Origin of the sequence: Colwellia sp. E2M01 (assembly GCF_018860585.1) — a bacterium.
Lineage (GTDB): Bacteria > Pseudomonadota > Gammaproteobacteria > Enterobacterales > Alteromonadaceae > Colwellia.
In genome coordinates this window covers 185,765-228,151 of sequence record NZ_JAHKPR010000029.1, presented here as the reverse complement: position 1 = coordinate 228,151, position 42,387 = coordinate 185,765, and the positions used below count along the sequence as shown (strand labels likewise).

Genomic DNA, 42,387 nt, shown 5'->3' with positions numbered 1-42,387 from the left:
TTATTGCACATCGAGCATAGCTCTGAGTTGGGAAGAAATTTAATCAAATTGGTATTACTTTAGGGCTCTGGTTGATATCAGAAACGACGATGTAATTAGAGTTTATTGCTAGAGACAAATAAGTGTTCATTATTATTGGTGGTAGATCTGATTTTATTTAGTGGCCACCATACATATTGTTAGGTGGCCATTTTAGATGATAATGAGGGAATTTATTATGCTATTAGGCGTAACAGCAGGGGTAAAATCCATTGTTTATCATTTCGTTCAAGTTACTTACAGTTGAGTAAAACACTTATCAGCGGCAGCTAACGTTTTTTCAATGACTTCATCAGTATGAGCGGTAGATAGGAAACCTGCTTCGAAAGCTGATGGAGCAAGGTATACGCCTTCATCTAACATTAAATGAAAGAACCTTTTGAACATTTCAGCATCGCATTGGGTTGCTTGCTTATAAGTTGTTATTGGGTTTTCATCATTAGTAAAGAAGAAACCAAACATAGCACCAACATAGTTAATACTTAATGCTATACCATTGCGTTCTGCCGCTGATTTTAAGCCCATTGCTAGCTTTTCAGTTGCTGCAGAAAGTTGTTGGTGCTTATCACCTGTAGCTAATTCAGTTAACGAGGCTAAACCTGCTGCCATGGCAATAGGGTTACCAGATAAAGTACCTGCTTGATAAACAGGACCCACAGGTGCGATAAAGTCCATGATTTCTTGTTTGCCACCAAAGGCACCAACAGGCATGCCGCCGCCAATAACTTTACCTAAAGTCGTTAAATCAGGTTTGATATTGTAATGCGCTTGAGCGCCGCCTAAGGCAACGCGAAAACCAGTCATTACTTCATCAAAAATTAAGACACTTTTGTATTCATCACAAACTGCACGTAAGCCTTCAAGAAAACCTTCAACAGGTGGAATACAATTCATGTTACCTGCTACCGGCTCTACAATAATACAAGCTATTTCATCAGCATATTTGGCGAAAATGGCTTTAACTTCGTCAATATTATTATAGCTAACGGTTAATGTATGTTTGGCAAAATCTTCAGGAATACCTGGAGAGTTAGGTACGCCCATAGTTAAGGCGCCGGAGCCGGCTTTAACTAATAAAGAGTCAGCGTGACCATGGTAGTTACCTTCAAACTTTAGTATTTTATCGCGACCTGTATAACCACGCGCTAAACGAATAGCTGTCATTGTTGCTTCAGTACCAGAGCTAACCATGCGTAAGCTTTCCATTGATGGAACAAGTTCGCGTACTTTGTCAGCCATGGTAATTTCAAGTTCAGTCGGAGCGCCAAAACTTAAGCCATTTTGTGCTGTATTGATTACTGCTTCAAGAATAGCAGGGTGGTTGTGACCTAAAATCATTGGCCCCCAAGAGCCAACATAATCAATGTATTCTTTGTCATCTGCATCATAAATATAAGCACCTTGCGCACGTTTTATAAAACAAGGAGTGCCGCCAACACCGTTGAAAGCACGTACCGGTGAGTTAACGCCGCCAGGAATGATTTTTTGCGCTTGTTCAAATAACTGTTCTGATTTATTCATAATTTTGTCTTCTAAAGTCGCACTAATGACTTAGAGATATGTCATTAGCTTTTGAAAATGAGTAGGGTTAACTATTTTTATTGGTGTGCCAATTAACGGGTTTTTCGTATTGAGTTAACTGGTTTTCAACACCTAAGGTTAAAGCAAATAAAGCCATACGAACTAACACACCGTTTTGTGCTTGTCTGAATATGGCTAGATTGTCTAAGTCGTTTAAATCGATATCCAGTTCATTTGCTTCTGGGCGAGAATCTCGAGGTAACGGATGCATGATCACAGTGTTTTCTTGGCAATATTTTTTATAAACTTCTTTGTTTAAACTAAAGTGACCGCGATACAGGTCCGCCTCATCTTTACTTGCAAAACGCTCTTGTTGAATACGTGTTTGATAAATAACATCAGCGGATAAGTTACCTGCCATGGTATCTGTGATGATCACTTCATGACCAGCATTGCTTAACGTTGATATAACGCTATCAGGCATTTGCAAAGCATTAGGTGAAACCATGGTGATTTTGACGTTATCGTAAAGGCTTAATAGTTTTGATAATGAATGTACAGTGCGTCCGTGTTTTAAGTCACCCATTAATACAATGTTTAAGTTATCTAGTCCTTTATTAAAATGCATCATTTCTGATTGAATAGTAAAAAGGTCGAGTAATGCTTGCGTTGGATGCTCATTTGCACCGTCACCGCCATTGATTACCGGAACAGTACTACCTTGTGCAAATTGTTCTACCGAATGCATTTGTGGATGACGCATTGCAATTACGTCTGAATAGCCGCTAATAACTTGTGCGGTATCAAATAACGATTCACCCTTACTTAGCGATGAGTTTTCTTGGCCAACGGTTTCACGAACAAAACCACCAAGTAAATTAAAGGCCGTACCAAAACTAACACGAGTACGCGTACTTGGTTCAAAAAAGAGATTACTTAATATAGCGCCATTAAGTACGTGACAACGTTTTTGACGTGACGCATAAGGAGCCATTTGAGCGGAAACTTGCAGAATTTTAGCAATAGATTCGCGGTCAAATTGTGATACCGACAGTATGTTGTTGCCTTCGAATTTCATCATTTTGATTCGTTATATTGAAAGGTGAAAAATTTGCAGGAATATAGCATAAATTCACTACTTTGTGAACGATAATCAGCAATATAAGGTGCTAATGCCACTCTTATTAGTAACAAGAAGTTAGTACTAGTTAAGGTCGCTAAGCATTATGTTTTTAAGCGACATTAGTTATATGTTTACTAAGCCGCAGATATACGTAATCGACGTTGTAGATATATGCATAAGCCTATAAATAAAGTTAAGCTTGTGCTACCGCCACTAGAATTATTACTTGTTTCCTCTTCAGGTGATGTTACGGTATTTGGTGTATCTGGTATCGTTGGAGGGGGCGCGGGAGTGTACACTACATTTTTTAAAAAACCTTGATCTTGCCCTTCACTTGTTAAAGCATCTTTTTTATAGGTCCAAGTCACTAGATGTTCGCCTGCTGGTAAATCATTAATAGTAAAAGTTTCATATGTTAGTAAGCCTGAAATCATCGCAATTTGTTCTCCATCAATATGCAAAAATAAGGCATCGTAAGGCTCATCAATGTTATCGTTATTTGCTTCAGAAGAAACCTTCCATTCAAATGATAAATCTCCTGCCCCAGAAAAAACCAGCAAGACTGAGCTTTGTTCATTATCTGCAATATCACCACTAACAATTGATGTGTGTGTATCGTCAAGTTGCCACGGTTGATCACCACCACTAAACCAACTAAAGCCGTTTGAATCATTTGATAACTGTGCATCAATACTTGGGCTAGCCGCAACAGCTTCGGCACTTACCGTTGCCTGGCTTGTTGGTATATTATTACTATCAATAATGATTTCAATATTTTGTTTGCCAAGTTTTTGAGCGTTGAAGGTTACTTCAATTTGACAAGTTTGTTGTGGAGACAAAGTGGTGCAGTTGTCTGTTACTAAACTAAAGCCATGGCTCTCTGTATTTACGGCTTGTAAAGTATAAGTTAAGTCAGTTGTTAGATTACTGTTATTAGTTATGTTTAATTTTTGTGTTTGTGCTTTATATTGCGGTGTAATTGGAAACTTATAATTGGCTTCAATAGCAATACCTAGGGTAATGCTGTTTATCCATTCGGTAAATTGTCCTACCCGGGCATAAATATCAGGATAATTTTCATCAGCACAGCCTATGCCGTGACTAACAATACCTATTTGTTGCCAACCATGATTGGTATTAACAATTAACGGGCCTCCGCTATCACCTTGGCATGAGCCTCTACCGCCACCTAAGTGATGAGCACAAATCATACTATCAGTGATACCTACTTCATCAACAGTGAAGGTTGTATTGTTTAAATCTTTATAGGCCTGTACTAGCTTACTTTTACATTCATCATTAGTAAGCAATGTTAATTCAACTTGTTGTAGCTTATCTGGCTGACTATTATCAGGAGTAGGGTCTGTGGGTCCGTAACCTAATACATTACCCCAACCAAGTACTGTGGCCGAGCTATTATCCGCAGCTAACTGCGCAGTCTCACTTTTACTAAGTAAAGGGATTGCCGGATGATTAATGGTTTCTACTAATTCAATCAAAGCAATATCATTATTAATATCCGTTCCAACATTATATTCAGGATGTATATAGATATTTTTTATTGATTTAGCATCGCTTTTGCTATTTGTTAAATCATATCCACCGACATTGACTTTTAATCGTTCAATGTCGGTATCTTCAACACAATGCGCTGCTGTGAGTACCCATTTTGAGCCAATAAAACTAGCGCCACAGTTTGCTACCTGAGTGCTCTCTATATATCCATTAGTAATCGTTATTATTTTATTAATATTATCTAACAATAAAGAACCGTTGCTTAGGCTTACTGAGATAACAGGAATACTGCCACTGAAATCTTCGCCTAAGGTAAATGCTAATTCCGAAAGGTTATTATTATAAATAATCGCACCCACGCCACCGCCTGCTTGGCAATTATCGGCTTTCACGGAAAAGTCTATTTCACCACGAGCGATTAAACATATTTTATCTTTGGCAGCATCACATTGATAATCGCCAATACCGCAATCAACTATGTTCGCCGTTACTTGCCCTAAAGGACTATAAGACAATGGCGCACTATTATATGCAACGCCATCTACAGTAAGTGAAGTAAATCTTTCATTATCAATAAAAACTAAGGCAGACATCCAAGGCCAATCACCTTCATCAGCCAGTTCACCACCAACAATTTTTGGCATACTTATTGGTATTTCTGGAGAGATAGATAAATTATTTTTGTTGAGTATAGGCGCCGCAGACGAGTATACGCTAGGAATTAGGGATATTGTGAAAGTCAACAATATGAAGGCTATATACTTCATCAAAAAATTTCCTGATTTAAATAATATGTCAATCTAATTAACATGAGTGCGCAGACAAGGACGTTATCTAAGTATAACTATAATATGGATGAAATATAATCAAATTGGTATAAGTAATATTTTCAGCGATTAACCATGCTTTTATTTTTTATAAAAACATGGTTAGCAGGTCGCTTTCAGGGGAGCCCATATCTTTCTTTACATGGGTTTTACGTAAGCCAAAATAATAACGGCAAATAAAATCAGTACGGGTATTTCATTGAAAATTCGATAAAAACGACCTGAACGAGCATTTTTATCTTGAGCAAAAGTATTCACCAATTTAAAACAATAACCGTGATATATGAAAAGAATTATTACTAAGGTTATTTTGATGTGTAGCCATTTCGCAGCAACAAACCAAGCATTACCGTAAGCGTAAATAATAGTTAAGCCGAGCAGTAAGGTGAAGATAGCAAATGGCGTAACAAAATATAGTAAGCGTTTTTCCATACCTTTTAAGTGTTGTGATACTTCTTTTGACGTTGTTTCTGCGTGATTCACAAATAAGCGTGGTAAATAAAATATGCCAGCAAACCAAGCTACCATAAAAATCACATGAAATGCTTTAAACCACAAAATATTACTGAGTATAAAAGTATTCATTAAAATATATTTCCTTCCACTAAATAAATTCTAAGCTGTTCAAAAGTAACAATGCCTAAGCAATTATTAAGGTTGTTATTATAAATATAAACAGCACCTGAACGTTGTTTTACTAGCGCTAAATAAGCTTCTGCTAATGTCGCTTGATGATTCATTGGTATCATTTTATGTAATATCAACATGTTGGCTGGATCATTTACTAATGCTGAATTATCAGTGTTCTCAACTGTTACAGACTCTGATGGTGACTGTAAAACAGCGTCTAACTCTGCCCCAGGTTTGTCTGTATCAGATGAAAGTGAAGCATCAAAATTAGGAAGCACCTTTGCTGTAACTTCAGCATCTAATTCGACCCAATAATATTGGTTAATGCCAGTGCTTGGATCTGATATCTTATTAATGATTAGTTGCGATCCTTTATTGAACATGAGTTCACCAATCATACTGCGCGTTGTTGCCTCTTCTAAAATCAACAGTTTGTCTTTCATTACGGCTAAAACACCAATATTTTGCAATGACTCTTCAATAGGAGGTTTGTTATAGAGCAAGTTTTGCGCATCTAATTGCATAGTAAAGATAGATTTATTTTTACATAACTGTCTTGAAACGATACTTGCAATACTGATAACAATCATTGCTGGTACAACTAGCTCAAGTTGTCCTGATAATTCAACAACGGTTAGCAATGCCGCAAGAGGGGCGTTTAAACTTGCCGCCATAAAACCAGCCATGCCCATTAAAATAAAGTCGCTACTGGCGTGCTCACCAGGTAATAAATTTACCAAAATAGCCGCAGCACAAGCGCCGGCTATTGCACCAATACCTATAGTAGGTCCAACAATCCCGCCGGGTATACCTAAGCCTATAGCAAACATTGTCATCAACAATTTGGCGATAAGTAAACTAAATAAAAAACCAAGGGGTAAGTTATGAATTAATGACATATCAATAGCGCCAGCACTTGTGCCCATAGCATTAGGAACTAAATATCCTAAACCTCCGGTAATGAGTGCTGCAAAAATGAAGCGGGGCACAATGTGATATTTACTACCTTTTTCGATAATAAAAACGAGATATTTATTAAAGAATGCAGCTAATCCACCTAAAACAATAGCGAGTAGTATTAATGAAAAATAATGTTGTTTTTCAAGCGCGATGGTATGAAAGTATTGAAAATTATGACTGGTGCCAAAGATACTACTGGTTATTAATGAGCCGACAATTGAGGCGATCATAACAGGTATAAAAATATGCACTTTGTATTCACGCATGATCACTTCCATCACAAAAATCACCGCCGCTATTGGGGTATTAAATGTTGCTGCTATCCCTGCTGCAATACCGCAAGCACATAAGGTACGTATGCTGTTGTATGGTAACTTAAACACACTGCCTAAATAACTGCTACATGCAGCACCAAGGTGAACCGCAGGGCCTTCTCGGCCGACAGAAAAACCGGAAGCAAGTGCTACCGCACTTCCCCAAAATTGATTGAGGGTATTTTTAAAAGGGATTACCCCATGGGCGACTTTTAAACGATGTAAAACAAAAGGAATTCCAGTGCGAAGATATTTATAGCCAGTGAGCCAACCCATTAATAGAATAATAACTGCACCTATAATCGGTAATTCAAAACGACTTACCCCGTCTAAACTGATATAGTTGTCGCGCTTTATTAGATAAAACTGTTGAATTTCTTCAATGGTAAGAGTAAATAGCACTACTAATAAGGCAGACGCACAGCCGCCTACGATAGCAAGCAAACATATTTGCCAAGAGGTCTTGGGCAAAGCGAGCTGTTTTCTTATTGAAGCAATTGAAATTATCATGACAGGATTATAATACTTTACAAATGAAATGGTTAGCAAAAATAAATCTTGCGGTGGTTGTTGAGCGCTTAGGCAGCTTCAAATCAGCTTTACTTTTATGTACTGTCATTGGCCTGTGCCTTTTTACGGGTTATCGTTTAGGTAATTATTATCATCACTTTCAAGTGACGACTCTTGAACAACAAAAACAGCGCTTAGAACAACTCTATCAGCAAGAAGAGTTAAATGTTGCACGTATTCACAGTTTAGAAGTTGAATTAGTTATTGAACAACTTGCTAACAATCAAGCCCAAGAGTTACTTAAAAAATCAGCAGAAGAAAATTTTGAGGTAAGAAAACAAATCGCTTTTTATGAAAAAGTGATGGCGCCAGAAAAGCAAGCTGAAGGTTTGCTTGTTGAAAGTATTAAAATAGTAAATACTCTAACTCCCCATAAATATCGTTTTCAAGTAGCTTTGGTGCAGCAGCAATTAAGGCGAAGATATAGTAAAGGCTATATTGAATTAAACTTTATTGGTCAGCAAGATGGGCAAGTAGTTACATTTAAATTAGCTGATGTGACTGAGCTGGATAAAAAAGACTTTAATTTCAGCTTTCAATATTTTCAAATTATCAGTGGCGAATTTACACTGCCAGCTGACTTCTCCCCTGAAAGTATCCTAGTGTCGGCGATTATGACTAAATCGCGTTGGCAAAAATATGCAAAAAAAGAAAAACAAGTGCAATGGCAAGTTGCTCGATAGATTTTATTTTATCTAAGTTGTAAATCAAAGACGTGAATAATACTTGATTAAATTAGTCAGGTTTAAGATAATTAACGTTATGAGTTTATCTCCTAATTTTTAACACCCAGTTTTATTCACGTTAATCATCTTTTTAACGTAGTTTTTCGTACTTTAAGTACTAAGTTGAGCACCATGTCAGATCTTGAATTACCTATTAAATTTACCGATGCAGCCGCAAATAAAGTGTTGTCTCTTGTTACCGAGGAAGAAAATCCGGCACTTAAACTACGTGTTTATGTTACTGGTGGTGGTTGTTCAGGTTTTTCTTACGGATTTACTTTTGATGAAAAAGTAAATGAAGGTGATTTAACTATTGAAAAGCAAGGTGTGGCTATGGTCATTGACCCTATGAGTTTACAATACCTTGTTGATGGTGAGGTAGATTACCTTGAAAGCCTAGAAGGCAGCCGTTTTGTGGTTAATAATCCTAACGCAACAACAACTTGTGGTTGTGGTTCATCATTCTCAATCTAACTTAACTTATTAGCTAATGATTGACCTATTAAATACCGACAATTGTCGGTATTTTTGTATCTACCACTATTAAATATTTTTAAGCCATTATTTTTATTATTAGGCTAAAAATAAGTTAATATATAGGTATCTACATTTGGAGTCATGTTCATGAAACTTACTTTTAACTCTCGTTGGATCGCTCAGCGCCCCTACCTTATCGCGATTACCACTAGCATCATTCTACTTTTTTGGATGGCCTCTGGCCCTAGTGCGAATGAACAAAAAGCAACATTAAAAGCTAATACGCCAAGTCACAATGTCGAAGAGGTGACTGCGCAAGTAAAAGTGGAGACTCGATATGCTAGTAATATACATCAAGTTATTGAGCTATATGGTCGCACTGAACCCGATCGTAGCGTAACACTGAAATCGGAAATTGACGGTAAAATCGTTGAAATATTGGCAAAAAGAGGGTCAAAAGTTAACAAAGGTCAAGTGATTGCTAAAATAGCCTTAAATGATTTACCCGTTAAGCTAAGTAGTAGCAATGCGTTATTACAACAACGTGAAGTAGAATACCAAGGCGCTTTAGCATTAAATAAAAATGGTTATCAAGGTAAGGTGCAATTAGCGCAATCGTTTGCGGCTCTTGAATCAGTAAAAGCTGATATTGAACGGTTAGAATTGAATATTGCTAATGCGGTTATTAAAGCTCCTTTTACCGGTATTCTTAACAGTCGTTATGTTGAAGTGGGTGATTATGTAAAATCAGGTGACAATATTGCGATGATTGCTGATTTAGACCCACTTATTGTGCGTGCCCATGTTACTGAGCAACAAATCAGTCAATTATCGGTTGGTCAATTAGCGCAAGTAAGTTTATTAAATGGTGATAAAGCACCAGGCAAACTTCGTTATATTGCCAGTGTTGGTAATGATGCAACCAATACTTTTAAAATTGAAGTAGAAATAGAAAACAAAAATATGCAGTTGTTAGCTGGTTTAAGTGGTGAGCTAACTATTGATTTAGATGAAATGTCGGCAATCAAAATATCTCCGGCCTTACTTGCCTTAGATGAAAAAGGTAATATTGGCGTTAAATCAGTTAAAGACTCTGTTGTGCAATTTACTCCCATTGAAATCATTAAAAGTGAAAGTGACGGTATTTGGTTAACAGGCCTTGGCGCGCAAGCTGATATTATTGTGTTGGGTCAAGGCTTTGTTCGTGAAGGCGATACTGTTGATGCTGTTTTTGACAATACCACTGAAGCGACTAACCAAAGCGCGAATAAGCAAGTTAACTCAACGACAGCAACGCAAGGTTAGGAGTTGATATGTTAACGCTCATTGAAGCCGCCTTAACCCGAACTCGTACCGTAATTATGCTGTTTGTGCTGTTGCTTATTTCAGGCGCAGTAACTTATAACAATATCGCTAAAGAATCTAACCCCGACATCACCATTCCTATTATTTATGTGTCTATGGTGCATGACGGTATATCTCCTGAAGATGCTGAACGTATGCTCGTTAGACCCATGGAAAATGAGCTTAAATCTATCGCCGGCATTAAAGAAATGCGTTCAAACGCGGGTGAAGGTCATGCCTCGGTAACTCTAGAGTTTATTGCTGGTTTAGATCCTAAAGAAGCCCTTGCTGATGTACGTGACAAGGTAACGCTAGCTAAATCTAAACTACCTAGCGAAACCGAAGAGCCGGTTGTTAATGAAGTAACTATGGCTAACCAAGAAGCAGCATTGACTGTTGTCTTATCTGGCGCCGTATCTGAACGTGGTTTAATTACCATAGCACGCGATGTTACAGATCATATCGAAAGTATGAAAGAAGTACTTGAAGTAGATATTGGTGGTGATCGTGAAGACATGGTGGAAATTATTGTCGACCCATTATTAATGGAAAGCTATGGACTTGATCAAACGGATATTTATAATCTTGTTGAACGTAATAACCGCTTAGTACCCGCAGGTACAATGGATACAGGTAAAGGCCGTTTTGCGATTAAAGTGCCTTCTGTTTTTGAAAATATTCAAGACTTATTAGAATTGCCAATTAAGGTTGACGGTGATCGCGTAATTACCTTTCAGGATGTTTCTAATGTACGTCGCGCTTATAAAGATCCAACGAGCTTTGCTCGCTTAAATGGTCATCGTTCAGTTTCTATAGAAGTTAAAAAGCGTTCGGGCGAAAACCTGATTGAAACCGTCGAAAAAGTTAAAGCTATTATTACTGAAAACCGCGTTAAATGGCCACAACAGGTACAAGTTGATTATGTTGGCGACCAATCAATTGAGATCAAAAATACGCTAACTGATTTACAAAATAATGTTTTTTCAGCGGTATTATTAGTGGTTATTGTCATCATTGCTGCTTTAGGAGCACGTAGTGCGCTGTTGGTTGGTTTAGCAATTCCCGGCGCTTTTTTAACGGGGATCTTAGTGATTGCCTTAGCGGGCATGACGGTCAATATTGTTGTTTTATTTGGTTTGATCATGGCTGTAGGTATGTTGGTTGATGGCGCTATTGTTGTCACCGAATTTGCCGACAGGCAAATGAATGAGGGTACCAGTAAAAAAGCTGCATATGGCACTGCGGCGCGCAGAATGACATGGCCTATTATTGCCTCAACCGCAACAACACTAGCAGCTTTTGCGCCGTTAATGTTTTGGCCGGGTATCATGGGTGAATTCATGAAATACCTACCATTTACCTTAATCGCAGTACTAACAGCTTCGCTAGCTATGGCATTAGTTTTTGTACCAACTTTGGGCGCCGTAATAGGTAAACCAAGAGTTGTCAGTGAAACTGAGCAGCAACAAATAGATCACGCTGAAGCAGGTGATTTCGACAAGTTAACAGGTTTTACCGGTAAATATATTCGAATTCTAACTGCGGCAATTAAACACCCATGGAAAATAGTTGCGGGTACTTTTGCTATTTCTTTTATCGTTATGTGGTTGTACGGCGCATCAGGTCTTGGTGTTAACTTCTTTCCGGAGGTTGAGCCGCAAAGCGCGACTATGGTGGTGCGCTCACATGGTGATTTATCAATAGCAGAGAAAGACGTTATTATGCGCTCAATCGAGCAACGAATTCTACCGCTAGAAGAAATAGAAACCTTATATACTCGTACAGGTGGCACCGATCAAGTCGGTACTTTTAAAGTTAATTTTGTTGATTGGCAAATAAGACCACCTGCGGATGAAATTGTTAATATTATTCATGAATTAACAGATGATCTTGCTGGTGTTGAAATTGAAGTACGCAAAAATGAAAATGGCCCGCAAAGTGGTAAAGATTTAAAGTTAGAGATCAGCTCTCGTTTTCCTGAAAAATTAGATGAATCAGTTGCTATTATTCGCAATGCATTAATAGCTACAGGTAAGTTTACTGATATTGAAGATACTGGTGCCAAACCAGGTATTGAGTGGCAGCTAATCATTAACCGTAATAAAGCGGCAACTTATGGCGCTGATGCCGCACTTGTTGGCTCAAGTGTGCAAATGGTTACTAACGGCTTAAAGCTTGGAGAATACCGACCGGATGATGTTGACGATGAGTTAGATATCCGCGTACGCTTCCCTGAAGAAAAACGTAATATCTCGCGACTTGATTCACTTCGTTTAAAAACCGCGTCAGGTTTAGTACCTGTTGGTAGTTTTGTTGAGCGTAAAGCCGCACCTAAAATCGACACTATTCATCGTGTTGATGCTAAGCGTGTGGTGACTATTCAAGCTAACTTAATACCAGGTGCGCAGTTATTAAACGAGTTACCTTTATTGCAAGCGCAATTACCGACTTTGGGTTTACATTACTCGGTTGAAATTGATGTTAAAGGGCAAAATGAAGATCAAGAAGAGTCGCAAACCTTCTTAGTTAACGCCTTTGGTATTGCTTTGTTTGTTATGGCGATGATTTTAGTAACGCAATTTAATAGTTTCTATCAAGCCTTCTTGATTTTGAGTGCCGTTATCTTCTCAACGGTTGGTGTATTCTTAGCCTTATTATTAGTACAAAAACCATTTGGTATTGTTATGGGTGGCATTGGCGTTATTTCATTAGCAGGGATTGTGGTTAACAACAATATTGTACTGATAGATACTTATAACGTATTGCGTAAAGAAGGTTTTGCTGTAGTTGATGCTATTTTACGTACTGGCGCTCAGCGTTTACGCCCGGTAATGTTAACCACCATCACAACAATCTTAGGTTTAATGCCTATGGTATTACAGGTTAATTTAGACTTTTTTGAACGCACTATAGTTTTTGGTGCTCCTTCCACACAATGGTGGACACAGCTTGCCACCGCTATTGCCGGCGGCCTAGCGTTCGCAACAGTATTAACTTTAGTGTTAACCCCTTGTTTATTAGTGTTGCGAGATAAGCGAAAAGAAAAAAAAGCCGCTAATACTAATGCGTAAATAGTAAATTAGATTTAAATACGCTGTCATGGTGAGTTGCAATAGTGAACCATGACAGTAAGGTTACTATTTTTCGGTCATTTATTGACGATTTTATTTGGCGTTAAAATTGCTTATGTTAATTTAGTTATTAAATAACCTGAGTTATTGATGTCGTAAAAACTTCATCTTAATACTTACTTGCCGATATAAGGTGGTAAGTTATCGCCGTTATAGGATTATTATGCGTATTTCATTATTATTTTTAATTACTTTTTTTGCGAGTAGCTCAGCTTTCTCTGCTAATCAAAACATGCAAGCAGTGCAAATTTATAGTGACGACCAACTACTTAACTTAATAAAAGAAAACAAACACTTAAGCCAAGTAGTTCTTGATGATTGTCAATTAGTACAAGATATTGAAGCACGAGCAAATAAAGCCAATTTACCGTCATATCAATATTTATGGGGTGATATGTTAGCCTACGGTGTGTGTGTTAAAAAAGACATTCCGTTAGGCGTACATTATATGCATTTAGCCGCCGACCAAGGTTTACCTGAAGGTATAGAGCAATTAGGGCGTTATTACCATATAGGTAAATTTATGCAGGTAGATATTAATCGCGCCATTATGTATTTAAAAACAGCGGCAAGTTTAGACAACTTAGCGGCACAAATTCGCCTTGCCGGTATTTATCAGGAGGGTTACGGCAGCCCGTTAGATTATCCTGCTTTATACTCGCAATTACATCATTCACTAACCGACGATAAAGCGACTCATAAAAAAATTAGTCAATTATTGGCAGATCTTGCCAGTAAAATGCCAAATAAAGTGGTCGAAGAAGCGAAAAGAACAAGCTATACAAATTAACCATTAGTCATTGCGTGGATAATGGTATACTGATTTCAATTATCCTTAAATGATGGCTTTTGATATAGTGACCTATAACGATCCACACGCTAAACGCGAAGCTAAAAAATACGAACAGCCCGTTGCCTCACGCGAATTATTGCTTTCAATAATCGAAAAGTGTTCGCCGCCACCTACCTTTAATAGCTTAATTAAAACCTTAAAGTATGATCAAGAATATCAGCTGATTGGGGTAAAGCGTCGTTTACGTGCTATGGAAAACAGCGGTCAGATCATTTTCAATAAATTTAAACAATATGCCTTACCCGGAAAAAATAGCCTGCTTACTGGCAAAGTTATTGGTCATCGCGATGGTTTTGGTTTTTTCTCCCCTGACGATGCTTCAGTAACCGACAAAAATGGTAAAGATTTCTATATTTCTGCGTTTGAAATGCAACGTGTTTTTCATGGTGATATTGTGCAAGCCATGTTGGTTGACCGTGCCGATCGTAAAGGTCGTAAAGAAGTCAAAATACTGGAAGTTATCGAGCCAAGAAATGCGCCTATTGTGGGTCGAATTTATGTCGATGCACACATGTGTAAAGTTATTGCTGAAGACAGCAAAATAAAACAAGAAGTACTTATTACCCCAGAAGGACGAAAGGGTGCTCGCCATGGCCAAATGGTGGTGGTTGAAATAGTTGAAAGACCAACTAGACGTACACAAACTATTGGTAAAGTGGTTGAAGTATTAGGTGATCACTTAGCACCAGGCATGGAAATTGAAATCGCCTTACGTGCTCACGATTTACCTCACCAATTTTCACATACCGTACAAGCTGAAGTTGCTGGTATTGCTGATGAAGTAGAAGAATCCTCTAAATTACCGCGTAAAGATTTACGTGATTTACCATTGGTGACTATTGATGGTGAAGATGCACGCGATTTTGATGATGCAGTTTATTGTGAGCCAAAGAAATCAGGCGGTTGGCGTTTATGGGTGGCCATTGCCGATGTAAGTTATTACGTAAGAAATGGCACAGCATTAGATGACGAAGCGATATCGCGTGGCAACTCTGTGTATTTCCCAAGCCAAGTTATTCCGATGTTACCTGAAAAGCTATCAAATGGCTTATGTTCATTAAACCCAGATGTAGACAGACTGTGTATGGTGTGTGAAATGACCATAAGCGCGGCAGGTAAGTTATCGGGTAGTCAGTTTTATCCGGCAGTTATGCGCTCGCACGCACGCTTTACTTATACTAAAGTTGCGGCAATTCTTGATGGTGATGAAGCGTTAGCAAAAGAATATGAGCAAGTTGTTCCTGATTTGAAAAATCTTGAGCAAATGTATCACGCCTTAACGGATGCTCGCCTTAAACGGGGTGCGATAGCGTTTGAAACCCAAGAATCTATTTTCCTCTTTAATGAAAACAAAAAAATAGACAGTGTTGTGCCATTAATTCGTAATGACGCGCATAAGATCATTGAAGAATGTATGATCTTAGCGAACGTGGCTACTGCGAAATTTATCGAAAAACATGAAGCACCTGGATTATTCCGCGTACATGACAAGCCAAGTGAAGATAAATACCGTAACTTTATTACTTACTTAAATGAATTGGGCTTAAAGCTTCCTGCTAAAGAAGAGCCAGAGCCAAGAGACTACGGTGATATTTTAGCAAAAGTTGCTGGTCGTCCTGATCAAGAATTGATTCAAACCATGTTATTGCGTTCAATGCGCCAAGCAGTTTATCAAAGTGATAATGAAGGGCATTTTGGTTTAGCCTTGCCTTCGTATAGTCATTTTACTTCGCCTATTCGTCGTTATCCTGATCTCGTTGTGCATCGTGTTATCAAAGCTATTTTAGAAAAAGAAGCGAAAAATAAAGCCAACGAAGGCTTTTACGAATACAGCTTGGAAGAAGTGATTGAGCTTGGTGAACATTGTTCAATGACCGAGCGCCGTGCTGATGAAGCAACGCGTGATGTTGCTGACTGGCTTAAATGTGAGTTTATGCAAGATCACGTTGGTGATTGTTTTAGTGGCGTTATTTCTACCGTAACTAACTTCGGTATGTTTGTTCGCTTACAAGATTTACACATTGAAGGCTTAGTACACATTACTTCACTAGGTAAAGATTTCTATCAATTTGATGAAGTCAGATTATGTTTAACAGGTGAAAATAGCGGTAAAAAATACCGTGTAGGTGATGAAATACGCGTACAAGTTGCCGCTGTTAACCTTGATGAAAAGAAAATTGATTTACGCCTTGAAGGCTCAGAATACGAAGCTCCAGTAAAAGGTAAAGGTCGCGGTAATAATCGCGCGAACAATCGTAATGAAGGTAGTGGCGAAAATAGCAGTAAAGGACGCCGTTCACGTCAAAACGGCACCGCAGCTAAAGCGCCTCAAGGTAGAAAGCCTAAACCTAAAGGTGACGCTAAAACTAAACCGAAAGAAAAAAGTAAAGCTAAAAAACGCGGCGCCCGTAAAAAGCGTCCAGGTAAAAACGCACGTAAAAATGCAGCTAAGTAATTAAGCTACTTAAACATATTAATTACTTATATAAATTAAATATATAGTCAAAGACAGAGAAAAGAAATGGCAAAGAATGAAGAGTTAGTTTTTGGTATTCACGCAATTAATGCCTTAATTAACGTAGCTCCAGAGCGCTTTATCGAAGTTTGGATGTTAAAAGGTCGTGAAGATGATCGCATGATGCCAATCATTAATTTAACTCGAAAATATGGTATTAGTACGCAACTAGTTAGCCGTAAAGCACTTGATGAAAGAAGTGAAGGTGAGCAACACCAAGGTGTTATTGCCCGTGTTAGACCTGGCAAACAATATAATGAAAATGATTTAGACGATATCATTCAAGCTGCTGAGAAAAAACAAAAACCAGCCTTTTTGTTAATTCTTGATGGTGTAACCGACCCTCATAACTTAGGTGCATGTTTACGTAATGCCGATGCTGCAGGTGTGCAAGCGATTGTAGTACCAAAAGATAACGCAGCACAAATTACCCCAACGGTTCGTAAAGTCGCGGTAGGCGCGGTTGAAAGTGTGCCTTTAGTGCAAGTTACTAACTTATCAAGAACCATGAAACACTTGCAGCAACAAGGTGTTTGGATTGTAGGTACCGCAGGTGAAACCGATACAAATTTATTCGACGTAAAACTGTCTGGTCCTATTGCGCTTGTTATGGGCTCTGAAGGTAAGGGAATGCGCCGATTAACCCGCGAAAACTGTGACCAATTAGTAAAACTACCAATGGCAGGAACTGTTTCAAGTTTAAATGTATCGGTAGCTACCGGTATTTGTTTATTTGAAATAGTACGTCAACGATCACTTTAATCATTATATCTAATTCACCCTCGCATATAAATTTAAGCTTATACTTGCGTGTAAGTTTACGTGGATGAATGTTTAAATAAAGTACGTATAAAACCGAAAATAGAACAAAAAACAGCATTAAAAGCAACCATAAAAAGGGAATAGTAAATCATGAACAAAGCAATTATTACCGTAGGACTTATCGCAGCTAGTTTGCTCGTGGCACCTAAATTTATTGGCAACATTGTGGAGCAAGAGCGTGAAAAAACAATTGTTGAACTCAATAAATCTGATGACATCACTTTAACGACTACTGAATATAACAGTGGCTGGTTTGGTGCCAATGTTACCTCGGAATTAACTTTCAATGTAGAAGGCGACGACTTAGCTGAAGTGACGATAGCGTTAGAAGAAGCGATGTCTTTTGGCCCAGTAATGTTTACTGAGCAAGGTTTACAGCTTGGTTTAGGCTATTCAGCAATGAAGTTTAAATTATTGTCTGCCGATGTTGATGAAGACATTACTAAGTTACTGAATGAAAAAGTCCATATCGGTGCGTTATTAGGCTTTAACAAAGATGTTACCGCATTTATAGCAACGGATGAGATCCGCTATGAAGAAGGCGGTAGCTCACTTGTTTCCGCACCATCATCTGCACAATTTAGCTTTATTGATAATGATGAAATTTCAGGTGACTTTTCTTGGCAAGGTCTTGAAATGAATAATAGCAACGAACGTTTTGTTATGGGTAAAGTAACCATGACTACTCAACAAAAAGTTGCTCGTGGGGATTACTTAGCAGGAACGGCTATTTTAACCGGTGACGCAAACTTTAAAATCGCGAATGTGAGTATGACTGATGAAAATAATACTATTTTTTCGTTAAACGATGCAGAATTAAACTCAGTTGTTTCACTGGCTAATGAGTTTTTAACTGTAGATGTAAGTTATCATGCTAAAGATATTGCCGCTTCAGGACAAAGCTTTGAGCAACCAAACTTAGATTTAGTACTAGAGAAAATTGATATCAATGCTTTACAAGAATTAAATACTGCGATGGCTGACATTGCAAATAATAGTTCGGCGCAAGGTGGTTTTGATGACGCACAGTCCGAAGAGGTATTGGCAGTATTAGCGGATGTTACTGAAAAGATACTTGCTAAAAACCCTAAGTTAAAAGTAACAGACTTAAGTGTGGTGACCGAACAAGGGAAAATAACGAGCAAATTTAATTTTGCGCTGAATAAAGACTTAATTGATAGCAGTAAGTTAAATGCGATGACGATAGCTATGGCATTAGAAGCTGATGCTAAAGGGGAAATTCCGTTAGCGTTTTTAGAGACTTTTGGGGTATCGCCAATGGTGGAAGCGTTTGTTGAACAAGGATATTTCACCAAACAAGATAATAACCTTAACTTTGATGCGAAGTACTCAGAAACGCAATTAATGCTTAACGGTAAAGTGTTTCAAATGTAGGTTGTTTGAATATTAGTTAAACCGACTTCAGATTAGTTAATGAAGTAAACAAAAAAAGGCTTATTGTTTAAAACAATAAGCCTTTTTTATTTTTCAGAGCCTAGATTACAACTACTCGAAGTTATAAAGTTATACGTTTGGGTATGACAGATAAAGTTACTTATAGTAGCTTAAGCACGTCTCTACTTCATTTTTAGAGCCCATGATCACTTCAACGCGTTGATGGATGCTATCAGGTTGTATATCCATAATACGACCTTGGCTAGTCATTGCTAAACCGCCTGCTTGCTCAAGTAAAAATGCCATTGGGTTAGCTTCATACATTAAGCGTAGTTTATTTGGCTTGCTTGCATCTTTGCTGTCTGTTGGGTAAGTAAAAATACCACCACGACATAAAACACGGTGAATATCGCCAACCATAGCGGCAATCCAGCGCATATTAAAGTTTTTACCGCGAGGGCCTGTATTGCCTGCTAGTAAATCATTAATGTAGTTTTGCATGGGTGCTTGCCAAAAACGTTGATTTGACATATTTACAGAAAACTCAGCAGTTTCAGCAGGTACTTGTACATTGCGCTCTACTAAAATAAATTCACCGTAGGTTTTGTCTAACACATAAAAGTGCGTACCGCTACCTGTGGTCATTGCTAACATGGTTGATGGACCATAAAGTACATAACCGGCACAAACTTGCTTGTCACCTGCTTGTTTGAACATGTCATTATCATTTGCAGCTAAGTTGCTAGGCGCTTCATGAATAGAAAAAATAGTACCGATTAATGAGTTAATATCAGTATTAGAGCTACCGTCTAATGGATCAAAAGACACAAGGTACTTACCGTCTTCGTTACCAGCAACACAGTTGTCTTCTTCTTCTGATGAAATAGCTTTAACAAAACCAGACTCAAGAATAATCTCTTTTAATAAATCGTTAGAGATAACGTCTAATTTTTTTTGTACTTCACCTTGTACGTTTTCATCTTCTGTTGAACCTAATAAGTCGTTTAAGTGACCTTGACCAACACGAAATGAAATATCTTTTGATGCGGTTAAAATGGCTTGGATCAATGAAATTAAATCAAGAGGTACATTGTCTTGACGTAAAGCTGGGGCTAGTCGTTGCATTGGGCTACCTAAGTTACTGTAAAGTTGTTGGACTTACAGTTTAACTTCAATGTAAGCCTATTGTTTTATAAGAGCTTTATGAGATCATTTAAAGCGATTAACTTAGTATAGCAAAAATGTACTTTGTTTTAATATGGTTAACGTGATTAATTTATCTTCTTTATACTGTCGCTGTTGTTATAACAATTGTCAGTAAGAGTTACATAGCAATCATTTAACGGTTTGATCTTACATGATAAAGTCGGTCAATAAGTAATTTAATATTATGTACTAGTTGATACAGAAAAATAAAAGGACGATATAATGAAAAACATAGCAGTTATTTTAAGTGGTTGTGGTGTGTACGACGGTAGTGAAATTCAAGAAGCCGTACTGACCTTATTAGCGATAGAGCAACAAGGTGCTAGTTATCGTTGTTTCGCTCCTAATATTGCACAACATCATGTTATCAATCATTTAACTGGCGAAGTGAGTGAAAATGATAGTCGTAATGTACTTGTCGAAGCTGCCCGTATTGGTCGTGGTGATGTAGAAGATATTGTTGAGTTGAGCGAGCAAGAGTTCGACGCTATTATTTTTGTTGGTGGTTTTGGTGCGGCCAAAAATTTAAGTAGTTTTGCTTTAGATAGTGATAATTATAGTGTTAACGAGCTGATCCTAACAGCCGCTAAATCGTTTGCTAGCGTTGAAAAACCAGCAGGGTTTATGTGTATTGCTCCAGCAATGCTGCCACTTATTTATTCTGACGGTATTAAAGGGACTATTGGTAAAGACAATGCTACTGCCAAATTAATTACCGCTAAAGGCTTAACTCATATTGATTGTGAGGTGAGCGATATAGTGATTGATGAAACCTATAAAGTGGTGAGTACGCCCGCTTATATGCTTGCTGAGTCAATAAGTGAAGCGGCTATGGGTATTAATAAGCTGGTTAAATATGTAATTGCCTTGTGCCATTAGTAATCAATTAATTTCTTTATTTTTCTAATCATTACAAGTCAGGCGCGGCAAACAATATGTCCATTCAATCATCAGCTACTCATTACCTTACAGAATTTGAACGTAAGGTTGCACAAAGAATGTCGCTTGATATTCGCTATTATTGTGAGGATAGTGACTATAGCTCTGATATGTCTGCTGCAAAAAGCCAACAAGGTGTCACCGAGCTGCCAGAAGCGTTAGCCGAGTTAATTAAGCAAAGCTCCCTTGGCGGTGTTGTGCTCTTTGCTGAAAATTTGCAAAGCACTAAACAAATAGTCACCTTAACCCACGACCTTCAGCAAGCCTCGATGCAATCTAACATGGCAAAGCCTTTAATTATTTCAATAGATCAAGAGGGTGGTCGTGTTGCGCGCTTTGATAAAATGACAGGTTTTGCTGGTAATATGGCTATTGGCGCAAGTTACCCTAAGCACGGTTCTTTTTTTGCTACACAAGTGAACGCCATTATTGGTAAAGAATTAAAGGCTTTAGGTATTAACAATAATTATGCGCCAGTTGTTGACGTAAATACCAATAGTAAGAATCCAGTAATAAATACTCGCTCTTTTGGTGAATCAGCAATGCAGGTTGCCGAACTTGGATTGGCTGCGGTTAATGCGCTACAAGCGCAAGGTGTAATGGCAACCTTGAAACACTTTCCTGGGCATGGTGATACGCATGTAGATAGCCATTTAGGTTTACCTCGGGTTGATCACGATAGAGCAACCATAAACGCTGTTGATCTTGCACCTTTTACTTGGGCGATAAAAAACAGTAAACCGGCGATGATAATGACCGCACATATTCAATACCCTGCTCTTGATGACAGTATATTGATTAGTAAAAAGGGTGATGAAATTATTCGACCAGCAACTATGTCGCGTAAAATACTAACCGATTTACTCCGTATTGAAATGGCATTTGACGGCATTATCGCGACAGATGCGCTTGATATGGCGGGTATAAGTCAATTTTTTACTGAAAATGACGCTGTCGTTGAAACATTAATTGCCGGTGCTGATCTGGCATTAATGCCCTTTAAAGTAAGGGGCGAAAAAGATATATCCGCCTTTTATGAATTTGTTAGGCAAGTGGCAAAATCATTACAGGCACGTATTGAGTTAAGTGAATACTCGTTAGCTGAATTTGAGCAATCTATTATTCGATTAAATAACTATAAACAGCAATATTGCCAACTGCCAATTAACGATATTCTTAAACAAATAACTTACGCAGAGGCAACTATTGCCACCAGAGAGCACTTAAAGAGTGAACAAGCATTAGCTGATGCGGCGTTAACCTTACTCAAAAATAACCGTAAGGCTAAGGCGAATGATGCTGAAAATATTAATAAACACCTAGAAAACCCAGTGATTCCATTATCCGCAAAGGCAATAACAAAAATCCACCTGATCGTTGCTAATCAACTCGAATTTTCCGCACTGAAATACGCCTTAGGTAATGCTTCAGATGAGTTATCCCATCTAAATATAAGTTATTTTATTGCCGATGATGCAAAATTTAATTGTATTAATGAACAACTTATCGTTCAAGCCGATATGGTTATTGCGACACTTGATGTTAAAACCGCGAGCTTAGTTGACTTAGGTGGGATGGATGATATGAAAGCTAAAATTAAACCCACTTATGGTAGTAAAGATTGGCAGCAGCAAAAACAGACCTATGCCAACTTACTGACACAACAACTGATTTTAGCGACGAAACTAAATACTGCATCGGTACTTATTGCTAAAGGATCCCCGTTTTTATTACAGCAATATAGTGAACTGAGTGATGTCGTATTGCTAAACTTTGACGATAGAGTTTATCAAGATGAATTTGGGCAGATGATAAGTCCCGGCTTTAATGCCAGTATTCATGCTGTTTTTGGGGTAATTAATACCTCAGGGCAGCTACCCGTTAGCGCTTTATAGAGCTTAATTAGTTGGATTGGTATTAATTATTAAAAGTAAAGATAAACAAAAAAAGCAGCATAGTCATGGGTGATTATGCTGCTTTTTTAAGCGTTAATAACTCGTTTTACAGGTTTAATTAACTCTCGATATTTGTTGTACTTTCTTCATCTGCGGTTTGTCCTAACCAGTCCATCATTAATTCATAACCTAGTGCTAAAGCGATAGCGCCAACAAACAAGCCAACAATGCCAGACATTAACATACCGCCAATAGCGCCTAATAAAATAACTAACATCGGTATGTTCATACCGCGACCTAAAAATAATGGCTTTAAAAAAGCGTCGCTAGTACTAACAATAATACTAAATATTAAAAAGGTAACAGCCGGCGTAGTATCTGCCACACTAAAATAATAAGCGGCAATAGGGCCTAAAATAATAATAGGCGGAAGTTGTGCTATTGCTAAAATAAGTACAATGATAGCCCATATACCTGCTCCAGGAATATCAGCAATCATTAATCCAACACCGGCTAATAATGATTGAATAACTGCTACGCCAAGTACACCTGTAGCAACACTACGAATAGTCGCAATGGTTGTATTAATTGTTCTCTCGCCGTTTTCATTCATCAAACGATGTGCTAGTTTGCTCACGCCTTTATGTAAGCTGGTCGATTTGGCCATAAATACGGTAGCAATAATTAGGGAAGCAATAAACTGTAAAATACCACCACCAATGCCTGCTGCAGAAGCCAGAAAAGTTTCAGATAATGCTCTTACTTGATTGCTGTGTTGCTCTATTACTTTTTGAATATCTTGTGATGATTCATACCAAAGTAGAAACAGTTTTTCACCAACTAATGGCCACTCTTTAATGCTGTCATTAGGCTTAGGTATTTTTAAAGTACCTGCTTCTATTTCAGTATAAATATGCTGAGCAGAATCAAAAGTGGAAGAGGCTATATTAATGGAAGGCACAGCAATAATAGATAGGCCTAATAAGGCGATAATTATTGAAGCAAACTTTTTATTACCTTTTAACCAACCGCTTAACTTGCTGTGTAGAGGGTATAAAGCAACTGCGATAATTGCAGCCCAAATAACAATCATGATAAATGGACTAATGATCTGAAAACACCACACCATAACTATCGCTAAAGCAGTAAGCTTTATTGCGATATCAATAGTACGTCGGTTATATATTTTTTCGTCATCTATCTTTCTTAGCTCTGTCATTTTCATCTCATGTGATATGGGTTAAATAAGGCAATCACGGATATTAATACATCGGTAATTGGTGAAATCATTTTCTACTAACTTTTTAACTTAACTCTTTATTTGATACTGATGACTAATCACCTATTTAGTTTGATTATGGCGTTTGTTATTGGCATTAGCCATATGCGATCCTACTAAGCTAGCGACTAATATAGCTAAATAAAACTGGCCAACAATCGCTTCAAAATAAACAAGAAACCTTGAAAGCGGTAAGCTTGGTGAAATATCACCAAAGCCCAAGGTAGTAAGCGTTACAAATGAAAAATATATAAAATCAGGGAATAAAGTAAACCATTGATTATTAGAATGAATGTTTACAAATGAATTAGGAATATATAGTTGTATTAAGGTGTATATTACCGCCCAAGATAATCCCATTAATAAATATAAACAGATAGCGCCTAATATTTTATTGAAGTCTATATCACCAGTAAATAAAACTTGTTTAGCGGTTTGTAGCCCACTAAAAATAAAAAATATTAGAAGCATAAATAAATACAACTTGTCAAAAGAGGTATTATCGAGCCAAGCACTAAAAAATGAGAAAACTAGAATCGCGAAAGGGAACATAAAACCTCTTCTTAAAAAGAAATTTTTAGATTCCACTCCCCATACTGCGACTAATAAGGTAACTATGGTTGCTGACTGCACCATACGTTGTACCGAATCATGAAAAAACTGTTGCGCTAAGGAGGTACTGAGTAATAACAAGCACAAGGCAGCAGTTAGATACATAAAATTATCTTGGCTAGTCATTTTTGTAAAATTTTTTACTTTCATATAATTTCGCGCAACTTAGTTGTTAAACAGAAATAGCAATGTGTGGGATAGCACCTTCGCTACTATCTATTTTAGGTTTACAAAGTAAAATACGTGATGATGGTAGTTTACCTTCTTCGATCAGATAATCTTTTAACGCATGTTCACGTTTTTCACCAAGTTCTATTAACTTTTTAATGGCTGCTTTGTCTGTTACTGATACTCCGGCAGGAAGATCAATATCTGCTGGCGTACTTACTGCACAAAGGGTAACTCGGGTATCTTCTTTGTCATGCATTAAGGCTATAAACTCTTGTAGATAAATGCTTTGGCTATCCTCAACTTCGATTTGTTTTGCTTGGTATTCTAAATCATCAAAACGTAGCTTTAAGGCAAACTCTCCAGCAGTAATAGCAATAGATACTATGTTGGCGTAAGGCACGAAAGTCGTCATTAAATAATCTTGGGTAGCAGACATAATTGCTTTTTGAGTGATCAAACTAACGATGCTACTCATACCAAACTGTGGATCAGAAGTAGAGCCGCTTAGTGGTACGTCTAACTCGACGTTGCCAGCACTGTCTTGTAGCATGCCCATTGCCATATTAAGCGGTAATGCGCCTTGACTAATAAGATTACCGGCTTCTTCTTCATCAACTAATGCTGTTTCTAATGCTTGTAGTAATACGACAACATTACCATCAAGTTCATCACCGGTAAGGGTGACATTTAAAGCAGTATTAAGCTGGCCTGTTTTTACTTCAATACCTGTTGAGGCTTTTAAGTAAGAAGAAATAGCAGGTAATGAAAACTCTTTAAAATCGCCTTCTATGTGATAAGTGGCAATATCAGCAAACGGTTGTAAGTAACCCGCTAAGCTAAAGTTAGCATACTTATCACTACGGCCTACCAATGCAAATGGCGTTTGCTCTTGTTTTTTATCTGGACTATTACTTAATGCACCTAGTTCAACGGTATCTAAATACAATCTACGTTGATAAAAAGGGTCAACACTAAAGTCGCTAAACGCAAAAGAGTTTTCATTAATAAAACGTAATTCATTGAAACTAAATGTAAAGGCATTTTCTTTTAGTTCAGGCTCGGTACTAACAACCTCTTGCTCTGGTGTGGTTTCGGGTTCATTAGGCTCTACTGTAACACCTTCAGTGATTGGATCTTGTTCTGTTTTCTCTGCTAAAGCGATTAAATTAGCCAGTTCTTTATTTTCTTTGACGATAACTTCACCGGTTAATGAGTCAAAAATAATGCTGTTGATGGCAATACTTTTTTCATTAATACGAAGTTCATTGACGGTTAATTTTCTTAGTTCTAACACTGGAGGTAATTTAACTAATGCTTCGGCGGAAATATCAACCCCTTCTTTTTCTGATAGCTCATCGATAGCGACTATGGTTTTTTGTATAACTTCATCACTTAACTTAGCTTTTTTAGAAAAGAGAAAGTTATCCAATACGATATCGGCAATCAAAACACTTGGTACTTCATCTAACACAAAGTTGATGTCGGCTAACTCTAGTTGTTGAAATGAAGTAATAGTATCGGTTGTTTTATTGTCGTTTATGGCAAGGTTATTAAGTTTTATATTACTTTTGCCGCTAAGGTGGGTAAGTACTTCATCTTTTAAATCAACCTCAAGATCGGCGAAGTTATATTGTAAGTCATTAAGAGTTAAATGATGTTCAGGTAAGCCAACGAGTAACTCTTGGATTCCTAAATTAGCTTTTTTAATACGAAGATTTATACCGTTGTCATTAAGGGTGACTGTTTGTTGACTACTTAATGATAATAAGCCTTTTAGCTCGTTAAGCTCTTCAGTATAACGAGCTAGTTTTTCAACAGGGTAATTACTCAAGCGAAAACTACTGTTTATATCGCCTTTACCTAAGGTTAAGTCTGTATTTGCGGTAAGCGCTAATTGTGTTTGGTCAATTAACGCGGTTAACGCTAAGTTTGCTTCTTGCCTTTCAGGAGTTGCTTTAACTTGGCTTACGGCTAATTGTTTAATTGCTATATGATGCGCTTTACTTGTTTGTTGCTGTGTATCTCTTTCTACATCAATGGAGAAATCACTGATGATTAAATCAGACATGACAAATTGGTATGGAAATTCTGCTGCTGGCTCAATGTCGGTTTCAGGAGATGTTTCGTTAATATCTTCATCATTGGCGGTGCTATCTTCGGCATTCGGTAGTGTTATACCAGCAAGAACTAGATGATTGTCGTGTTGGGTAAATTTCACATTACCTTGGTTTAATATAAATTTACTAATCACTATTTTATCAAAGGCTAGTTGCCATAAAGCGACTTGTAATTGTAGCTCTTCTAAACTAAAAAGGACTTCGTCTGGTTTTTGTATCGTTGATAAATTGATATCAGCTAATGTTACTCTCATCAAAAAAGGATTGAAGCGAATACTCGCGTCGTCTGACAACTGTAATTGTTGTTCTGCCAGTATAGGAGTAATAAAGTGTTTGGCTAACGGCGACGATACTAACCAAATGAGCATAAACAAGCCTACGTATAAAGCGAATAATACTCTAAAAAACTTATGTGTAATAAAATTGAGCAGGCCTGTCATGGGGGATATATTCCTAGGTTGGATCTAATAATTAAAATGTTATTAATTATACGGGTTCAATGTGTATATTAATGTTTATAAAAGGTTAGAAATAAAACGGAATATAATTTACACCATTTTACAAAAAAGTTACACTTGTTAAAGCGAGTTTATTTGTTAAAAAATTAACTTTTGGGTAGCCATAACGAGGATATACTTCATGGAAATTAATGCAGAAACGGTTGTAAATTACGCACAGGAGCTTGTTGAAAAAGCAATTCCTTTTGGTGGTCAGCTTTTATTAGCCATTATTGTCTATTTTATTGGTAATTTTATTATCAAAAAAATACTTGGTTTAGTGGGCTTAGGTCTAACGAAAAAGAAAGTTGAAGTTACATTACATCAATTTTTACTAAGTATTTTAGGTACTTTATTAAAAGCAATTCAAATAATCATTTTTGCATCTATGATCGGCATTCAAACTGCATCATTCATTGCTATCTTAGGTGCTGCTGGTTTAGCTGTCGGTTTAGCCTTACAAGGTAGCTTAGCTAACTTTGCTGGTGGTGTATTAATCTTATTATTCCGTCCATTTAAAAATGGTGATGCGATTAAAGCACAAGGTTTTGTTGGTAGTGTAGAAGAGATTCAAATTTTTAATACCATCTTAAAAACTTTTGATAACCAACGTATTATTATCCCTAACGCTTTATTATCAAATGGCTGTGTAACTAACATTAATGTTAACGGTACACGTCGTGTTGATATGGTGTTTGGTATTGGTTATGACGATGACATTACTAAAGCTAAATCAATTATCCGTACTTTACTTGAAGCCGATGAGCGTGTCCTTAAAGATCAACCTATTGATATTTGGGTTGGTGAGCACGGCGATAGTTCAATCAACTTATTTGTACGTCCTTGGTCAAACTCTGCAGATTACTGGGGAATTTACTTTGAGATGATGGAAAAAGTGAAAGCTGAGTTTGATAAAGAAGGTATTAGCATTCCATTCCCACAACGTGATGTGCATATTCATCAAGCACCAAGTGCATAATTTATGCTCAGTACTTTGAATTAGCAAAGCGCTAATCATGTAGACGTTGTTAAAGCCTATTTCAGTTAACTGAAATAGGCTTTTTTATTGGCTATGTACATCATATTCGTCATATTGCACAATAGATAATACTTTTAATGTTCTATCTAATTACCCGTTAAAATGTAATTTTTAATCTACTCCTGAGATATCTTTTATGAAAATTAACCCTATGAAAAGCCTATTGAAGTTACTTTTTATTTTGAACGTTTTTCATGTTCAACCGAGTTATGCTTGGTTTTTTTCTGTGAACTCAGATAGTGCAGTAAGCTCTGAGCAAGAAGCAAGTGCTGCAAATAATAAAATACATAACGACTGGTTAAAGCAGCGTTTTAGCGAGCAACATCAAGCATTAATTCCTATTGTTGCTGTAGCCGATATGTTTTTTGCATGTAATAACGCCCGAAAAAGTGATAACGCTACTTATGCCTTAGATTTTCTAATTACTGAAATGGATAGAGATACCTTGGCGGAAAAACTAAGTAACTGCTTAGGTGATGACACAATGCAGTCGGATATCGCCTTAAACTTTGGTTTGTTTGGTTGTTTTCATGGCCAACTTGCCCATTTACCACCGGCAGATAGGGATGAAAAAATGAGGTTAGTAACACAAGCTGTTTCTGCACTTTCTCAAGAAGAGCGCAAAAAAAGTTTTACTCAATGTGTGACTGAGCAAGCTATTCATTATTTGCAATAGCAGCGAAGCAAGAGCCTCCAAGCAAGGAGCTCAAATAAAGCGCTATACCCCTAATAAACACCTTCTAGCTACATAAATTGTAACAAATGCTAGGCTGCATTTACTTTTTGTCACTTACTCATTACGCATAATATCGCTATAGTGAGTTAAATTGATTAACTGAGAGTGAGCTAGTTGCATTGAAAAACCTAACTATCAGCTCAATATCAGTATAAGAACTTAATGCCAATAGAGCTAATGACCAAAAATATGAATCAAGAAACACCTAAAATATTAGTAGTAGATGATGATATGCGTTTACGCTCTCTACTTGAACGTTACCTTGTTGAGCAAGGTTTTACGGTAAGAACTGCGGCCAACTCAGAGCAAATGGATCGTTTATTAGAACGTGAAAACTTTCACCTTATTGTCCTTGATTTGATGTTGCCAGGTGAAGATGGCTTATCTATTTGTCGTCGTTTACGTCAAAACTCGAATAACATTCCTATTGTTATGTTAACGGCAAAAGGTGACGAGGTTGACCGAATTATTGGTTTAGAGCTTGGCGCCGATGATTACATGCCAAAACCTTTTAATCCAAGAGAGTTACTTGCCCGTGTTAATGCGGTATTACGTCGTAAAACTCAAGAAGCGCCAGGAGCGCCTGCTTTAGAAGAAAACACCATTAGCTTTGGTGGCTATCAGTTAAATTTAGCCACAAGAGAAATGCAAAAAGGTGAGGTTAGTATGCCTCTAACCAGTGGTGAGTTTGCGGTACTTAAAGCCTTAGTGACTCATCCAAGAGAGCCATTATCACGCGATAAATTAATGAACCTTGCTCGTGGTCGTGACTATTCTGCACTTGAGCGTAGTATTGATGTGCAGGTTTCAAGGCTTCGTCGAATGCTAGAAGATGATCCAACTAAACCTAGATATTTACAAACAGTTTGGGGTTTAGGTTATGTTTTTGTACCAGATGGAGCTCAAGCGTAACTAGTGCTTAATTTCTCTTTAACTTGGTATATATGAAAATGTTACCTCGTAGTGCTTTTGGACAAACGGTTTTATTAATCTGTTTTTTGCTGTTTATTAATCAAATTGTGTCTTATATCTCTTTCGCCATCTATGTTTTTGAACCGCACCAACAACAAATAAATCAATTGTTAGCTAAGCAGGTACGGGTTGTTTTTATTGATATTGATGATGCTAGGCTGAGCCCTAAAATGGCAAAAGCCTTTCATAACGAAACAGATATTGGGGTTTATCGAGAAAGTGATGCGATGAGTGCTGGCTTAGCTAATGCTATTGTTTATCCTTATCGTTCTGAACAAATGTCCTTGTTACTTGGTGGGCCTACAGAAGTTAGAATTTCTGATGGAGATGCTTATCTTTTTTGGATCCGTGCCCCACAAGCTCCACACCTTTGGGTGAAAATTCCTATTAATGGCATGGAAAAAAGCAGTATATCGCCACTTATCTTTTTTATGGTAGTTATTGGCTTATTAAGTGTTTTGGGGGGCTGGCTTTTTGTAAGACAACTCAACCGACCGTTAAAGTCGTTAGAAATTGCCGCAAAAAATGTTGGACGAGGAAACTTTCCTGATCCATTAATAGAGTGTGGTACCTCAGAAGTGATGGCAGTTACTCAAGCCTTCAATCAAATGTCGAAAGGTATAAAACAGCTTGAAGAAGATCGTAACTTACTTATGGCGGGTATTTCTCACGATTTGCGTACACCGTTAACAAGAATTCGTTTAGCCAGTGAAATGATGAATGAGCAAGATGCTTTTCTTAAAGAAGGCATAGAGATTGATATTGACGATATGAATAATATCATTGATCAATTTATTGATTACATTCGACATGATTCTAAAGATCAGGCTGAGTTGGGCGACTTAAACGAACTGGTTGAGGATGTTGTTAATGTAGAGACTCCAAATGATCGGGTGATCCACATTCATCGTGGTGAATGCCCTAAAATCCCTTTACGATATGTCGCGGTTAAACGGGCGCTTGCTAATTTAATACAAAATGCTATTCGCTATACCGAAGGAGAAATTGACGTATTTACAGGTACGGAAGATAATTTTGCTTTTATTATGGTGAGTGATAACGGTGATGGGATTCCTGTAAGTGATATTGAGCGTTTATTTCAACCTTTCACGCAAGGTGATACTGCTCGAGGCGCCGAAGGTAGTGGTTTAGGACTTGCCATTATAAAGCGTATTGTTGAAGCTCATGGCGGTTATGTTAGCTTACTAAATAAACCATCGGGCGGCTTACAAGCTAAGATATACTTACCATTAACGAGTAAATAACGACTTAACGTTATTACTCGTTAATGGCAGCTCAATGTTATTTTTAACAAGTTATATTTTTGGTCCTGCGCTTACTAATTTTATGCCATTTTCAGTATCAGTAAACTTTTCAAAATTTTGGATGAAAAGCGTCGCTAAATCACTAGCTTTTGTATGCCAAATAGCTTCGTTACTGTAAGTATTTCTAGGGTCAAGAATAGCATCTTCAACACCTGCAAGTGACAAAGGCACGACTAAATTAAATATAGGAATGCTTTGGGTTAAAGAATGATCAATCGAACCATCTAATATAGCATCAATAATAGCGCGTGTTGTTTTAATCGAAATACGTTTTCCCGTACCATTCCAACCAGTATTTACCAAGTAAGCTTCTGCTCCAGAAGCAATCATACGTTGTTGTAAAACCTTAGCATATTGTGTTGGATGCAAGCTTAAAAAAGCCGCTCCAAAGCAGCTAGAAAATGTTGGTGTTGGTTCAGTAACACCGCGTTCTGTACCCGCTAATTTAGCGGTAAAGCCTGATAAAAAATAATACTCGGTTTGTTGAGGCGTTAACTTAGCAACAGGCGGTAATACGCCAAAAGCATCAGCAGTTAAAAATATAACTTTTTTGGCATGGCCAGCTCTTGAAATAGGTTTAACTATGTTATCTATATGATAAATAGGATAAGACACACGTGTATTTTCTGTTTTTGAATTATCATCAAAATCTATTTTACCATGACTATCTACAGTAACATTCTCGAGTAAAGCATCGCGTCGAATCGCTTGGTAAATATCAGGTTCATTTTCTTTGTTTAAATTGATAGTTTTGGCGTAACAGCCGCCTTCAAAGTTAAATACACCTTTATTGTCCCATCCATGTTCATCATCACCGATGAGTTGGCGATGCGGATCAGTTGATAAGGTGGTTTTACCGGTTCCAGATAAACCAAAAAATATAGCGGTTTCACCATCGCTTCCTACGTTTGCACTGCAATGCATAGAAGCAATTCCTTGTAGTGGCAGGTAGTAGTTCATCATTGAGAATAAACCTTTCTTCATTTCGCCGCCGTACCAAGTACCACCAATTAATTGAATTTTTTCAGTTAAATTAAACGCGACAAAATTTTCAGAGTTTAAGCCTTGTTCTTGCCATTTATCATTAACTGTTTTGGCGCCGTTCATAACTACAAAATCAGGTTCAAAGTTCTTTAGCTCATCATCGCTCGGGCGAATAAACATATTTTTCACAAAGTGGGCTTGCCAAGCGACTTGTGTGATAAAGCGTACCTTTAAGCGTGTTGCTTCATCTGCGCCACAAAAGCTATCAACCACAAACAAGGGTTGATTTGAAAGCTGGCTAGTCACTAAACCTTTTAAATGTTGCCAGGTTTCAGGAGACATTGGGTGGTTGTCATTTTTTCCTTGATCTGACCACCACACTGTATCGCGTGTTATCGCATCACGAACAATATATTTATCTTTAGGAGAGCGGCCAGTAAATATGCCAGTATTAACATTTATCGCACCAAGCTCTGTGACTACTCCTTTATCACAGCCTTTTAGTTCTGGTTTAGTTTCTTCGCTAAACAGTAACTCATATGATGGGTTATAAATTATTTGGTTAGGATTAGATATGCCGTATTGTGATAAGTTAATTGTGTTACTTTGCGTTGTCATAGAAATCCTCTCTTAAAATAATAATGAGTGGTCATTCAAAAACTTTCATATCGCTTATAAAGTTATCTTAAGTGAGTAATGCCTAAAACGAAAGTATAAAGCTAGGTTAATATGATCTAAGTGGTTACGTAGATTTGATATAAATCATGGATACATCTTATTACAAAACAACGGCAAGAATGATTGCGCAATAATGTGATTAGCGTTATAAGTAGTTGTGTTTTATTTTATAAAGTAAGTTCTATGTATCAATATTTGCTTAGTATAATTGTTGCTTTTAGTTTATTGAATTATTCAGTAAACGCAGTTGCGTTTGAGAATAATACAATAAGCGAAAGTAAAGCTTATATAGTTGATGTTGAGCAGAATAGTCAAACTACAGATATAGATGCAGAACACTTCTTTGTTAACAACATAAATTACCATTACTCATTTCAAAACATATTTTTTTTAAAGGGTTATGAATTACCTAACTTAAAAAATACTTACGCTGTAGGGTCAATCAGGGCTCCACCTCAAATTACTTCTTAATTTTATATCGTCACCCATGAAATATTATTATTAATCATTTCATTTTATATAACAGAAAAAATACCTAACTTATTGATAGCTTAGCTTCTTTTTAATTATTTATTGAAGCGGTATATGTCGTTTCGTTAGGAAATAAAATTTAGGTAGTTAATTATGAAAAATTTAGCTTTATGTGATCTTGAATCAATAGATGAATTAGCATGTCCAAAAGATAGTTGTGTTGATTTAAACTCTCCAGCCCTTACTATTTTTACTGATTTTGAAGCAGTACAACCGATAGTTTTGGATGCCTCAACTTCTGCGGTAGAAGCAGAAAAATTAATGATAAATTCTCATGTTAGGCTTATTATTATTGTCGATAAATCTCACTTCTTAGGCGTGGTGAGTTTAGATGATCTAAACCTACAGGGAATAATTAAACGCGAAGCCAATGGCATTCCAAGAGCGGAATTATGCGTTGTTGATTTTATGCAAACAAGAAATGAGTTAAAGGCTTTTTCTTATGACGAATTACAAAAATCTAGCATCAATGATGTGGTTGAAACGCTGCAAAAAAGAGGGCAACAACATTGTATTGTGGTTGACCAAAATAGTCATATGATTCGCGGTATTATCTCGGCCAGTGACATCGCTAGGCAATTAAGAGTGCCTATTAATATTAATAAAGATTCTAGTTTTGTTAATATTTTTAATGCGTTATATCACTCAGCAGCATAACAACCTATTTATAAGCTGATACTTTATCAGAACGTGTTGACCTTTCGCGGTTGTTTTTACAGCCGTTTGATTGGTCTTTTTATAGGTGTTAACTACAAGGTGTAGCCTGCTCATGTAACTGCTTACATGAGCAGGTTTAACGTTATATAAACTTCAACTAAAGGCAGCACTTGTTTGAAATTTATACGGCGTTATCGCATGTTTACTCTTAATCCAAAGAAATCCAAAGAAGTCCAAACAAGTGCTGTAAAAGTCATCTCTAAAAATCAACAGCCCCTAATGTCTAACGTCAGAAATAAAGTTTTGTAAGCTCAACTCATCAAAGTCGTAAGTCGTTACACAATAATCACAAGTCATCGAAATTTTACCTTGTTCTGCTAAAATAGCTTTAATTTCACTCGGCTCAATTTGAGATATAGCAGATAAGCATTTATCAGCAGAGCAGCCACAAACATAACTTACTGCCTGAGGCTCAAAAATATTCACTGCTTCTTGGTGATATAATCGATATAACAAAGCCTCAGCTTCTAATGAAAATAACTCTTCAGCCTTAATGGTGTTGGTAAGTTGACAAAGGTGTTCAAAATCACTTATCTGCTTTTGCTTGTTTTCAACACTGCCATCACCATCAGGAAGTAACTGTACTAACGCGCCACCCGTTAGTTGCTTTTCCGTATCACTAAACAACCAAATTTTTGTTGGAATTTGCTCAGAAACTTCAAAATAATGTGCTAAACAATCAGCAAGGTTATCTTTATCTAAAGCAACCACACCTTGATAAGCTTCCCCTACGGTTGGGCGAATGGTAATGATCATAGTGCCTTTACCAATTAGTGTTTGTAATGAGTCCGCCGATGTTTCTTCTTTCATTTTAGCAATGCCGCGCATTTGCTGATTATTATTGCCGCTAACTGACATGTAGCCAACAGGACCATCACCTTGTAATTGTACGGTAATATCACCTTCAAACTTTAGTGTGGCGGTTAATAAGCAAGTAGCACTGAGTAGTTCACCTAATAGCTTTTCAACAGCTACAGGGTAATTATGATTTTTAATAATACTGTTAAAGCTACTGCTGAGTTGTACTAGCTCACCACGGGCATGGGCATCAGTAAATAAGTAACGATTTAATACGTTAAATTGGCTCATAATGGTTAGATCCTTTCTTTAAATTCACGTAGCTTTCTACGTTGTTTTTTATCTGGTTTAGTATCGCTAGCAGGACTTAATAAAATACCTTGCTTACGGGCAAGGGAATTTTTCTCTCGTGTTTCAATGCTTTGCTTACTTTCTTGGTATAAGGTTTGCGCAAAAGTAGCGTCGCTACGCTTCTCCGCTAATGCAATGACGGTAATTTCTTTTTCTTCAAAACCTTGTCGTATTTTTATTATATCACCAATAGCGACGGCTTTTCCCGACTTAGTGCGCTGTCCATTATAAAATACTTTTCCACCATCAATCATTTGTTTCGCAATGGCTCGAGTACGATAAAACCTTGCTGCCCATAACCATTTATCTAGTCGTGTTGAGGTGCTTTTAGTCGTTTGGGTTGTTGACATATTAACCTTTAAGTTAAAAGAACTTTGGTAATAAATATTGGTCTGAAATTTAATATAACAAGTGTAGTCTTTACGGATTACATATTTGTTAACATTTAATTCACTTAAATGCTTTAAAATCTAGGTGTAACACTTGTTGCTAAGGCTTTGGTCAAGTATCATCACTAGTTGCACTATAGAAAAAATACTATTAAATTGTCGCTACTTGCGATAGGTAAATTCATAAATAACAATGATATAAGAAAGTATGCAACTTCCCTCTAACATGACAGATTTAACCGCCTTATCTTCTCAACTTGGCCATAAACGTGTTGCACAAGTAATGACGGTAATATTATTGGTCTATATTTCGTTTGTTATAGCAAAAATAACATGGTCTGTTGTGCCAAAAAATCAGTCGACTGCAGTTGCTTCATCAACAGGCAATGGCAAAAATTTAAGCTCAAAAAAAACTAAAAAATTAATCGATGTCAATAAGATACAATCTCTGAATCTTTTTGGCTTGTATAATGAAAACGCGGCAGAATCTGTATCTGAAGCTATGGCCGCATCAGACGTACCAGAAACAAAACTAAATTTAGTGTTATCAGGTTTAGTCGCCAGTGATAATAAAGCGACAGCGGCAGCAATTATTGAATATAAAGGTAAGCAAGAAACTTACGGTATAGGAGATATTATTGTTGGAACACGTGTTAGCCTTGAGCAAGTACTGATGGATAGAGTGCTGATTAAACAGTCAGGAAAGTTAGAAACCCTAATGCTCGATGGATTTGATTACAATCAACCTGCATTAGAAATAACTAGCAAGGCGGCAGCTAACAAAACTAAAGCAAAAGGTAATTTGGGTGTTGTTGATCAACGAAATAATGCAGAATTTCGTCGTTCAGTAAAAGATTTACGGAGTGATTTTTCAGAAGATCCCGCAAAAATAGGTGATTACTTACGTATTTCTCCGAAGCGAAAAGATGGTAACATCGTTGGTTATTCGTTACGTCCAGGTAAAAAACCAGAGTTTTTTAAACTCGCAGGACTGCAATCAGGGGATGTTGCAGTGCAAATGAATGGTTATGATTTAATTGATACGACACAGGCAATGCAAGCGATGATTGAAATGAAAAAAGCCAGTAATATTTCATTACTGGTTGACCGTCAAGGCAGTTTAACAGAAATACTGATTAGCTTATAAAAAGCTAACTAATTAATTAACGTAACAATAAGTTATGAAGTTATATAGAAAGATATGTAGTGACACTTATTTGGTAATATTTTTTAAGTAATATTCATTCACTAAGCATACTAACTAAGCTTTCTAATAAAATAATAAAGCAGAGATACCGATAATGATGAAAAAGTTTTTATTAACTGTAACTACAGCACTAGCTATTAACTGTTTGTGCTTTGTTGCACAAGCGAGTGCCGCAGAATATTCTCCTAACTTTAAAGGCACTGAAATTACCGAATTTGTTAATATTGTTGGTAAAAACTTACAAAAAACCATGATTGTTGATCCCAATGTACGAGGGAAAATCAACGTCCGTAGTTATGACCTTTTAACGGAAGATCAATATTACCAGTTTTTCCTGAATGTACTTGAAGTATACGGCTACGCTGCTGTAGAAACCGAAAATAATATTATTAAGATTATTCGTAATAAAGATGCTAAAACGGCAGCTATTCCAGTAGTCGGCAATAACAGTAATATCATCGGTGATGAAATGGTTACCCGTGTTGTCGAGGTAAAAAATGTTACGGTTCGTGAGTTAGTACCTCTTTTACGTCAGCTTTCAGATCAAGCCGGTGGTGGTAATGTTGTTAACTACGATCCTGCTAACGTTATTATGCTTACTGGTACTGCGTCTACAGTAAATCGCTTAGTGAAAATCATTGAACGTGTCGATAGAGCGGGTGACCAAGATGTAGAAATAATTAAACTTCAATACGCTTCAGCAGGTGAAATGGTACGTATTATTGAGGCTATGAATAAGCCTTCTGGTGGTAAAGCAGGACAACCAACTTTTTTAATCCCGACTATAGTGGCTGATGATCGCTCTAATAGCGTTATTGTTAGCGGTGAAATAAAAGCACGTGAGCGTATAGCACGCTTAGTAAAACGTTTAGATAGTGAATTAGAAAGTAATGGTAATACCCGTGTTTACTACCTTAAATACTCTAAAGCTGAAGACCTAGTTAAAGTTTTACAAGGTGTTAGCGAGACAATATCAACAGATGCTAGTGGCTCTAAATCAAAGTCACGTAATAGCTCTAAAGGTGATATCAGTATTGATGCGCATGAATCAACCAATGCTATCGTTATTACTGCCGAGCCAGACATGTTGCGTTCACTTGAAGCGGTAATTCGCCAATTAGATGTACGCCGTGCACAGGTATTAGTTGAAGCGATTATTGTTGAAGTATTTGAAACTGACGGTGTTAGCCTAGGCGTGCAGTGGTACAACGAAGCAGGTGGTTTTACCCAGTTTACTAATGGCCCTGCAAGTATTTCATCGGTAGCTGCGGGTGCAATAGCGGCTGAGAGTGTTCCGGGCACTACTGTTACAACTGAAAATGGTACAACAGTTAATCCATCAACCAATGGTGATTACAGCATTCTTGCACAAGTACTTGGCAATGTTAGCGGCATGATGTTTGGTATTGCCAAAAATGACTGGGGCGCAATTGTCAATGCCGTAAGCTCTGATACTAACTCGAACATTCTTGCAACACCAAGTATCACCACTTTAGATAACGAAGAAGCTTATTTTATTGTTGGTCAAGAAGTACCAATTATTACCGGCTCAGCAACGGGTAGTAACAATACTAATCCATTTCAAACTGTAGACCGTCAAGAAGTAGGTATTAAACTGCGTGTTACTCCACAAGTTAACGAAGGTGATGCGGTTCAATTAATTATTGAACAAGAAGTGTCCTCAGTAAGTGGTACAACAGGTGTTGATATTTCAATTAATAAAAGAGAAATAAAAACCACAGTAATGGCTGATAGCGGCGATACTGTTGTACTTGGTGGCTTAATTGATGAAGACGTACAAGAGAGTGTACAAAAAGTACCATTACTTGGCGATATTCCAATTCTTGGTTACTTATTTCAATCAACTACTAACAGCACCCGTAAACGTAACTTAATGGTATTTTTACGTGCAACGATTGTACGTGATTCAGCATTGATGAAAGAAATTAGTGAAACTAAATATAACTATATTCGTGCAGATCAAATCCGCAGACAGGAAGAAGGTTTACGTTTAATGAGTGACGAGAATATGCCTATTTTACCTGAATGGCATGATCACTTAACCTTACCTCCATCGTTTGATGAATATCAAAAGAACTTAGGCGAAAAAGGTATTGATGTACCTGCCGCAACAGATGCAACACCAATAGAAGACAAGAACTAATGTCAAAAGAAGTTGAAGTAACAGCACTTGAAGAAATAACCTCCCTTGACGATATTACATCACTTGATGATGTTGATTTAGATGCTCTTGATAAAATTGAAGTGGCGAGTGTTGATACTGAAGAGGAAGAACAAGCAAGTAGCACTTGGTTGCTAACCTTTGCTTTTGCGAAACGTTATAGCGTACTTATTACGGTTGATGAAGACACTGGCGGTTATATATTGCATTGTTTAACATCAATTCATTTTGACACTATTTTAGAAGTGCGCCGTATTCTCAGGGCGCCTTTTAGAGTTGAATATTTAGAGCCGACAGCTTTTGAATTGTTATTAACTCATACCTATCAACGAGACTCTTCTGAAGCACAGCAGATGATGGAAGATATAGGTAATGAAGTTGATCTATACTCACTTGCTGATGAATTCATTGAAAGTGAAGATTTACTTGAAAATGAAGACGATGCGCCAATTATTAAATTAATTAACGCCATGCTCAGTGAAGGTATTAAAGAAAGAGCGTCAGATATTCATATTGAAACGTTTGAAAATACCTTACAAATCCGCTTCCGTGTTGATGGTGTTCTACGCGAAGTGCTTAAACCTAATCGAAAGTTAGCGTCGCTATTGGTTTCACGTATTAAGGTTATGGCTAAACTCGATATTGCTGAAAAACGTATTCCACAAGATGGTCGTATTTCATTACGTATTGGTGGTCGAGCGGTTGATGTGCGTGTATCTACTATGCCAACGGGTCATGGTGAACGTGTAGTATTACGTTTATTAGATAAAAATGCTGCGCGCCTAGACTTAAAAGAATTAGGTATGACAGATACTACGCGAGTCGATTTCTCAAGCTTAATCGAAAAGCCACACGGCATTATTTTAGTTACTGGTCCTACAGGCTCGGGTAAAAGTACCACGCTTTATGCAGGTTTATCGCAAATTGATGCTAAAGAACGTAACATATTAACGGTAGAAGACCCGATTGAATATGCCATTGAAGGTATCGGCCAAACGCAAGTAAATAGTAAAGTAGATATGACTTTTGCTCGTGGTTTACGCGCCATATTACGTCAGGATCCTGATGTGGTAATGATTGGTGAAATTCGAGATTTAGAAACAGCACAAATTGCGGTACAAGCAAGTTTAACAGGGCATTTGGTATTATCTACTTTACATACCAACACCGCTGCAGGTGCAATAACTCGTATGGAAGATATGGGTGTGGAGCCTTTTTTATTATCCTCGAGTTTATTGGGGGTGTTAGCGCAACGTTTAGTACGAACACTTTGTCCAACGTGTCGAGAAAGTCACTTACCTGATGCCGAAGAAAGGCAATTGTTAGACTTACCTGAAGATAATGAGCAAGTGATTTATCGTGCTGTAGGATGTAAGGAATGTAGCTTTAAAGGTTACCGTGGACGAGTTGGTATTCATGAGTTATTACCTGTCGATGAAAAAGTACGTGAACTTATCCACAATGGTCAAGGTGAGCAGGCAATAGAAAAACATGTACGAAAAAACTATGCCAGTATCCGCCGAGATGGTTTTGATAAAGTAATGTTGGGTAAAACCACATTAGAAGAAGTATTACGTGTTACTCGTGAAGATTAATTTACAACAAGTGTTACCTGTATGTTTAGCGCATGATAGTTATGTTAATAACATTTTGTCTAATGAATAGTGAAAATAAGTAAATATGGCATCTTTTGAATATCAAGCGGTTGATAGCCGCGGTAAAACTAAAAAAGGCGTTATCGACGGCGATACTGCACGCCAAGTGCGTGGTATATTACGTGATCAAGGCCTTATGCCTATTGAGGTTTCCTCTACTTTAGCTAAGAGTAAATCTACTAATGGTAAAAAAGGTTTTGCTGCTAGTTTCAATAAAAATGATGGCGGTAAAGTTTCCGCCTCTGAATTAGCCCTTATTACCCGTCAGTTAGCTACTTTAGTTGAGTCTGGTTTGCCATTAGAAGAGTCATTAATGGCAGTGGGTGAACAATGTGAAAAAAACCGTATCAAAAGTATGATCATGGGGGTTCGCACTAAAGTTACAGAAGGTTATGGTCTTTCTGAAAGTATGGCTGAATATCCAAAAATATTTAACCGCTTGTATCGCTCTATGGTCGCTGCAGGTGAAAAGTCGGGACACCTTGATAAAGTATTAAACCGTTTGGCAGACTATACCGAACAACGTCAACAAATGCGTTCGCAGCTTATTCAAGCGTTGGTTTATCCAATTATTATGACTGTGGTTGCAACAGGGGTAATTGCGATTTTGCTAACTGCAGTTGTGCCTAAAATTGTTGGTCAATTTGAACACATGGGTGAGAATCTGCCGGGTACAACCCAATTTCTTATTGCGAGCAGTGATTTTCTTCGCGATTATGGCTTAGGGTTAGTCTTAGTGGTTGCAGCGATAATGTTTATTATTTCGCAATTGTTGAAAAAGCCAAAATATGAAATGGCCTTTCATAAAAATTTATTACGCGTGCCAGGCATAGGTAAAGTGGCTAAAGGTATTAATACCGCACGTTTTGCCCGAACCTTAAGTATTTTGACCGCCAGTGCCGTACCTTTATTAGAAAGTATGCGTATTTCAGGTGAAGTATTAGATAACTTATTTATCAAACAAGAAGTTAAATCGTCAACGGACAAAGTGCGAGAAGGCGCCAGTTTACGGGTCGCCTTAGAGCAAACTAAACTGTTTCCGCCGATGATGTTACACATGGTAGCAAGTGGCGAAAAAAGTGGTCAATTAGAGCACATGTTAGGCCGCGCTGCAGATAACCAAGATAGAGAGTTTGATGCTTTAGTGAGTATCTCATTAAAAGCATTTGAGCCAGCACTTATGGTGGTTATGGCGGGTGTGGTACTCTTTATTGTTATGGCAATATTACAACCGATTTTACAATTAAATAGCCTTGTCGGTGGCTAAATAAACGGTGAATAGCAGCCGCTAGTTAAAAAGATCAACAAAGTATTAATGATTTTTGTTGAAATATGATTTTATCAGA

Annotated in this window: 31 protein-coding genes; 19 read left to right on the top strand and 12 right to left on the bottom strand. The window is 37.4% G+C overall.

All coding sequences use genetic code 11. From position 1 onward, the window contains the following. Window positions 1-276: 276 nt before the first annotated feature. The 5 genes from hemL to KO502_RS06560 form a co-directional block, all read right to left on the bottom strand. Entirely contained in the window at window positions 277-1,560 is a 1,284-nt protein-coding gene (gene hemL, locus KO502_RS06580) for a glutamate-1-semialdehyde 2,1-aminomutase (protein ID WP_216021763.1), read from the bottom strand. 67 nt (window positions 1,561-1,627) lie between these two features. After that, window positions 1,628-2,641: an aspartate carbamoyltransferase gene (locus KO502_RS06575; protein WP_216021762.1), complete on the bottom strand. Its 1,014-nt coding sequence runs from the start codon at window positions 2,639-2,641 to the stop codon at window positions 1,628-1,630. Between the two features lie 176 nt (window positions 2,642-2,817). Then, a complete protein-coding gene (locus KO502_RS06570) occupies window positions 2,818-4,965 on the bottom strand; it encodes a trypsin-like serine protease (protein ID WP_216021761.1) in 2,148 nt (715 codons plus the stop codon). Between the two features lie 198 nt (window positions 4,966-5,163). After that, a complete protein-coding gene (gene hemJ / locus KO502_RS06565; RefSeq protein WP_216021760.1) occupies window positions 5,164-5,610 on the bottom strand; it encodes a protoporphyrinogen oxidase HemJ in 447 nt (148 codons plus the stop codon). Continuing rightward, entirely contained in the window at window positions 5,610-7,373 is a 1,764-nt protein-coding gene (locus tag KO502_RS06560; RefSeq protein WP_252730558.1) for a chloride channel protein, read from the bottom strand. The genes hemJ and KO502_RS06560 overlap by 1 nt, the downstream gene beginning before the upstream one ends. Before the next feature lie 89 nt (window positions 7,374-7,462). Here KO502_RS06560 and KO502_RS06555 point away from each other — a divergent pair, with 89 nt between their 5' ends. The 8 genes from KO502_RS06555 to KO502_RS06520 all read left to right on the top strand — a co-directional run bounded on the left by KO502_RS06555 (window position 7,463) and on the right by KO502_RS06520 (window position 18,761). Beyond that, the gene (locus KO502_RS06555) at window positions 7,463-8,182 is read left to right on the top strand and encodes a DUF6776 family protein (RefSeq protein ID WP_216021758.1); all 720 of its coding nucleotides are present in this window, start codon (window positions 7,463-7,465) and stop codon (window positions 8,180-8,182) included. Between the two features lie 165 nt (window positions 8,183-8,347). Further along, entirely contained in the window at window positions 8,348-8,698 is a 351-nt protein-coding gene (erpA, locus tag KO502_RS06550) for an iron-sulfur cluster insertion protein ErpA (protein ID WP_354668310.1), read from the top strand. Between the two features lie 150 nt (window positions 8,699-8,848). Continuing rightward, complete coding sequence (locus KO502_RS06545) at window positions 8,849-10,006, top strand: efflux RND transporter periplasmic adaptor subunit (RefSeq protein ID WP_216021756.1); 1,158 nt, start codon at window positions 8,849-8,851, stop codon at window positions 10,004-10,006. 8 nt (window positions 10,007-10,014) lie between these two features. Continuing rightward, on the top strand, window positions 10,015-13,116 hold the full coding sequence (locus tag KO502_RS06540) for an efflux RND transporter permease subunit (protein ID WP_216021755.1): 3,102 nt from the start codon (window positions 10,015-10,017) through the stop codon (window positions 13,114-13,116). A gap of 223 nt (window positions 13,117-13,339) precedes the next feature. Continuing rightward, window positions 13,340-13,966 (top strand): tetratricopeptide repeat protein, encoded by a 627-nt coding sequence (locus KO502_RS06535; protein WP_216021754.1) that lies wholly within the window; start codon window positions 13,340-13,342, stop codon window positions 13,964-13,966. A gap of 49 nt (window positions 13,967-14,015) precedes the next feature. Further along, on the top strand, window positions 14,016-16,484 hold the full coding sequence (gene rnr / locus KO502_RS06530) for a ribonuclease R (RefSeq protein ID WP_252730556.1): 2,469 nt from the start codon (window positions 14,016-14,018) through the stop codon (window positions 16,482-16,484). A gap of 66 nt (window positions 16,485-16,550) precedes the next feature. Further along, a complete protein-coding gene (gene rlmB, locus KO502_RS06525; RefSeq protein WP_216021753.1) occupies window positions 16,551-17,306 on the top strand; it encodes a 23S rRNA (guanosine(2251)-2'-O)-methyltransferase RlmB in 756 nt (251 codons plus the stop codon). A 150-nt stretch (window positions 17,307-17,456) separates the two neighbouring features. Beyond that, window positions 17,457-18,761, top strand: coding sequence for a DUF945 family protein (locus KO502_RS06520; protein ID WP_216021752.1), 1,305 nt, complete (start codon window positions 17,457-17,459; stop codon window positions 18,759-18,761). A gap of 156 nt (window positions 18,762-18,917) precedes the next feature. On the opposite strand, the gene KO502_RS06515 is transcribed toward KO502_RS06520, so the two are convergent. Then, window positions 18,918-19,886: a class 1 fructose-bisphosphatase gene (locus tag KO502_RS06515; RefSeq protein WP_216021751.1), complete on the bottom strand. Its 969-nt coding sequence runs from the start codon at window positions 19,884-19,886 to the stop codon at window positions 18,918-18,920. Between the two features lie 303 nt (window positions 19,887-20,189). Between KO502_RS06515 and elbB the strand changes: the two genes are divergently transcribed. Then, window positions 20,190-20,846, top strand: a complete 657-nt coding sequence (elbB, locus tag KO502_RS06510; protein ID WP_216021750.1) for an isoprenoid biosynthesis glyoxalase ElbB — start codon at window positions 20,190-20,192, stop codon at window positions 20,844-20,846. Between the two features lie 56 nt (window positions 20,847-20,902). Next, complete coding sequence (locus KO502_RS06505) at window positions 20,903-22,801, top strand: glycoside hydrolase family 3 N-terminal domain-containing protein (RefSeq protein WP_216021749.1); 1,899 nt, start codon at window positions 20,903-20,905, stop codon at window positions 22,799-22,801. A gap of 118 nt (window positions 22,802-22,919) precedes the next feature. On the opposite strand, the gene KO502_RS06500 is transcribed toward KO502_RS06505, so the two are convergent. The 3 genes from KO502_RS06500 to KO502_RS06490 form a co-directional block, all read right to left on the bottom strand. Next, window positions 22,920-24,020: an AI-2E family transporter gene (locus tag KO502_RS06500; RefSeq protein WP_216021748.1), complete on the bottom strand. Its 1,101-nt coding sequence runs from the start codon at window positions 24,018-24,020 to the stop codon at window positions 22,920-22,922. A gap of 123 nt (window positions 24,021-24,143) precedes the next feature. Beyond that, a complete protein-coding gene (locus KO502_RS06495; protein WP_252730554.1) occupies window positions 24,144-24,842 on the bottom strand; it encodes a potassium channel family protein in 699 nt (232 codons plus the stop codon). A gap of 22 nt (window positions 24,843-24,864) precedes the next feature. Further along, a complete protein-coding gene (locus tag KO502_RS06490) occupies window positions 24,865-27,348 on the bottom strand; it encodes a DUF748 domain-containing protein (protein WP_252730553.1) in 2,484 nt (827 codons plus the stop codon). A 271-nt stretch (window positions 27,349-27,619) separates the two neighbouring features. Between KO502_RS06490 and KO502_RS06485 the strand changes: the two genes are divergently transcribed. The 4 genes from KO502_RS06485 (at window position 27,620) to envZ (ending at window position 31,489) form a co-directional block, all read left to right on the top strand. Beyond that, window positions 27,620-28,456 (top strand): mechanosensitive ion channel domain-containing protein, encoded by an 837-nt coding sequence (locus KO502_RS06485; RefSeq protein ID WP_216021746.1) that lies wholly within the window; start codon window positions 27,620-27,622, stop codon window positions 28,454-28,456. Window positions 28,457-28,652: 196 nt separating this feature from the next. Then, on the top strand, window positions 28,653-29,192 hold the full coding sequence (locus KO502_RS06480) for a hypothetical protein (protein ID WP_252730552.1): 540 nt from the start codon (window positions 28,653-28,655) through the stop codon (window positions 29,190-29,192). Window positions 29,193-29,414: 222 nt separating this feature from the next. Next, window positions 29,415-30,164, top strand: coding sequence for a two-component system response regulator OmpR (gene ompR, locus KO502_RS06475; RefSeq protein ID WP_289846776.1), 750 nt, complete (start codon window positions 29,415-29,417; stop codon window positions 30,162-30,164). Between the two features lie 32 nt (window positions 30,165-30,196). After that, window positions 30,197-31,489 (top strand): two-component system sensor histidine kinase EnvZ, encoded by a 1,293-nt coding sequence (envZ, locus tag KO502_RS06470; RefSeq protein ID WP_216021745.1) that lies wholly within the window; start codon window positions 30,197-30,199, stop codon window positions 31,487-31,489. Between the two features lie 51 nt (window positions 31,490-31,540). Here the strand turns inward: envZ and pckA are convergent, their stop codons facing one another. After that, on the bottom strand, window positions 31,541-33,151 hold the full coding sequence (gene pckA / locus KO502_RS06465) for a phosphoenolpyruvate carboxykinase (ATP) (protein ID WP_216021744.1): 1,611 nt from the start codon (window positions 33,149-33,151) through the stop codon (window positions 31,541-31,543). Between the two features lie 684 nt (window positions 33,152-33,835). On the opposite strand from pckA, the gene KO502_RS06460 reads away from it, so the two are divergent. After that, window positions 33,836-34,399 carry a CBS domain-containing protein gene (locus KO502_RS06460; protein ID WP_216021743.1) on the top strand — a complete coding sequence of 188 codons (564 nt, stop codon included), beginning with the start codon at window positions 33,836-33,838 and terminating at the stop codon, window positions 34,397-34,399. 276 nt (window positions 34,400-34,675) lie between these two features. Here the strand turns inward: KO502_RS06460 and hslO are convergent, their stop codons facing one another. Together hslO and KO502_RS06450 are read right to left on the bottom strand one after the other, a co-directional pair. Further along, window positions 34,676-35,548, bottom strand: coding sequence for an Hsp33 family molecular chaperone HslO (gene hslO, locus KO502_RS06455; RefSeq protein WP_216021742.1), 873 nt, complete (start codon window positions 35,546-35,548; stop codon window positions 34,676-34,678). 5 nt (window positions 35,549-35,553) lie between these two features. Further along, window positions 35,554-35,958, bottom strand: a complete 405-nt coding sequence (locus KO502_RS06450) for a S4 domain-containing protein (RefSeq protein ID WP_216021741.1) — start codon at window positions 35,956-35,958, stop codon at window positions 35,554-35,556. A gap of 247 nt (window positions 35,959-36,205) precedes the next feature. On the opposite strand from KO502_RS06450, the gene gspC reads away from it, so the two are divergent. From gspC to gspF, 4 genes are all read left to right on the top strand, one after another. Further along, entirely contained in the window at window positions 36,206-37,144 is a 939-nt protein-coding gene (gspC, locus tag KO502_RS06445) for a type II secretion system protein GspC (RefSeq protein WP_216021740.1), read from the top strand. A gap of 154 nt (window positions 37,145-37,298) precedes the next feature. Then, window positions 37,299-39,368 (top strand): type II secretion system secretin GspD, encoded by a 2,070-nt coding sequence (gene gspD / locus KO502_RS06440; RefSeq protein ID WP_216021739.1) that lies wholly within the window; start codon window positions 37,299-37,301, stop codon window positions 39,366-39,368. Then, window positions 39,368-40,981 (top strand): type II secretion system ATPase GspE, encoded by a 1,614-nt coding sequence (gene gspE / locus KO502_RS06435; protein WP_216021738.1) that lies wholly within the window; start codon window positions 39,368-39,370, stop codon window positions 40,979-40,981. The genes gspD and gspE overlap by 1 nt, the downstream gene beginning before the upstream one ends. Window positions 40,982-41,066: 85 nt before the next feature. Further along, window positions 41,067-42,308 (top strand): type II secretion system inner membrane protein GspF, encoded by a 1,242-nt coding sequence (gene gspF / locus KO502_RS06430; RefSeq protein WP_216021737.1) that lies wholly within the window; start codon window positions 41,067-41,069, stop codon window positions 42,306-42,308. Window positions 42,309-42,387: the final 79 nt, after the last annotated feature.

Bases quoted from the DNA above. Each gene is read 5' to 3' on its own strand.
- hemL (WP_216021763.1), bottom strand. From the start codon at position 1,560: ATGAATAAATCAGAACAGTTATTTGAACAAGCGCAAAAAATCATTCCT.
- KO502_RS06575 (WP_216021762.1), bottom strand. From the start codon at position 2,641: ATGATGAAATTCGAAGGCAACAACATACTGTCGGTATCACAATTTGAC.
- KO502_RS06570 (WP_216021761.1), bottom strand. From the start codon at position 4,965: ATGAAGTATATAGCCTTCATATTGTTGACTTTCACAATATCCCTAATT.
- hemJ (WP_216021760.1), bottom strand. From the start codon at position 5,610: ATGAATACTTTTATACTCAGTAATATTTTGTGGTTTAAAGCATTTCAT.
- KO502_RS06555 (WP_216021758.1), top strand. From the start codon at position 7,463: ATGAAATGGTTAGCAAAAATAAATCTTGCGGTGGTTGTTGAGCGCTTA.
- KO502_RS06545 (WP_216021756.1), top strand. From the start codon at position 8,849: ATGAAACTTACTTTTAACTCTCGTTGGATCGCTCAGCGCCCCTACCTT.
- KO502_RS06540 (WP_216021755.1), top strand. From the start codon at position 10,015: ATGTTAACGCTCATTGAAGCCGCCTTAACCCGAACTCGTACCGTAATT.
- KO502_RS06535 (WP_216021754.1), top strand. From the start codon at position 13,340: ATGCGTATTTCATTATTATTTTTAATTACTTTTTTTGCGAGTAGCTCA.
- rnr (WP_252730556.1), top strand. From the start codon at position 14,016: ATGATGGCTTTTGATATAGTGACCTATAACGATCCACACGCTAAACGC.
- rlmB (WP_216021753.1), top strand. From the start codon at position 16,551: ATGGCAAAGAATGAAGAGTTAGTTTTTGGTATTCACGCAATTAATGCC.
- KO502_RS06520 (WP_216021752.1), top strand. From the start codon at position 17,457: ATGAACAAAGCAATTATTACCGTAGGACTTATCGCAGCTAGTTTGCTC.
- KO502_RS06515 (WP_216021751.1), bottom strand. From the start codon at position 19,886: ATGCAACGACTAGCCCCAGCTTTACGTCAAGACAATGTACCTCTTGAT.
- elbB (WP_216021750.1), top strand. From the start codon at position 20,190: ATGAAAAACATAGCAGTTATTTTAAGTGGTTGTGGTGTGTACGACGGT.
- KO502_RS06505 (WP_216021749.1), top strand. From the start codon at position 20,903: ATGTCCATTCAATCATCAGCTACTCATTACCTTACAGAATTTGAACGT.
- KO502_RS06500 (WP_216021748.1), bottom strand. From the start codon at position 24,020: ATGACAGAGCTAAGAAAGATAGATGACGAAAAAATATATAACCGACGT.
- KO502_RS06495 (WP_252730554.1), bottom strand. From the start codon at position 24,842: ATGAAAGTAAAAAATTTTACAAAAATGACTAGCCAAGATAATTTTATG.
- KO502_RS06490 (WP_252730553.1), bottom strand. From the start codon at position 27,348: ATGCTCATTTGGTTAGTATCGTCGCCGTTAGCCAAACACTTTATTACT.
- KO502_RS06485 (WP_216021746.1), top strand. From the start codon at position 27,620: ATGGAAATTAATGCAGAAACGGTTGTAAATTACGCACAGGAGCTTGTT.
- KO502_RS06480 (WP_252730552.1), top strand. From the start codon at position 28,653: ATGAAAATTAACCCTATGAAAAGCCTATTGAAGTTACTTTTTATTTTG.
- ompR (WP_289846776.1), top strand. From the start codon at position 29,415: ATGCCAATAGAGCTAATGACCAAAAATATGAATCAAGAAACACCTAAA.
- envZ (WP_216021745.1), top strand. From the start codon at position 30,197: ATGAAAATGTTACCTCGTAGTGCTTTTGGACAAACGGTTTTATTAATC.
- pckA (WP_216021744.1), bottom strand. From the start codon at position 33,151: ATGACAACGCAAAGTAACACAATTAACTTATCACAATACGGCATATCT.
- KO502_RS06460 (WP_216021743.1), top strand. From the start codon at position 33,836: ATGAAAAATTTAGCTTTATGTGATCTTGAATCAATAGATGAATTAGCA.
- hslO (WP_216021742.1), bottom strand. From the start codon at position 35,548: ATGAGCCAATTTAACGTATTAAATCGTTACTTATTTACTGATGCCCAT.
- KO502_RS06450 (WP_216021741.1), bottom strand. From the start codon at position 35,958: ATGTCAACAACCCAAACGACTAAAAGCACCTCAACACGACTAGATAAA.
- gspC (WP_216021740.1), top strand. From the start codon at position 36,206: ATGCAACTTCCCTCTAACATGACAGATTTAACCGCCTTATCTTCTCAA.
- gspD (WP_216021739.1), top strand. From the start codon at position 37,299: ATGATGAAAAAGTTTTTATTAACTGTAACTACAGCACTAGCTATTAAC.
- gspE (WP_216021738.1), top strand. From the start codon at position 39,368: ATGTCAAAAGAAGTTGAAGTAACAGCACTTGAAGAAATAACCTCCCTT.
- gspF (WP_216021737.1), top strand. From the start codon at position 41,067: ATGGCATCTTTTGAATATCAAGCGGTTGATAGCCGCGGTAAAACTAAA.